The sequence below is a fragment of the Salinivibrio costicola subsp. alcaliphilus genome, from assembly GCF_001996185.1.
Taxonomy (GTDB): Bacteria; Pseudomonadota; Gammaproteobacteria; order Enterobacterales; family Vibrionaceae; genus Salinivibrio; species Salinivibrio costicola.
Map to the genome: position 1 here is coordinate 1 of NZ_MUFR01000032.1, position 42546 is coordinate 42546.

The 42546-nt window shown below is 46.9% G+C and carries 38 protein-coding genes and 4 pseudogenes; 21 read left to right on the forward strand and 21 right to left on the reverse strand.

The genetic code is table 11. The features are described from left to right. Positions 1-278: 278 nt before the first annotated feature. Positions 279-1388: a methyl-accepting chemotaxis protein gene (locus BZJ21_RS11220; protein WP_077669816.1), complete on the reverse strand. Its 1110-nt coding sequence runs from the start codon at positions 1386-1388 to the stop codon at positions 279-281. Positions 1389-1451: 63 nt separating this feature from the next. After that, complete coding sequence (locus BZJ21_RS11225; protein WP_077661622.1) at positions 1452-3692, reverse strand: nitric-oxide reductase large subunit; 2241 nt, start codon at positions 3690-3692, stop codon at positions 1452-1454. A 349-nt stretch (positions 3693-4041) separates the two neighbouring features. Here BZJ21_RS11225 and BZJ21_RS11230 point away from each other — a divergent pair, with 349 nt between their 5' ends. The 4 genes from BZJ21_RS11230 to nrdD all read left to right on the forward strand — a co-directional run bounded on the left by BZJ21_RS11230 (position 4042) and on the right by nrdD (position 7417). Then, the gene (locus tag BZJ21_RS11230) at positions 4042-4221 is read left to right on the forward strand and encodes a hypothetical protein (RefSeq protein ID WP_201788219.1); all 180 of its coding nucleotides are present in this window, start codon (positions 4042-4044) and stop codon (positions 4219-4221) included. Between the two features lie 55 nt (positions 4222-4276). Then, complete coding sequence (locus tag BZJ21_RS11235) at positions 4277-5194, forward strand: IS5 family transposase (RefSeq protein WP_077669817.1); 918 nt, start codon at positions 4277-4279, stop codon at positions 5192-5194. A 100-nt stretch (positions 5195-5294) separates the two neighbouring features. After that, positions 5295-5576: a hypothetical protein gene (locus BZJ21_RS11240; RefSeq protein ID WP_201788220.1), complete on the forward strand. Its 282-nt coding sequence runs from the start codon at positions 5295-5297 to the stop codon at positions 5574-5576. A gap of 2 nt (positions 5577-5578) precedes the next feature. Further along, on the forward strand, positions 5579-7417 hold the full coding sequence (gene nrdD / locus BZJ21_RS11245; RefSeq protein WP_077661623.1) for an anaerobic ribonucleoside-triphosphate reductase: 1839 nt from the start codon (positions 5579-5581) through the stop codon (positions 7415-7417). Between the two features lie 266 nt (positions 7418-7683). Here nrdD and BZJ21_RS11250 read toward each other — a convergent pair whose 3' ends face one another. The 5 genes and pseudogenes from BZJ21_RS11250 to ubiT form a co-directional block, all read right to left on the reverse strand. Next, positions 7684-9450: a putative bifunctional diguanylate cyclase/phosphodiesterase gene (locus tag BZJ21_RS11250; RefSeq protein WP_236719554.1), complete on the reverse strand. Its 1767-nt coding sequence runs from the start codon at positions 9448-9450 to the stop codon at positions 7684-7686. A gap of 47 nt (positions 9451-9497) precedes the next feature. After that, positions 9498-9578 (reverse strand): annotated as a pseudogene (locus BZJ21_RS16870) (hypothetical protein); the annotation flags it as partial. A 396-nt stretch (positions 9579-9974) separates the two neighbouring features. Beyond that, positions 9975-11186, reverse strand: a complete 1212-nt coding sequence (locus BZJ21_RS11255) for a cytochrome P450 (protein WP_077669818.1) — start codon at positions 11184-11186, stop codon at positions 9975-9977. Positions 11187-11230: 44 nt separating this feature from the next. Then, positions 11231-12592: an oxygen-independent coproporphyrinogen III oxidase gene (gene hemN, locus BZJ21_RS11260; protein ID WP_021022547.1), complete on the reverse strand. Its 1362-nt coding sequence runs from the start codon at positions 12590-12592 to the stop codon at positions 11231-11233. Positions 12593-12625: 33 nt separating this feature from the next. Then, positions 12626-13123 carry a ubiquinone anaerobic biosynthesis accessory factor UbiT gene (gene ubiT / locus BZJ21_RS11265; RefSeq protein WP_077669819.1) on the reverse strand — a complete coding sequence of 166 codons (498 nt, stop codon included), beginning with the start codon at positions 13121-13123 and terminating at the stop codon, positions 12626-12628. A 93-nt stretch (positions 13124-13216) separates the two neighbouring features. Here ubiT and ubiU point away from each other — a divergent pair, with 93 nt between their 5' ends. The 4 genes from ubiU (at position 13217) to BZJ21_RS11285 (ending at position 17485) form a co-directional block, all read left to right on the forward strand. After that, positions 13217-14209, forward strand: a complete 993-nt coding sequence (gene ubiU, locus BZJ21_RS11270) for a ubiquinone anaerobic biosynthesis protein UbiU (RefSeq protein ID WP_077669820.1) — start codon at positions 13217-13219, stop codon at positions 14207-14209. A gap of 4 nt (positions 14210-14213) precedes the next feature. After that, positions 14214-15086, forward strand: a complete 873-nt coding sequence (locus BZJ21_RS11275; RefSeq protein WP_077669821.1) for a U32 family peptidase — start codon at positions 14214-14216, stop codon at positions 15084-15086. A gap of 31 nt (positions 15087-15117) precedes the next feature. Beyond that, positions 15118-15654: a molybdopterin adenylyltransferase gene (gene mog / locus BZJ21_RS11280; RefSeq protein ID WP_077669822.1), complete on the forward strand. Its 537-nt coding sequence runs from the start codon at positions 15118-15120 to the stop codon at positions 15652-15654. A 625-nt stretch (positions 15655-16279) separates the two neighbouring features. Further along, the gene (locus BZJ21_RS11285) at positions 16280-17485 is read left to right on the forward strand and encodes an NnrS family protein (RefSeq protein WP_236719555.1); all 1206 of its coding nucleotides are present in this window, start codon (positions 16280-16282) and stop codon (positions 17483-17485) included. Between the two features lie 261 nt (positions 17486-17746). Here the strand turns inward: BZJ21_RS11285 and BZJ21_RS11290 are convergent. The 3 genes and pseudogenes from BZJ21_RS11290 to norR all read right to left on the reverse strand — a co-directional run bounded on the left by BZJ21_RS11290 (position 17747) and on the right by norR (position 19978). Then, positions 17747-18042: pseudogene (locus BZJ21_RS11290) on the reverse strand (HesA/MoeB/ThiF family protein). Continuing rightward, positions 18039-18443 (reverse strand): YbaN family protein, encoded by a 405-nt coding sequence (locus BZJ21_RS11295; protein ID WP_077669825.1) that lies wholly within the window; start codon positions 18441-18443, stop codon positions 18039-18041. Before BZJ21_RS11295 ends, BZJ21_RS11290 begins: the two are co-directional and overlap by 4 nt. Then, the gene (norR, locus tag BZJ21_RS11300) at positions 18443-19978 is read right to left on the reverse strand and encodes a nitric oxide reductase transcriptional regulator NorR (protein WP_077669826.1); all 1536 of its coding nucleotides are present in this window, start codon (positions 19976-19978) and stop codon (positions 18443-18445) included. Before norR ends, BZJ21_RS11295 begins: the two co-directional genes overlap by 1 nt. A 183-nt stretch (positions 19979-20161) precedes the next feature. Between norR and BZJ21_RS11305 the strand changes: the two genes are divergently transcribed. Beyond that, positions 20162-20701, forward strand: coding sequence for a hemerythrin domain-containing protein (locus BZJ21_RS11305; protein ID WP_069363067.1), 540 nt, complete (start codon positions 20162-20164; stop codon positions 20699-20701). 89 nt (positions 20702-20790) lie between these two features. On the opposite strand, the pseudogene BZJ21_RS16675 reads toward BZJ21_RS11305, so the two are convergent. After that, positions 20791-20961: pseudogene (locus tag BZJ21_RS16675) on the reverse strand (transposase family protein); the annotation flags it as partial. Between the two features lie 340 nt (positions 20962-21301). Between BZJ21_RS16675 and BZJ21_RS11310 the strand changes: the two are divergent. The 6 genes from BZJ21_RS11310 (at position 21302) to BZJ21_RS11335 (ending at position 26258) form a co-directional block, all read left to right on the forward strand. Then, the gene (locus BZJ21_RS11310) at positions 21302-21574 is read left to right on the forward strand and encodes a hypothetical protein (protein WP_077669827.1); all 273 of its coding nucleotides are present in this window, start codon (positions 21302-21304) and stop codon (positions 21572-21574) included. Positions 21575-21817: 243 nt separating this feature from the next. Then, positions 21818-22123 (forward strand): PTS sugar transporter subunit IIB, encoded by a 306-nt coding sequence (locus BZJ21_RS11315; protein WP_021022536.1) that lies wholly within the window; start codon positions 21818-21820, stop codon positions 22121-22123. 10 nt (positions 22124-22133) lie between these two features. Continuing rightward, complete coding sequence (locus BZJ21_RS11320; RefSeq protein WP_077669828.1) at positions 22134-23429, forward strand: PTS sugar transporter subunit IIC; 1296 nt, start codon at positions 22134-22136, stop codon at positions 23427-23429. Next, a complete protein-coding gene (locus tag BZJ21_RS11325; protein ID WP_077661458.1) occupies positions 23429-23758 on the forward strand; it encodes a PTS lactose/cellobiose transporter subunit IIA in 330 nt (109 codons plus the stop codon). Before BZJ21_RS11320 ends, BZJ21_RS11325 begins: the two co-directional genes overlap by 1 nt. A gap of 73 nt (positions 23759-23831) precedes the next feature. Further along, a complete protein-coding gene (locus BZJ21_RS11330; RefSeq protein ID WP_021022534.1) occupies positions 23832-24830 on the forward strand; it encodes a LacI family DNA-binding transcriptional regulator in 999 nt (332 codons plus the stop codon). A 12-nt stretch (positions 24831-24842) separates the two neighbouring features. Further along, positions 24843-26258: a glycoside hydrolase family 1 protein gene (locus BZJ21_RS11335; RefSeq protein ID WP_077661456.1), complete on the forward strand. Its 1416-nt coding sequence runs from the start codon at positions 24843-24845 to the stop codon at positions 26256-26258. Between the two features lie 125 nt (positions 26259-26383). Here the strand turns inward: BZJ21_RS11335 and BZJ21_RS11340 are convergent, their stop codons facing one another. Genes BZJ21_RS11340 through cysP form a run of 4 tightly spaced genes read right to left on the reverse strand, consistent with a single transcriptional unit; the run spans position 26384 to position 30334 of the window. Next, positions 26384-27511, reverse strand: a complete 1128-nt coding sequence (locus BZJ21_RS11340) for a sulfate/molybdate ABC transporter ATP-binding protein (protein ID WP_077669829.1) — start codon at positions 27509-27511, stop codon at positions 26384-26386. 4 nt (positions 27512-27515) lie between these two features. Beyond that, positions 27516-28424 carry a sulfate ABC transporter permease subunit CysW gene (cysW, locus tag BZJ21_RS11345; RefSeq protein ID WP_021023591.1) on the reverse strand — a complete coding sequence of 303 codons (909 nt, stop codon included), beginning with the start codon at positions 28422-28424 and terminating at the stop codon, positions 27516-27518. 10 nt (positions 28425-28434) lie between these two features. Next, complete coding sequence (cysT, locus tag BZJ21_RS11350; protein ID WP_101494581.1) at positions 28435-29271, reverse strand: sulfate ABC transporter permease subunit CysT; 837 nt, start codon at positions 29269-29271, stop codon at positions 28435-28437. A 58-nt stretch (positions 29272-29329) separates the two neighbouring features. Beyond that, positions 29330-30334, reverse strand: coding sequence for a thiosulfate ABC transporter substrate-binding protein CysP (gene cysP / locus BZJ21_RS11355; RefSeq protein WP_077460693.1), 1005 nt, complete (start codon positions 30332-30334; stop codon positions 29330-29332). A 226-nt stretch (positions 30335-30560) separates the two neighbouring features. Here cysP and cysM point away from each other — a divergent pair, with 226 nt between their 5' ends. After that, complete coding sequence (cysM, locus tag BZJ21_RS11360) at positions 30561-31454, forward strand: cysteine synthase CysM (RefSeq protein WP_077669831.1); 894 nt, start codon at positions 30561-30563, stop codon at positions 31452-31454. A gap of 59 nt (positions 31455-31513) precedes the next feature. On the opposite strand, the gene BZJ21_RS11365 is transcribed toward cysM, so the two are convergent. Both BZJ21_RS11365 and BZJ21_RS11370 read right to left on the reverse strand, forming a co-directional pair. Beyond that, complete coding sequence (locus BZJ21_RS11365) at positions 31514-31954, reverse strand: YeeE/YedE family protein (protein WP_021023587.1); 441 nt, start codon at positions 31952-31954, stop codon at positions 31514-31516. Positions 31955-31969: 15 nt separating this feature from the next. Beyond that, complete coding sequence (locus BZJ21_RS11370) at positions 31970-32395, reverse strand: YeeE/YedE family protein (protein WP_077661452.1); 426 nt, start codon at positions 32393-32395, stop codon at positions 31970-31972. Positions 32396-32784: 389 nt separating this feature from the next. Between BZJ21_RS11370 and BZJ21_RS11375 the strand changes: the two genes are divergently transcribed. Beyond that, on the forward strand, positions 32785-34266 hold the full coding sequence (locus BZJ21_RS11375) for a putative bifunctional diguanylate cyclase/phosphodiesterase (protein ID WP_077669832.1): 1482 nt from the start codon (positions 32785-32787) through the stop codon (positions 34264-34266). A gap of 129 nt (positions 34267-34395) precedes the next feature. Here the strand turns inward: BZJ21_RS11375 and BZJ21_RS11380 are convergent. The 4 genes and pseudogenes from BZJ21_RS11380 to BZJ21_RS11395 all read right to left on the reverse strand — a co-directional run. Continuing rightward, positions 34396-34509, reverse strand: a pseudogene (locus BZJ21_RS11380) (methyl-accepting chemotaxis protein); the annotation flags it as partial. Continuing rightward, complete coding sequence (locus BZJ21_RS11385) at positions 34506-34991, reverse strand: PAS domain S-box protein (protein ID WP_077669834.1); 486 nt, start codon at positions 34989-34991, stop codon at positions 34506-34508. The gene BZJ21_RS11385 and the pseudogene BZJ21_RS11380, both read right to left, overlap by 4 nt. 191 nt (positions 34992-35182) lie before the next feature. After that, positions 35183-36883 (reverse strand): FAD-dependent oxidoreductase, encoded by a 1701-nt coding sequence (locus tag BZJ21_RS11390; RefSeq protein WP_077669835.1) that lies wholly within the window; start codon positions 36881-36883, stop codon positions 35183-35185. Between the two features lie 10 nt (positions 36884-36893). After that, positions 36894-37085 carry a YgaP family membrane protein gene (locus tag BZJ21_RS11395; protein WP_077460700.1) on the reverse strand — a complete coding sequence of 64 codons (192 nt, stop codon included), beginning with the start codon at positions 37083-37085 and terminating at the stop codon, positions 36894-36896. A gap of 259 nt (positions 37086-37344) precedes the next feature. Here BZJ21_RS11395 and BZJ21_RS11400 point away from each other — a divergent pair, with 259 nt between their 5' ends. The 4 genes from BZJ21_RS11400 to BZJ21_RS11415 all read left to right on the forward strand — a co-directional run bounded on the left by BZJ21_RS11400 (position 37345) and on the right by BZJ21_RS11415 (position 42451). Next, positions 37345-37638 (forward strand): ArsR/SmtB family transcription factor, encoded by a 294-nt coding sequence (locus BZJ21_RS11400; RefSeq protein WP_101494582.1) that lies wholly within the window; start codon positions 37345-37347, stop codon positions 37636-37638. A gap of 135 nt (positions 37639-37773) precedes the next feature. Further along, entirely contained in the window at positions 37774-41082 is a 3309-nt protein-coding gene (locus BZJ21_RS11405) for an efflux RND transporter permease subunit (RefSeq protein ID WP_077669836.1), read from the forward strand. Further along, entirely contained in the window at positions 41079-42143 is a 1065-nt protein-coding gene (locus BZJ21_RS11410; protein WP_077669837.1) for an efflux RND transporter periplasmic adaptor subunit, read from the forward strand. The genes BZJ21_RS11405 and BZJ21_RS11410 overlap by 4 nt, the downstream gene beginning before the upstream one ends. 65 nt (positions 42144-42208) lie before the next feature. After that, positions 42209-42451: a transporter substrate-binding domain-containing protein gene (locus BZJ21_RS11415; protein ID WP_077669838.1), complete on the forward strand. Its 243-nt coding sequence runs from the start codon at positions 42209-42211 to the stop codon at positions 42449-42451. The last annotated feature ends 95 nt before the right edge of the window (positions 42452-42546 follow it).

Genomic DNA, 42546 nt, shown 5'->3' on the forward strand with positions numbered 1-42546 from the left:
GTTCAAGCTTCTGCTGTTTGGTTAAAGTCACTTTCATAGGTAGGAATCATGATCCTGTTTCTACGTAAAATCAAGCATCTTCAATGATCACGGGTATATATATTGGACATGAAACTGTTCTTAGCCAAGAATAACTATTGTAGGACGGCTATAATTCACTAAGAAATATTCTAATAAAATAAAATCTTACCAATCTTATTGTTTAAAATCAAAGAGAGTGTATTCGCGAATAACGTCCAGTAACTGATACATCGCGGTTTTGGTATCGGGTTTGCGGCTCATACATCCTCCAGTAAACTCTCCGACATTGTGCGAATATGCTGACTCACCTCGCGGTTGTATTGCTCCATTTTCTCAAGCTCTTGCTGAGCTAGGCCGTGGTCGTCTTCTTTTATGGCGTCGATAACTGCTTGTGCACAGACGTGAACTCGGTCGTGAGGCGCTTCAATGGCCTGATAACTTGAATGCGCTTTAAAACGCTCGCGAAATAATTCCGAGTAATACCATCGACCAATGCCACATTCGTCAGAATCAACAACATTGCAGTCAATCGCATTTAATGTGCCCAAATACACACGGTATACGTCCATGCGCAATTGCATTTCTTCAATGTTGGCTAGCTCAATTTGCGCCAGTAACGCACTGTTAGAAATACTGCCGCCCAGTTGCTTAATGTGCGTATTTTCTTCGGCCAACGACGCTAAATATTGCTTTGTCGACTCAATATTTTCACGTGTGGTGTACATGGCTTCAACACTCAAAGAGTGACTTGAATCAACACCTTGTACAATTTGTCCCACTTTGTCGTTAATGCGATCGGTCAATTCGGTGGTGCGCTGAGAAAGCGCTCTAACCTCGTTAGCAACCACAGTAAAACCACGTCCATGCTCGCCGGCACGTGCAGCCTCGATATTGGCATTCAGACTCAACAAGTTAGTGGTTTCAGCGACACCGCGGACATCGCCACTGGTTTGTTCAATTTCCTGAGTATGGCCCTTTAACGCTGCGATACTCTCGGAAGTTGACTCAATATCACCGACAATCGACGACAAATCCCCTACTACTGCAGACATAGTGGACTCACCTGACTGATTATTTTGGTCAATAGTGAGAATGGTTTCCCGTTCGCGTTGTAGCAAGTTACTGAGTTGCGAAAAGGTGTTTTGGTAACCGGATAATGATTCTGTGAAGTTCTCAATGAAAGACAAGCGTTGCTGGTAGTCAGCGAGCTCTTTCTGCTGCTGGGAGATGGTTTTATTAGCTGATTCAAGTTGACCTAACAGGGTGCTGTTTTCTGACTCGAGCTGTTCAATACGTTGTCGTAACTGTGACTGGGTTGACGAGCATTGATTGCTGCGGACGTATCCTAGTTTTTCGATTAACTGCATGGGATCTCCAAAAAGGAAAACCAAGCCTCCACATAAAATCGTACAAGCTTGGTTTATTAAGAGCTAAGCAGATTTATGGCGTAAACCTTTAATGACCTGCCAAGTGATAGCGAATGCACCCACGATGAAGACCATGTCACCGACAGTACGGAACCAACGCAGGTTCTGCAACAGTGGTTGTTGCATGAAGGCTTCGCTTCGTGCGTACCATAAACCTTCAGTTGCAGCGGCGTAGAACTGAATGAAACCGACTGGCAGCAAGCTGGTGAAGAGCATTAGCGCTAAGCCAATGTTCATTGTCCAGAAAGCCATTTTCATCAGCTTTTCGTCGAACTGCAGATTAGGGCGAATGTAGCGCAGTATCAGCAATACAAAGCCCAATGCCAGGAATCCGTAAACACCAAACAGTGCTGCGTGTGCGTGAGTAGGCGTAGTGTTGAGACCTTGTACATAGTACAGCGAGATAGGCGGGTTGATCATGAAGCCTAATACGCCGGCACCCAACATGTTCCAGAACGCAACGGCTACGAAGCACAGTAGTGGCCATTTAAGGCGTTGCATCCAGTCTGCACGTTTTTGCAGGCTGTAGTTTTCCCAGGCTTCATAGCCCAGCACAATTAGCGGTACCACTTCTAGCGCTGAGAAAGTAGCGCCCACCGCCATAACCGGTGTGGTTGTGCCTGAGAAGTACAAGTGGTGGAAGGTACCCGGTACACCACCAAGCATGAACAATGATGCTGACGCTAGTGCAGCAACGGTTGCCATGCGGCGAGAGACCAAGCCCATGCTGTGGAAAATGAACGCCAGAGAGGCAGTAGCAAATACTTCGAAGAAGCCTTCTACCCACAGGTGAACAATCCACCAGCGCCAGTATTCCATGATAGAAATGTGAGTGCGCTCGCCGTAGAAGAAGCCGGCACCGTAGAACAGGCCAATGGCAACGACTGAGGCGGTGAATAATGCCAGTAAGTTCTTGTCACCTTTCTCTTTGAAGGCGCCAACAACACAGCGCATCATTAGCACAAGCCAGAAGACGATGCCGAGGAACTTACCAATTTGCCATAAGCGACCTAAGTCGACGTACTCATAGCCCTGGTGACCTAACCAGAAGTTCAAGTGTTCAGGCATGATTTGCGCAATGGCTAACCAGTTACCGATAAAGGTACCTGCGACGACCAGCACCAGCGCCCAGAACAAGACGTCTACGCCAAGTTTTTGGTACTTAGGATCTTTGCCGCCGTTAATAATCGGCGCCAGGAATAAACCTGCGGCTAAGAACCCGGTAGCAATCCAGAACATGGCGGCCTGAATGTGCCAGGTACGAGTCAGTGAGTAGGGGAACCACTCAGAGATATTAATGCCGTAGAACTCTTGCCCTTCAACAGTATAGTGAGCCGTTAAACCACCCAGAAGTACCTGGAACGCGAACAGCGCAACCACAATAAACAGATATTTGCCCAAGGCTTTCTGTGATGGAGTTAGCTTAACCTTCGAGATAGGGTCATGCTCTGGCGCAACCAGCTCTTCTTCCTCTTTGTCGCGTAAGAATGCCCACGCCCAAATTAGGAAGCCAATACCGGCAATTAAGAGAATGACACTGACAATAGACCAAATGATGTTTTCTGCGCTAGGCACGTTGTCTATCAGTGTTTCGTGTGGCCAGTTGTTGGTATAAGTGATTTCGGCATCAGGACGCTCAGTAGCAGCTGCCCATGCGGTCCAGAAGAAGAAGTCATTCATTTGCGCACGGCGCTCAGCTGAAGGCAGTGTGTTTTCCTTCATGGCGTAGCTGATGCGGGTAGGGCGCAACTCAGGGTCGTCACTGAATAGCTTCGAGTAGTACTCACCAGTTTGTTCAATAGCCTGAATACGACGTTCGCTTAAAATAACCGTATTAGACGACTTGTCGTACGTATTAGTGCGGTACTCTTCTTTCAGTTCATATTCGAGCTGGTTTTGTTGAACACCGTCCAGCTCGTCATACGACTTGCCGAAAACTTCCTGTGCCCGAATGTCTAACCAGGCCAGCAGTTCACGGTGCAGCCAGTCGGCTGTCCAGTCAGGCGCTTGATACGCACCATGACCCCAAATAGAGCCTAACTGCATACCGCCCACAGACTGCCACGCGGTTTGTCCGTCAAGAACCGACTCTTCGGTTGCAATGACATTACCGTCGGTACTCATGAACTTATCCGGAATAGGCGGTGCCTCCCGGTAAACTTCCGTTCCAAAATACCCTAAAACACTAAAAGTAATTGCAAGAACACCGATTAGTGTCCACCAAAGCTTACGATACCCAGCCATTGTTGACCCCCTTGATACCACTGAACCACATCATGGGTTGTTACTCCCTCAGATAAGAATGAATATTGATGTTGATATCATTGTTTTTATGATCAAAGCAAATTCAGTGCCAATATTTAATCATTTGATTTTATTGTGAAATTATCCCTTATGGTTTTTATGACTCAAAAGTAAAGGGTTTTTTTAACCTTATTGGTAAAAAAAACTTAAAAGGTATTTTATACCCTGCACCAGAGGTGTTTAACGTGTTTTTTGAAGTTGATCAATGCACAGCGTTTTATGTCATCTATGCTATCAAGGCACAATATGTAGTGCTATATTTGAATTTGATCTCTAGATATGGTTTTTTATGGCAGGCTATCCGCAACAGCTACATTACAGCTCTGAACAGATTGTTTGGCAGGAAGTGCCGGGTGAAGTGGCATTAGCTTACACCATCACCGGATGCCCGGTCGGGTGTAAAGGTTGTCATAGTGTGGACAGTTGGCCAGTCGGCAGCGGTTTAGGGCGTTGTTTCCTAAATCATTGAACTTATCACTCTAGCTGCGATCAGATCATCAAAGCCTCAAAACAGGTCTCAGATGATGAGCAAAGCCAAGTACAAAATCAGCAACTGGAAGCAATACAATCAAGCATTGATTAACCGTGGTTCGATTACCTTTTGGGTTGATGACGCCGCTATCCAGACTTGGCACTGCAAAGAGCATCATGGCAAACGAGGCAGAGGCTTTACGTTTACCGATGGTGCCATTGAAATGGCCCTAATGATAAAAGGCATTTTCAAGCTTCCTTTACGCGCCCTGCAAGGCTTTCTCGACTCGATATTTGGTCTGATGGACGTACCGCTAAAATCGCCGTCATACAGTTGTATCAGCAAACGAGCAAAGACGGTTGAGGTTAACTACCGATTACCCAGTCGTGGGCCCGTTGCTCACGTCGTCATTGATGCCACCGGTTTAAAAGTGTTCGGCGAGGGAGAGTGGAAAATGCGCAAGCATGGCAAGGAAAAACGCCGTGTTTGGCGAAAGCTGCATCTCGCGATTGACGACAGTACACATGAAGTGATTTCTGCCGTCGTTAGCTTAGCGTCTGTCGGCGACAATGAAGCTCTACCGACGCTGCTCAACCCATTACGCCGAAAAATCGCCCAAGTCAGTGCTGACGGCGCTTATGATACCAAGGCATGCCATCAAGTGCTCAGGAGAAAAGGCATCAAACCGACCATTCCACCGCGCAGCAATGCGGGTTACTGGGAGGACGGCCATCCTCGCAATGCAGCGGTCAGCGCATTGAAATCCGGTGACTTGGAAGACTGGAAACAAGAAGAGGGTTATCACCAACGCTCTCTGTCAGAAACTGGGATGTATCGATACAAAAAATTACTCAGTCCACAACTGACACTGCGTGATTACAATGCACAAGTTGGCGAAGCATTGGTCAACGTGAAAGCGATGAACAAAGTCATAAGACTTGGTATGCCTGTTAGTTACCGAGTTGACTGATGGGAGTAATCCCATTGGGATCAGTGCGTTAGATGAATGATTTGATCAACAACGCCGCGGTTTAGCGTTGACCGAAGACTACTTACAGGAGCGCTTAACTATGTACACAGGGCTCATTACGTGCGTGTTGTTTCTGGGCGGTGAATGGCAACCAGAAGCGCTGATAAAACACTTAAAACGAGTTCGCGCAGAAGGGCTGGAAACCTGCCTTTATACAGGTTACGAGGATGTCTCTTTGCGCATCAGGGAGCAGTTGACGTACTTAAAAACCGGGCCATGGATAGCCGAAAAGGGCGGTTTAGACAGCCCCCATACCAACCAAAAATTTTATGATTTAAGAACAAAGCAGCTACTGAACTGCAAGTTTCTGACAGGAGAATAATTATGTTGCGTTTAAACGACGACCAGGTTTCAGAAAAAGTAGACTTTATTGCGGATTACCTGAACGCACAGAATGCGGCGGACGGTTCGAAAATGGACGCCAACGCGAACGTTACTCAGAAAAATATCGCGACCTTAGAAGCTGAGCTGATGAAAGACTTCTTCGTACAGGTTAACCGCAAGCAGGTTAGTAACAAAATTGCGGCGTTGTTCGACGACAACTTAGCGAAAGAATACGTACGTCAAATAGAAAATCATGAAATTTACGTGCACGATGAGACCAGTCTGAAGCCATATTGCGTGTCAGTGACTATGTATCCGTTTTTAATGGACGGCTTGACGAAACTCGGTGGTGAGTCGCTGGCGCCTAAACATTTAGAGTCGTTTTGTGGCTCCTTTGTGAATTTTGTTTTTGCGGTTAGCTCGCAATACGCTGGCGCTGTGGCAACCGTTGAGTTCTTAACTTACTTCGACTATTTCGCGCGTAAAGACTACGGTGATGACTACTTAAACACGCACCGCAAGCAAATCGAAAATCACTTACAGCACGTTGTGTATGCGATTAATCAACCTGCGGCTGCACGCGGTTATCAAAGTGTGTTCTGGAACATTTCTGTGTACGACAAGCACTATTTCGATAGCATGTTTGGCGACTTCGTATTTCCGAGAGACTTTAGTAAACCTAAGTGGGAAACCGTCAGTGCTTTGCAGGACTTCTTCTTAGACTGGTTCAATAAAGAGCGTGAAAAGTCTATTTTGACCTTCCCAGTTGTGACCGTTGCCATGTTAACGGAAGACGGCGCTTGTAAAGATCAGGTCTTCGCGAAAAAAATGGCGGCTGAATTGGCCAACGGTAATTCGTTCTTTGTGTATTTGTCAGACAATGCCGACTCACTTGCGTCCTGTTGCCGTCTGCGCTCGGAAATTAGCGACAATACCTTCTCTTACACCCTGGGGGCCGGCGGTGTTGCGACAGGCTCTATCAATGTCATTACCATTAATATGAACCGTCTAGTGCAGGACGGTCGTGACTTAGAAGAGGAAATTAGCAAAATTCATAAGTATCAAGTGGCTTACCGCAAGCTGATGGAGGAGTACAAAGAAGTGGGTATGCTGACAGTCTATGACGCTGGTTTTATTAGTCTGGACAAACAATTCCTGACCATTGGCATTAACGGCATGGTCGAAGCCGCGGAATCTCAAGGCATTAGAGCAAGCAATAACCCAGAGTATAAGAGCTTTGTCAAACGTCACCTGAAGGTTATTTATGACGCCAATAAAGCCGCCAAAGCGGAATACGGTTATATGTTTAATACCGAGTTTGTGCCTGCAGAAAACTTAGGTGTTAAGAATGCAAAATGGGACAAAGCCGACGGTTATAAAGTATCGCGCGAGTGCTACAACTCGTACTTCTATGTCGTTGAGGACGATGAAACCAATGCCTTAGATAAATTCGTTATGCACGGTAAAGAACTGGTGGAGTATTTAGACGGCGGCTCCGCACTACACCTAAACCTCGATGAAAAACTGAACACCACGGGTTACTTGTCGTTGCTGAATATCGCTGCGAAAACCGGCTGTAACTACTTCTGCATTAACGTCAAAATCACTATTTGTAACGAGTGTGAACACATCGATAAACGCACATTAAGTGAATGCTCAAGCTGCCACTCCAATAACATTGATTACGGCACTCGAGTTATTGGTTACCTTAAGCGTGTTTCTGCGTTCAGCGCTGGGCGTCGTAAAGAGCACACAGCTCGTCATTACCATCGCGACGAGGCGACGCAGACAATCAACTGTGCGGCACAGGCTAATATAGGGCTGCGTAAGGCAAGTTAAGTTGACACGTCCATCTGTAAATAAAGAGGGAGTTAAACTCCTTCTTTGCATTTATGACACTATGTTAGCTTTCCCTTCTGAAAGTTTGTGAGAAGAAGTGAAACAGTTACTTTCTTAACCAGAGATCGCGCAGGGACCAGGACGAGGTTTTAAGCGACTGGCTGGTGTAGTGAGGGATGTTCGTTTAATCGATGGCGTGAAATAAATGGAGACTGCGCAATAGGCTAGTGCATGATCTCGATACACCATCTTTGCCAATAGCTCACTTATTTTTTGTGTCCTTGAGTCCATTGCAGGAATGGCTTCCAACTGGCGAGCCACTGCGGAAGTCTTTCTGGCTGCAAAGGTGGCGACATAGCGTAACCCTGGGCGTGAAAACATCCGAGTTCGAGCAGAAGCTCACCTTGTTCAATTGTTTCTACACCTTCAGCGATAACCTTTTTATCAAATGCTTCTGCCAATGCAATTATGCCTTCTAGAATCGATATATTTTCCCTTCTTTCATCAGCACCGCTCACAAACTCTTTGTCAATTTTTATTGTCTGAACAGGTAATTGTTTTAAATAAGCCAAAGATGAGTAGCCCGTACCAAAGTCGTCAAGAGAGAACGTTACTCCCATGCTCCGACATTCGTTAATCACCAACACCGAGGATTGAAGATCGCCCAACGTGGCGGTCTCTAGTATTTCAAGATCAAATCGCGACGGATCGACTTCCGGAAAACGATCGAACGATTGCTGAAGTTCGTCTGAGAAGGCTGGAGATTGAAGATGAAGAGCAGCCACATTAACACTCATAGTTAGGTTCAACCCCTTTTGATCCCACTTGTGCATCTGCTGCAGCGATTCTTCAATAACCCATCTACCAATGTCCACAATAAGGGGATGATTTTCGATTTCTGATAGAAAATACGCTGGAGATAACAATCCTTTTTCTGGATGCTTCCAACGGATGAGCGCCTCAACGCCTAGAACGGAACCTGTTCTTAGGTTTACTTTCGGTTGATAGACCAACTGAAATTGTTTTACCTTCAGAGCTTCACGGATTTCCGTGAGTAACCGTTGGCGTGATTGATGAGCTTTTTTCTGGTTTGCATCCATTAACAGCCAGCTACCCTTCGCTTCCTGTTTAGCGTTAAAAAGCGTTTGATCTGCGAACCTCAGGAGTGCGTCTACATCAGATCCATCTTTAAATTCATTTGCAGAGAAAAGGAAAATCCCCGCTGTAAAACGGATTGATATTGTTTTATCATTAAAAACAACCGGATGCTTGCAGTTTTCTTGTACAACTTGCAAAACAGGCTCCGCTTGGTACCCATTTGGCAGGAGAGCAGCGAACTGATCACCAGATATTCTGGCAACGGTAGCACCTGGAGGCAAAACATCGAGCCAGCGTTGTGAAAAAACCCATAGCACATGATCTCCTGCATCCTCTCCAAACTGTTTGTTAGTTTCTTTAAAATTGTCTAGGTTCAGTGATATTATGGAAACTTGGTCTGTTGATCTGATCGTGTCTCGCATCTCGCGAATACAGCGAACGAGACCATTTCGGTTCCACAAGCCGGTTAGAGAATCTGAATACGCCAAGAACTCTAATTGTTTTTGATGATCAACTGCTTGCTTGTCTAAGGCTTTTAGTAGTTGATCCTGTTGTAACTGATGCAATTCATCTTCGGCTTGCTTTCTGGCCGTTTTTTCGCGTATTAATTGAATAGTGTTGGCTGATAACTTCCCGTAAATCTCTAATAATGCGGAAACAAGCACTGATGCTGATCCATTTAATTGCATATCTGCATACGTTTTTGCGGCGTAGAGATCCATGCCATCGTCCATCGCCTGAATTGTTAATGCTAGGCGGCGATCCGATTCCAATATGTGGAAGACTAGCCAACGGGTAATAAAGTTAAACAAATTTGCCAACACTGCTTCGTGCCGTTCAGTGGTTTGACGTAACTTTCTGATTTTGTGAAAAAAAGTTTGGTGAGCATCATGGTGATTCTTGTGTCTTTTGACTGACCAAAATGTTTTTTCCAAACGTTTTCCTCGTACTCAAAGTGATACTTGGCATAATCTTCAAGCTCGTCCAGTATTGTAGCGCTGTTCACGTCTGAATTTATCGAAGAGAATTGCGAGGCCAGGCGATTTACGATATCGACAAGCATACGGTGTTGATTATCAATATCGTCCAATCCGGTCTCGAAATTCTGACTCCATGGGAAAATTTCGAATTCAAGTTTTTTTTCATTCCAAATCACAGCCACGTTGCACCCACACTCAGTCTTAATTACTCCGATTAATAGTAGTTCAAATATTTCTTGGACGTGGACTTCGTCGCCATGATCCTGTAAAACTCGGATAAGACGATATTGCTCTTCGATAACTTCCCTGATTTCCTGAGAGCCTGTGATGGTCTATATGCCAACCTAACTCATAGACTCCATGCTATCGGGTAGTTAATGGGCCACTACATTGGCATTTTTTAAGACTTATACAACTTGTTGAGTGTTTCGGGATATCCGCTCCAAAGTTGAAGAGATTTCTTCTGTCGCGGCAGTTATTTACTTTATCTGTTCTTGCTGCTGCTTTATCTGTATTGAGTTTTGATTTGCTGTAGAGCTTTTCTCTTCGGTAGCCGTTACTTTAATTATAAGATTATTGAACCCGCCAGACGGGTAATTGGCTCGCTTAGGTTCACCGGTTACCTCGAACGCCTCGAAGTGTTTTAGTAATTCTTCAGTGAATATACGAAGTTCCATTCTGGCTAGCGGTGCGCCGGGGCAAACATGTATGCCACGCCCGTAGAGTAGGTTTTTAGCTTTGTTTTGTTCGGGGTTAAATGTATTGGCTTTGCCGAATACAGACTCATCACGATTGGCCGAGGCCCAGAGCACGGTCACTTTTTCGCCCTTTTTGACAGGGCAGCCGGATATTTCTGTGTCTTTGACTGCGCGACGGCGGTTTGAAATAAGTGGAGGGTCAATGCGGAGTATTTCGTCTATGGCACCGTCGGTACTTAAGTTGCCGTTGCGTATTTGCTCTACAACAAGAGGATTTTCTGCGAAGAAGTAGAAAATACTGCTAATGGCTGCAGCAATGGTGCCAACTTCGCCAGCGGTCCAGTTGCGTAAAATGCTGACAATTTCCGCTTCGTGAAGGTGGCGCGTTTCGCCATTCACTGTGACTGTTTCATGCATTAGGCGGCATGTATTGTCGTCTTTGGCTGAGCCTGATTGTCTGCGAACCTCGAGCTGTTCATGAATCAATGCTTCAAACTCATCTGCCTTTTGCTTTAACGTTGCTCTATCGTTATTCACAATGGCCTGCTGGTTGGCTTCAAGCCATTCGTCTAGTGTTCCTGTTAGCGATTCTGGCCAACCGAGAAAGGCGCACTGAATATGTAATGCAAAAGGCTTTGCGATTTTACTGACCACATCCAATGCCGTATTCGGTGTCATTTTGCTAACAATATTCTGAGCAATTTGCCGACAAGTCGACTCAAAATTCGGTAAGCGATCAGCCTTAAAGTACGGCTCAATCACTTCTCGAAAAATACCATGCTCCGGTGGATCCATGCCGTTTGGAACCGACAAGTGGGAGCCTGCTGCATTGCTGAACGTTTCATGATCTTCGATAACCGAGCGGACATCGCTATGCGTTAGTACCGCATGACCTAACATCTCGCTTTGGGCAACAAGACACTTTTGCCTAAGCTCATCAAGTGACGCAATTTGATCCTGCTGTTCGGAAGGCTCCCAATGACAATTTTTCATACAATCTCCTGATTAATCGTACAAGGCAATCTGGCCTTTTCATATTAAACCACTTTGGAGTAGCGATTTTGACCGTGATTTAGGTACTCATCGAAACAGGCACAAATGCTGCGTACCCAGAGGCGGCCTATTTCTGTGACGCGGAGTTTTTTGTCGGATACGTCGACCAAGCCGTCTTCAATAAACGGTTTCAATAGCGGTATGGCTTCAGCAAAGTGTGCCCAGAAATCGTCGATATTCCACTCGGCTTTAAAAATTTCTATATCGATCTCAAAGTGGCATATGACTTGTGAAATAAGTGCTGCCCGCACTTTGTCTTCGTCGTTCAATGCCATGCCTTTAACAATGGGCTTTTGTCCGTCATCTATTATTTTGTAGTAAGCTGGTAGCTCTTTTTCATGCTGCCATAGCACACCGTTAACCTGGCTAATAGAGGACACGCCCAAGCCTAGTAATGCGTCCTGACCGTCTGTGGTGTAACCCTGGAAGTTACGCTGTAAGCGACCTTCGCGTTGGGCAATGGCTAAGCCGTCGTCTTTTTTAGCAAAGTGATCCATGCCAATAAACTGATAGCCCGCGTCGTTGAGCTGAGTAATGGCTTGTTCGAGCAAGCTTAACTTAACTGACGGCTGTGGAATGGACTCTTCCGATATTTTCTTCTGCCCAGCGAAGCGCTGTGGTAAATGCGCGTAGCTAAATACGGAAATACGATCGGGGCTCATTTCAATGACCTGCTCTATCGACTTCTTAAAGGTTTCCGGGCGCTGGTACGGCAGGCCATAAATTAAGTCGAGGTTAATTGAGTCAAAGCCCAGTTCTTTGCTGAGTTTTAACTGATGTGCAATAAGATCGACATCCTGCACGCGGTTAATGGCAATTTGTACTTTCTTATCAAAGTCCTGTACGCCATAACTGACACGGTTAAATCCAAGATCACGCAGATGATACAGTTTCTCATCGCTGCAACTGCGCGGATCTATTTCAATGCTCACCTCTGGGTTTTCGGCAAAGGTAAAATGTTGATGAATCGAGTTCATCAGTCGTGTCAGTTGTTTCTCGGTCAAAAAGGTAGGCGTTCCCCCGCCTAAGTGAATTTGACGAATTTTCTTGTTTTTAACTAATGGCTGATACATCGCCATTTCTTGTGCGAGGTAGTCTAAGTATTTGTCTGCTTTATGCTGGTGGCGGGTAATAATCTTGTTACAGCCACAGTAATAGCAGAGTTTATGACAAAATGGTAAGTGTAGATATAAGCACAGTTCATCGCCGGTCGTCTTCAGTGCATTGGCGATGCGATCTTGAGAAAACTGTTCAGACAACATTAATGCCGTCGGATATGATGTGTATCTGGGGCCGTTAATATTGTATTTTTCGATTAACTTCTTATCCCAAATGATTGTGCTCATAACTACCTATTGACGTGCTTCAAAATAGCTTAACTAATTGAGAGGTATTGTTTCACTTTTCTCTTTGTAAATAAAATCACTAAAACGATCACCGATTAAATAAATAACCTTTGGTAGCTTTTGGTGTACCTCGATAGTGTCTAAAAAATTTTTGAGATGTAACCCTAATTCGGTATTTCCTTTTACCATTAATTTTCGATTGAAAAATAACGTATCAGGGTCAACCTTGTTGTAGATCAATAAAATAAGCGCATCACCGGTTGCTGATAGCGTTACGTCAGGTTCCTGAGGCCCTCTGAGTGATTTTATTTCTTCGTTTTTAAGAGTAAAAAACATAGAAAAATCAATGTCTTTGACATGAATCTCAATGATTCTTTCAGCGATAAAACCAAGCTCTCCTTTTATTTTCTCCTCTTTAAATAACTGGTTTAAAACCTTTTCTATGCTGAAGTTTACAATTGGATCTGGGATTGAGTTTTTAATTGGCTGGATTATTTTAGGTATGGCATCTACCCATTTGTTGGTACTCATAATTCGCTCCTCGTGAAATAACAAAAAAGATGTTATCAATACTATAATGAATAAACAAATTGCGCACCACAAAACAACTAAATAGAGGTTTGAATGGAATTGCTTTGTCCGGCTGGAAGTATTCCGGCATTAAAAGCGGCTATCGAAAATGGTGCCGATGCGGTTTACGTTGGTTTGAAAGATGAAACCAACGCGAGAAACTTTGTGGGCCTTAATTTGGACCAACTGAAGCTGTCAGAAGCGGCTGATTATGTGCATCGACACGGTAAAAAGCTGCATGTTGCTATCAACACGTTCGCGCATGCCAACAGCTGGGAGAAGTGGCGCCAGGCGGTCGATGATGCCGTTCTGGCTGGCGCAGACGTACTGATTATTGCCGATCTGGCTGTGTTGGCTTATGCCGCCGAACGCTACCCGAAAGTAGAAACGCACTTATCGGTGCAGGCGTCGGCGACCAATGCCGGGGCAATTCGTTTTTATCAACAATACGGTGTGAAACGAGTGGTACTGCCTCGTGTACTATCGATGCAACAAGTCCGTGCACTTGCGCGAACAACGAACGTTGAACTCGAAGTTTTTGCGTTCGGAAGTTTGTGCATTATGGCGGAAGGGCGCTGCTACCTAAGCTCATACCTGACCGGCGAGTCGCCCAATACCGCGGGTGCCTGCTCGCCTGCTGCTTTTGTTGAGTGGGACGAGCAAGACAACAAACTGGAGTCACGGTTAAACGGCGTGCTGATAGACCGTTTTGCTGAAAACGAAAAAGCGGGCTATCCGACGCTCTGTAAAGGACGCTTCTCCGTCGACGACGAGGTCTATAATGTTCTGGAAGAGCCCACGAGTTTGAACACCTTGAGCCTACTACCGCAGTTACACAAAGAGGGCATTACCTCACTCAAAATAGAAGGCCGTCAGCGCAGTCCTGCCTATGTCTCACAAATTACCCGAGTCTGGCGCCAGGCTATTGATGCCGTAATGGCCGACCCTGATGGTTTTGAGGTTGTTGACAACTGGAACTCGGTTCTTGCATCGCTCTCAGAGGGTAGTCAAACCACGCTCGGTGCGTATCATCGGAAATGGAAGTAATGATATGAAATTTTCTCTAGGGCCGATTCTTTACTTTTGGCCAAAAAAACAAGTCATGGATTTTTACCGCGAAGCCGCTGACTCTAACGTCGAGCATGTGTATTTGGGTGAAACCGTGTGTAGTAAACGCCGCGAGCTTAAGCTTGACGATTACCTTGAAATTGCACACATGCTCAGGGAAGCCGGTAAGAAAGTGACGCTATCAACTATGACGTTGCTGGAAGCCCCGGCCGAGTTGCGGGAGCTGGGTAAATATTGTGACAACGGCGAATTTGAGGTCGAAGCCAACGATGTCAGCGCTATTAGTCTGTTACAGGAGCAAGGACTGAACTTCACTGCTGGGTCGGCCATTAACATCTACAATCACCAAAGCCTGCGTCGTTTAATTGATATGGGCATGAACCGTTGGGTAGCACCTTTTGAGCTGTCGCGTGACTGGTTGCAGGATATTTTGCAGCAAAAGGTCATTGAAAGCGTGCGTGACTGCTTCGATGTTGAGGTATTCTCGTTTGGGCATATGCCGCTTGCCTGGTCGGGTCGCTGTTTTACTGCGCGATCTGAAAACCGCCCGAAAGATCAGTGTGAGCTGTGCTGCATCAAGTACCCCGAAGGGCGTGAAGTGAAAAGCCAGGAAGGACAGCAAGTGTTTATACTTAACGGTATTCAAACCCAATCGGGGTCTCGTTATAACCTGATAAACCAGCTTCCGAGTATGCAGGGGTTAGTGGATATCGTCCGTATTAGTCCGCAACCACAAGGCACTTTTGACTGGCTAGATCGTTTCCGTAACAATGTTGATGGCGATCATCCCGTAAAATTGGGCAGCAAAGAAAGTAACGGCTATTGGTTACAGCTTGCCGGGTTACTGACGGCATAAATACACGGAATTGAGAGACAAAAGGACAATTATGTCAGACGATATCGCACGTATTGGAATTGTAACGGTCAGCGACCGCGCCAGTCGAGGGCAATATGAGGATGTCTCAGGTCCAGCCATTGAAGCGACATTAAAAGACTACTTAACGTCTTCGTGGCAGCCGGTGTATCGGGTTATTGAAGATGAACAATCGCTGATTGAACAGACCATAAAAGACTTAGTCGACAAAGAAGGCTGTTGTCTGGTGGTGACCACCGGTGGTACTGGCCCGGCTAAACGCGATGTCACTCCCGAGGCAACTGAGGCAGTTTGTGACCGCATGATGCCGGGCTTTGGGGAGCTGATGCGACAAGAATCGTTAAAGTACGTACCAACCGCCATTCTCTCTCGCCAAACTGCGGGTTTACGCGGCTCATCGCTAATTATCAACTTACCTGGTAAGCCAAAAGCCATTCGTCAGTGCTTAGATGCTGTATTCCCGGCAGTGCCTTATTGTATTGACTTGATGGAAGGTCTTTATTTGGAATGTAACGAAACGGTGATTAAGCCCTTCCGTCCTAAAAAATAAGAGCTACAGTGATTTCTGGTGTATGAGCCAAAAAGAATGCGGTGTGAGTTGTTGATTGGTATCACCAGATCAACAACCTCAGCTTTTTAGAGAAGGTTTTAGCCGCAGACATATCGGCGATGATTGATAAATGAACACTCATGTGCTCGCCTTGGGTTGCCATGCGCAAGCCAAATTGAGTATCGATTAGATTAAAGTATTCCTTAACCTGAATGCCGATACTTGGAAAGATGGTTCAAACCGTAAAACAGAGTGTAGACGCCAGTGTTGATAACACCAGCGAGTAATTGCGTTGGCCACCTGTTGCTGATAGGGGGCATCGAAGACCTCCAGTTATATCCGTTTAAGTCAGATACCTAAACTTTACTGTGAGTTTCGATAAAATGCTTTATTATCAGTTATCTATATTCACTTTGCAAAGTTAACGCTACCCAAAAATAGGCATAGCAAAATCAAAGCGCAAAGATTGTTTTTTAGCAGTTAGCTATTCTTTTAGAGGTGGTTTCGCGAACACGATAAACCGGCAAATCAACTAAGGATACTAACTTATTTTCGGCGTTAGAACGCTATTTTTTTACGTTTAAAACATATATTATAAATACCTCTTTAAAGTGTTCAGGTGACTATGATGCAGATCACAAACCGAGAGAAAGAAGATCACATAACGCCGATACTCAGACAAGCATTTCGTCCTCTGTTCTTGCTAGGCGCACTATTCAGTGCTGTGGCAATTCTGCTTTGGGGCTTTGCGCTGGCGGGGAAGGTGAGCTTGCCGGTGTACGGAAATATTATGTTCTGGCACAGCCATGAAATGATTTTCGGTTTTGTAGTTGCCATTGTGCTGGGCTTTTTGCTCACTGCAGTGCAGAACTGGACGGGACTGCGCGCGCCGCATGGTAATACCTTGCTAGTGGTGACGGTGCTATGGAGTGCGGCACGATTATTATTGTTGTTTGGTGAAAACTTGCCGTGGTGGCTTGTGGCGGCGGTGGACGTCAGTGTTCTGCCTGTTGCTGCATTCTTGTTTGGCATAATGGTGCTAAAAATTAACCAAACCAGAAACCTGTTTTTTGTCCCCATTCTGCTGTTATTAACGGTGTGTAATCTATTGATGCACTACGGGTTACATTTTGGTCATTACAACATCCAAGTACTGGGAGCTTATAACGCTGTATTCCTAGTGACGTTGCTAATGGCTATTATCGGCGGGCGTGTTCTGCCAATGTTTACGGCCAACGGCACCATGACAAAGAAAGTTCAGGCATTGCCCTGGCTGGATAAAATGGCGCTGGGCAGCTTATGGCTAATATTCGCGGTGCACTTTTTTAACCTGCATATGCGGTTGCCTAGTCAGGTTATGGTTGTGTTGTTCGCTTTTTGTGCCATCACAACAGCCGTCCGTGTTGTGCGTTGGAAAATTTGGATAACCTGGCGGGTGCCGCTGTTGTGGTCGCTGCATATTGCTTACTGGTTCATTCCCATCGGTTTAGCGTTATTTGCACTTCGCTATGCCGGTATTGAAATTACTCAGAGTGTAGCCATGCACGCACTGACCGCTGGCGCTATGGGTAACATGATTTTAAGCATGATAGCTCGGGTGTCGTTAGGGCATAGCGGGCGCCCGCTTCAGGCTAAACCTATTATGTGGGGCGCATTTTTATTGGTAGCTATTGCGGCAGTGACTCGCGTATTCCTTATTTGGTTTATGCCAGAGCTGACTAGCCAGTGGTTAATGCTGAGCACGTTAGCCTGGGCTATTGCGTACAGCATTTACGTGGTCGTTTACTTCAAAGTATTGATCACGCCGAGAGCGGACGGTAACCCGGGCTAAGCGTTGGAGCAATGAGAGCAGTTAGGGTGTTTTAGTCGATTCATCCGCTGCTATTCGCTGTGCAATACGTCAAAGAGTAACAATGATGAATAAAGCGGCTGATCTATGTTGGCCGCTATTTTTATGGCTCTACGGCTTGGATCGTGCCAATAACCCCCATTAGCGGCGACAACACTCCGGCTTCGGTTGCTGCTCGCCAAAAAACTGACTTAAGCACCCATAACACGCGCTCTCATTTTGCATTGAAAAACTGGTTACTTGTTATACCAAGGGCGTTTTGTGTAGCAGACAGGTTTTATTCACAGCGTTGCGTGTTTCCAAATTATCGCAGTAATCGACAACCAGGGTTTCAGCGCTGACTAATAGCTCCAGCGTGCCTTCCTCAACTCGCGTATTAATCGTTTGAATGCGTTTTTCGCTATTAAGCTATGCTTAGTCGCTTCGACTTTTAGTTCACCTATCCAGTGCTCTGAAAATCGTACCTGACGCTGAAGGTTGTGGCGGTCAATAGTATCGTCATCGACCAATGTCAGCTCAGTGGGCAGGGTTTTATTCATAACGACTTCTCTGACGGTGCAGGTACGGACTCAGGGCGACTGGCTAACCAAGCACCCACAGTGACCAATACCACGCCGACAATTATCTTTAGCCAAACCGGCACTTGTGGCACGAATAACCATAAAATGGCGCAACCACTGACCATCATCACCAGTGCAATGACTTTAGAACGGCGCTTTACCACACGGTTATCGCGCCAGGCTCGAATATCAGGTCCGTACTGTGGATGGTTGACCAACCAGGTTTCTAAGCGGGGCCAGCCTTTGCTGGCTGCCCATAACGCGGCAATAAGAAAAGGTACGGTGGGTATAACGGGCAAAGCGATACCAATAAGCCCCAGTAAAACAAAGAAAGCAGCCAAAGAGCGCCATAGTATTTTCATTAAAAGCGCTCGGGTCATTACTTCATTCCTAATCGGGCGGCCATTTTATGTAAATTACTGGAGTCGAGCTTGAGCTCTTTAGCAGCTCTACTCCAACTGTCATCGTTACGCTTAAGTGCCGCTTCTATCATTTTACGCTGTGTATATTGTACCGCTTCTTTCATCGACAAACTCTGGATCGGTAAGTTCGCGTCATTGCTTTGAGTGCCCGAGTCTGTCACCGAAGGCAATCGCACGTCTAAGTCGAGCACTTCAGGCTCAATGCTGGCAATGTCATTTTTGTCGATGCCATGGCTCAATAGTTTAATAGCGGCCCGACTAATGACATGCTCCAGTTCGCGAACGTTACCTGGCCACTGATACTGTTGAATTGCCAACTCAGCTTCGGGCGACAAGCGAATGGCGCGTAAGCCTAGCCGAGCCCGGTTCAGCTCCAAAAAATGACCGGCCAGAATGGAAACATCGTCATCACGTTCACGTAGTGGTGGTATCGGCAGTGGATACACGGACAGGCGATGGTACAAGTCGGCACGGAAGGTTTCGTTACTGACTTGCTGTTTAAGGTTTCGATTGGTCGCGGCAATAATGCGTACATCCACTTTGCGGTATTTGTCTGAGCCGAGGCGTTGAATTTCACCGTTTTGCAGTACGCGTAGTAGTTTGGCTTGTATGGAAAGCGGTAACTCGCCAACTTCATCTAAAAACAGGGTGCCACCATTAGCCGCGTCGAAACGCCCGGATCGATCACTGCTTGCGCCCGAGAAAGCGCCTTTTACGTGACCAAAGAGTTCACTTTCCGCTAAGGACTCGGGTAATGCGGCACAGTTTACGTATATCAATGGCTTGCCGCTGCGTTGCGACAGTCGGTGTAATTCCCGCGCGAATAGTTCTTTACCGACCCCGGTTTCGCCCAGTAGCAATACGGGCAAATCGGCACCGGCTACGATCCGAAGCTCTTTTAAGACCGCATGAATGGCTTTGCTTTCACCAATAATTTCTGACTCATTGGCGTCGGTGGTACTGCTGTGTTCGACTGATTGCTTTTGCCCTTGCCGCAGTGCACGGACGTTCTGCTCTAACTGACCAATGCGAATAGCAGTTTCTACAAATAAGCTAAATTTTTGTAATTCAATAATGGAATCATCAGTGAATGTGCCGGGCTCTAATGCGTCAAGTGTTAGCACGCCCCAGCATTTGCTCTCCAAATACAAACTAATGCCCATGCAGTCATGCACGGGTAATGCCTCGCCTGGTTGGTTAGCCATTAAACCATCGTACGGATCAGGAAGAGCTGAGTCATGTTCGAAACGAACGGCTGAACGTGACGATATTAGGACCGCCAAACGTGGATGCTGCGCTAACACAAAGCGACGGCCCAAAGCTTCGCGCACGAGTCCCTTGACGGCAATAGGTTGTAGTACTTCGTTCTCGAGTTTCAATAGTGCGACTGCGCCACAGTTAAAATGACGTCGCAACGTACTGACGAGATTCTGCAATCGTACAGCTGTAGGTTGCTCTGTTAACAAATCGGCTAAAACACTTTCTTGTAGCATAGTTAAATCCACTATATTGGTAAAAACTACCCTAATTGTTAGGGTTGATACTACCGTGGGGTTTCTGAATGTCAATAATTACAATTGGATAGAAGTTGGCGCACTTGTTGCACTGTTACTTAGGAATTCATGTTTCATCCGGGAGTAGTTCCTGGAGTTGCGGATTAAGTTAAGGAGTTTAGCATGAGTGATTTACAGCAAAGGTTGGCGGATAGCGAAGCCAAATGGCAACAAGCAACAGCGCAGGAATTAATCGAGCACATTTATTTACGTTTCCATCAACGCCATCGTGAGCAATTACCAGAACTTAAGCAACTGGCAATGAAAGTGGAAGACGTGCATGGTGACCACGAACTCGCACCACGCGGTTTAGCGGAGCATCTGGACGCTATGTTGCAGGAATTGGAAAGTCATATGATGAAAGAAGAACAAATTCTTTTCCCAATGCTGTCGCGCGGTGTGTATCCAAGTGGTCCTATTTCTGTCATGGAAGAAGAACACGTGCAGCACGAAGCCGAGTTGGTGAAAATTAATCGGTTAACCAACAATCTGACACTACCGGAAGGCGCATGTGGTACTTGGACAGCTCTGTACAATGGTTTAAAAGAGTTACAGGATGATTTGCACGAGCATATTCACCTGGAGAACAACATACTTTTTACTGAAAAACAGGCAGCAGCGTCAGAGCACGGTAAAAACTTCTGTTGTGGTTCGTGTCAGTAACTAATCTGAAGTGACAAGGGTCGAATGCAAATGCGAATATTCTGTATTTGATCCTGTTTTAAGCTATTTTAGCGCTTTCATTAGAGAAGGTGTTTAGGGATGTATTCTTGAATCTCGTACCATCCTCTCGACCTCGAAATAACCGCGCATAATGAGGAAAAAAGCAGGCCGAATAGCGGGTAGGTTATCTTGGCACTCTAGCGATTATCATCAACGGCGCTGAAGTAGTCTTTACATGTATCGATGTCCACGGTATCCATCCCGAACCATTTTAGAATCGGCCTATATGACCACAGCCAGAAGTGATCGTTAAACCGATTCTTCTTTGGTTAAAAAAATATTCGCGAGCTCGCCTTGGATGCCATCACCTTGATGACTGCAGCTATGATCGCTCTTAATGAGACTAAAAAACGCAAAGACACCTTAATTTATCATGATATTCATTTAACCGAACAAGCTCAAAAGTGTAGGTCCTCGTTTCCGTACTCGGAGTCGAAATCAATAACAAAGAGGTTGAGATTGTCTTTCAACCGCAATATCGCTTGGCGTCGGGCTAGCTAACTGGCTTAGAAGTTTTGGCGAGATGGACCCAGAAAACCTATGGTGGTGCAATCTGGTACATTTATTCCTCTCGCAGAAAAGCAAGTCTTCTTGCGAAGACCTAACGGCGCTTGTACTCGAAAAAGCCGCCAAGTAGTTACACATAGTGGTCTGTTGGGAAATGTCATTCAGCGTGTGTCGGTGAATATTTCTGCGGTTGAGTATAACCGAAAGAGTGCGATTCAGCGTATTGATTATTACTTACAATTGAACCCAGAATTCGTGCGTTACTTATGCCTAGAAATAACCGAAACCGCGGCGCTATCGGTTTAATGTATAGCGTCAGTGCATAGTTGTTTTACCTTATCCTCTCTCCCTATATCTACCCGTTCCGAATTCTTCGTTCAACCCATACAGAGCCTCCCGGCAATGTGATCAAAACCACAATGACTCACTTGATGTAACCGGTTTCTGTGATCCTCGTCTTCAACTTTGAAACCGGTTACTGAAACCGGTTTCTTTTTTGGATAGATTAGGGCTATTGGTTAAGTAACTTGAATGTCAAGAGGTATGAAAATGGTAAAAATTCTTCTTTGTTGTGCAGCGGGAATGTCAACCAGCATGGTGGTCAAGAAAATGGAACAGGCGGCGAAGAGCCAAGGCATAGAAGCTGATATTCAAGCAGTTGGTTTGGATGAGTTTGAAAATATGCTTCCCAAGTTCGATATCTGCTTACTGGGACCGCAAGTGAAATATAAAGAGGCAGATTTTTCCGCAAGCGCAGCTAAACAAGACAAAAAAGTAAAAGTCATTAACTCCATGGATTATGGAATGATGAATGGTGAAAAAATCCTCAATGATACGTTAGTAGAGCTAGGTTAGGGGGCTCATAATGACGACATTAACGGATAATGTGTTTGGGTTTATTGAGAATAGAGTAACGCCTGTTGCCGGTAAGGCAGCGTCTCAGCGCCATATTATGGCGATGAGAGATGGATTTATCTCTGCGATGCCATTTATGATTGTGGGCTCATTTCTACTCATATTTGCCTTCCCTCCGTTTGCAGCGGATTCAAACTGGGCCATTGCTCAAGTATGGTTGCAGCTTGCTGAGCAATATCAAGGGCAACTACTCACACCATTTAATATGACGATGGGCATTATGTCTGTCTATATCACCGCCGCCATCTCTTATAACTTGGCGCAAAGTTACAGTATGGAGCCATTCATGCCAGCGATGCTGTCGTTGATGTCCTTCCTATTGGTAGCTGCGCCACTGACTGAAGGAGGACTGCCTGCGGGATATTTAGGCGGTACAGGTATTTTTACGGCAATTCTTGTGTCTCTTTATAGTACAGAGCTGATGTATTTCCTCCAAAGGAAAAACATAGGCATCAAAATGCCTGAGCAAGTGCCTGGTAAAATCAAACAGTCTTTTGATTTGTTGATTCCGATACTACTGGTTGTACTGACTATATATCCTCTCAATTTATATATTGAAAGTCAGACCGGCATGATCATCCCTGAAGCTATCATGACGGCATTCAAACCTCTGGTCAGTGCTGCTGACTCGTTGCCAGCTATTCTTTTGGCCGTGCTACTTACACATGTATTGTGGTTTGCAGGCATTCATGGTGCTGCTATTGTCGGCGGTATGTTGCAAGCTTTTTGGCTCACCAACCTGTCTGCCAATCAAACTGCGCTTGCTGCTGGTGCTCAAATTCCTCATGTATTTGTAGAGGGTTTTTGGAGTTTCTTTATCGTGCTTGGCGGCTCTGGTGCGACATTAGGCCTGGTCTTTTTGTTTATGCGTAGCCGTGCTGCTCACCTAAAGACAATCGGGAAAATCAGTGTTGTACCTTCGCTCTTCAATATCAATGAGCCTGTGATATTTGGCACCCCTTTGATTATGAATCCCACCTTCTTTATTCCGTTTATTACAGCCCCACTGGTTAACGCCACGATTGCGTACTTTTGTGTCAAAACGGGAATTGTAGGTGCTGTGATTTCAGTGGTGCCTTGGACTGCACCTGCTCCGGTTGGCGCGGCATGGGCAGCAGGTTGGGCAATTAGCTCTTCTATATTAGTTGTTGTCCTCATGCTTGTCGCAACCGCCATCTATTATCCATTTTTTAAAGTTTATGAAAAACAGCTTTTAGCACAAGAAGCCCAAGGGGAGGAAAACTAATGACACCACTAGCAGATTTTGACCAAGAATCAACGGTGATGGAGCTCATCATCAATGCAGGCTCAGCAAAGTCTTTCGCAATGGAGGCGTTGAGAGCCGCGAAAGCGAGTGACTGGAACGCGGTTGACGAATACCTGTCTCAGTCGTCTGTCGCCTCGAAGCAAGCACATGATGTACAGACTCAGCTGATTGGGCTCGATCAGGGCGAAGGAAAGGTGCCCGTGAATTTGGTGATGGTGCATGCCCAGGATCATATTATGACCAGCATGTTAGCCAGAGAATTGGTTGAAGAATTAATTGCTATCCATCGCAAACTGGATTCTGTGTAATTAATGTTACAATACTGAAAATCCGAAAGTTTGTAGTTTCGAGGGAAACTCCCTCTCACCTTTAGAGGTACGAATGGCCACGATTAAAGATGTTTGCAAGGCTGCCGGTGTATCTAAGGCGACAGTGTCTCGTGTTATCAATAAGACTGGACAGGTCAAAGAGAGTACCCGAGTAAAAGTTGAAGCAGCTATTGAACAATTGAACTATCGACCCAGTAGCTTGGCTCAAACATTAGCTGCGAGTAGCGGCAACAGTATTGGCCTAGTGCTATCGGACTTTGATGGCAGCTACTTTGGTAGTTTATTAAAGCAAGCATCTGCCAGTGCTACTAGAATGGGCAAGCAGCTGATTATTGCGGATGGAAAAAACCAAGCTGAGTTTGAATTACAAGCAGTGAGCTCCCTGGTTGAACAAAAGTGTGATGTGATTGTGCTTTACAGCCGTCAGCTGACGGCGCAACAACTTATCGAGCTTAATCATGAAATATCCACGCCTTTGATTCACGTTGGGCAAGAGCTTCCAGAATCGGCAGGTTATTCAATTGCATTTGATCAAAAGCGCGCGATAGAATCGGCGGCGACCCATCTTATGAGCATTGGTCATCGACACATTGCGTATTTTGGGCCTTGTCCAACAACAAGGACGACCCAAGTTCGGTTAGAGGCTTTTAAAGCGATTACTGAGAAGCAGCCCTTTTCTGTGGAAACACAGCATTTGGTGTGTGGCTTTGATGTAAAAGCAGCCTATGAACAAGCGCTGGAACAAATTCCCAACAATTGGCGTTTCAGTGCCATTGTCGCAGCGAGTGATGATATTGCTATTGGTATTTTACGTGCCTGTCGAGAGAAAGGCATTGATGTACCTTCAGATGTATCAATCGTGAGTATCGATAATGAAAAAATGACTGAGTTTGTTGTACCACAGCTTACGACAGTTGATATTCCTATCGAACGTATTACGGAAAGAGCGATGGAAGTTGCCCAACAACTTATCGAGGATCAAGTAACTATAAGACCAGAGATTGTTGTGGGTGAGTTATTTGTGCGCGATTCGACTAAGCCTCTAGTATAAAAAGATGTTTTTATGAAATTTGCACATGATTTTCTTTTTGGCGCCGCGACGGCTTCTTATCAAATCGAAGGGGCAACGGATGTCGACGGTAAAGGGCCGACTAACTGGGATGAGTTTGTAAAAATCCCGGGAAAAACCTTTGAAGGAACAACGGGTGAAGTGGCGATTGATCACTATCATCGTTACAAAGAAGATATTAAGTTAATGGCTGAGATGGGGCTTGAGTCTTATCGTTTCTCTATTTCTTGGGCAAGAATTATTCCTGATGGTGTAGGCGCTATAAATCCTAAAGGTATTGAGTTTTATAACAATATCATTGATGAGTGTTTAAAATATGGAATAGTTCCTTTTGTAACGCTCTATCACTGGGACCTTCCTCTCTGTTTGGAAAAAGACGGAGGGTGGTTAAATAGAAAAACAATCGATGCTTTTTTGAACTATGCAAACGTTTGTTTTGAGAGCTTTGGTGATCGTGTCAAACATTTTATTACATTCAATGAAACCGTTATTTTTTGTGGGCACGGATATCTTGCGGGTGCGCATCCTCCGGGTATTCATAATGCGCCAGAAAAGTATTTTCAAGCGACGCATCATGTTTTTACTGCGCATGCTAAAGCTGTAATCGCATATAAAAAGCGTAAACAATATGGAGAAATAGGCTTGAGCCATGTCTTCACACCCGCGTTTTCAATTGATAATAGTGAAGATAACCTATTTGCAGCCATGCACGCTAATCAGTTTAACCTTAATTGGTTTTATGACCCTATTTTGAAGGGAGAGTACCCAGACTATGTGATGGCGTGGCTCGAAACCCAAGGTATCCAACCCAAAATAACGGCAGATGATAGAGAAAGTTTAATAATTGCTGCACCACTCAATGACTTTATTGGATTAAACTACTACCAGCCCATGCGGGTAGAAAGAATACATATGCCAGGCGATGTTGTTGAGCCGACGCGAGAGAACGCGACAGGAGCCCCCGGTAATCCGAGCTTTGACGGTGTATACCGAACGGTCGCGATGGATGATAAGCGATATACAAAATGGGGATGGGAAATATCACCTGATGGCTTTGTGAGTGGTCTACAGCTACTAAAAGAGTACTATGGTGATATCAGAATATATATTACTGAAAATGGTTTAGGGGATGAAGACCCTATTATAGATGGTGAGGTCTGCGACATTCCAAGGATTAATTTTATTAATGATCACTTGGTGGCTGTAAAAAAAGCGATAGAGCTTGGTGTGAATGTCAAAGGCTATTACGCATGGTCGGCAATTGATTTATTGAGCTGGCTCAACGGGTTTAAAAAGCAATACGGGTTCATCTATGTTGACCATGATAATGGTTTAGCCAGGAAAAAGAAGGCGTCGTATTATTGGTACCAAAAAGTAATAGAAACGCGAGGCAGTAACCTTAAGAGCTAGTGCTTTATAGATAATACTGTTACTGTTTATGTTTAAACGCGGGTAATTGAACCCGCGTTTTCTGATCATAAGTTCGCAGATGTTCTATTTATCTTCGACTATGCGAAAAATCCCTTTTTATATTATTAAATATCATACACCAAGCTATCTGCCGCCAAAAATGGCCATTGCAGCCGGTGGGGGGCTGTATCGTCATGGTTAAAGAAATACCCAATATGTGGCATGGCATAAACGGTATCGCCCTTTTGATACGATGCGGCTTGCCAAGCATGATGAGTTAGGGTGGCCTCCCACAATTGATCACTTTCCCAACCTTGTGGTGCCAGTGATACGCGTACCTCGGCGCCGACAGGGTTGACTGATACCACGCGCATGGGCAGCGATACCTGGCTGTTCGGTTTATCGGTGATGGTCAGTTCATGGCTGCGTACATACAAATCGCCGGATTGTTTGGTCTGCGCATTGAGGGCGGGTTCGATAAAGGCGTTACCATTTTTCCATACCCCTTGCTGAAATTGGCCGGAAAAGACATTCACGTTCCCCAAAAAATCAAACACAAATCGACTCTTCGGCGAAGCATACAGATCAACCGGGCTATCGACTTGTTCAATTTGCCCGTTACTCATCACCACCACCCGATCGGATAGCTCCAGCGCTTCATCTTGATCGTGAGTGACGAACACGCTAGTGAATGCCATTTCATCATGTAGGCGTCGTAACCATTGTCGTAGTTCTTTACGTACTTGCGCATCTAATGCCCCAAACGGTTCATCCAAAAGTAAAATTTCTGGTTGCGTCGCGAGTGCACGTGCCAGAGCGATACGTTGTTTTTGTCCGCCCGATAATTGTTCGGGATAACGCTGGCGAAGATGACCAAGCTGGACCACCTCGAGCAGCTCGTTAACTCGTTGAGTGATGGCGGCCGCTGAAGGGCGCTCGCGCCGCGGCATGACTTGTAAGCCGAACGCAATGTTTTCAGCGACTGTCATGTGTTTAAACAAAGCGTAGTTTTGAAAGACAAAGCCAACGCGTCGATCGCGAACATGCACCTGGGTGACATCGCGTTCGCCAAAATGGATTTGGCCACTATTGCTGTTTTCTAACCCCGCAATAATCCGCAGTAACGTGGTTTTTCCCGAACCTGATGGTCCAAGTAACCCCATCATTTCACCCTTTTCTATGGTGAGAGATAGCGGCGAAAGTGCCTGAAACTGGCCAAAGTGTTTGGTGATATTGTCTAATTGAATTTGCATTATGTTACTGCTCACTCTGGGTCGTTTGTGGGATAAATTGGGCTGGCGTTGACGCGCTGTGCTCATCAAGCGGCGTTACGTTTGTCTGTGCGCGTTGCTGACGCCACTCCACTAAGGCTTTGAGCGCCAACGTTACCAATGCCATAAAGGCAAGCAAAGAGGCACAAGCGAACGCGGCTTGGGTTTGATAGTCTTCATACAGAAGCTGCACTTGCAAAGGTAAAGTATTGGTTTGGCCACGAATGCTACCTGACACCACTGCCACCGCGCCAAACTCACCGATGGCCCGGGCATTGGTCAAGATCACCCCGTATATCAGGGCCCACTTGATGTTCGGTAAGGTGACGCGTCGAAACAGTTGCCACCAAGACGCCCCTAAAATCACCGCCGCTTCTTCTTCGGCGTGTCCTTGCTGTTGCATCAGCGGAATAAGCTCGCGAGCAACAAAGGGGCAGGTGACAAAAATGGTGACTAAAACAATGCCAGGCAGTGCAAACATCACTTGTAAATCATGCTCAAACAACCACGCGCCTAGCCAGCCGTTACTACCGTACAGCAGCAAATAGAGTAGACCAGCGACCACAGGTGATACCGCGAAGGGAATATCAATCAAGGTGGTGACCAGTTTTCGGCCTGGGAACTGAAACCGAGTTACCGCCCATGCGAGCATGACACCAAACACTAAGTTAACCGGCACCGTGATAACGGCAACCAATAGCGTTAACCCAATCGCATGGCGTGTATCGGGGGCAAGAAGGTGCTCAAAATAGGTACCAATACCGTCAGAAAATGCAATAGAAAAAATGCTCAATAAGGGAAGCACCAACACGAGCGCAACCAGTATCAGCATTAAGCCAATCAAACTACGTTTGATCCAAACAGAATCACCGATTCGGGCAGTGTGGGGAGTCATAAAGCTATCCTTAGCGACCGTGAATACGTTTTAAGTAGCGGCCTTGCCATAGGTTGATCGCAAACAGTAACGACAATGATGCCATCAAAATCACTGAGGCAATCGCACTTGCCGCTGGGAAATTAAACTCTTGCAAACGGACAAAAATCATCAAGGAGGTGATCTCGCTGACGTAAGGCGTATTGCCTGCAATAAAAATCACGGCCCCAAATTCGCCAAGACTGCGCGTAAAAGATAAGGCGATACCCACGAATAAAGCGGGTTTGATGGTCGGCAGGATAACGCGCCAAAACACGGCAAAATCGCTTGCGCCTAATAAGGTGCCAGCTTCTTCTTCCTCTTGAGAAATTTCTTCCAGTACGGGCTGTACGGTGCGCACGACAAACGGCAAGCTGGTAAACATCATCGCAATCATAACGCCTATCGGCGTATAAGCCACTTGTATACCGAGGTTCGCGAGCACGCTACCTATCCAGCCATTATCGGCATACAAGGTAGCGAGGGTGACACCGGCGACTGCGGTGGGCAGTGCGAAAGGCAAATCCACCAACGCGTCAATAAAGCGTTTACCCGTAAAATCGTAACGCACCAACACCCACGCAAAGAGCAGTCCAATCGCACCATTAAATAAGGAAGCGATAAGCGCCGCGCCGGCCGTGACTTTATAACTGGCGACAATACGTGGGTCTGAGATGGCAAACCAATATTCTTGCCAAGTCATTTGACTGGTTTGCATGATTAAACCACTGGCTGGCAGTAGTAAAATCAGGCTAATAAACAATAGCGATACGCCCAGACTGATACCAAACCCTGGGAGTACGCGCTGATGACGCACTCCCCGTGGCATAGATTGGCGTTGATGCGATAACGATGGCATAACGTCTCGATTTAAGTCGTAATAGAAATTAACGGCGCTGGAGCTGGTCTAGCTTTCCGCCACTAGCAAAGTGGGTTTTCATCGCCTTGTCCCAGCTACCTGAAATCTCTTCTACCGTCAGTAATTCAACCTGAGGGAAGCGATCGGCATACTCGTCTGCGACGGCTTGGTGATGAACGCGGTAATTAAAGTTAGCCAGTAAGCGCTGCGCTTTTTCACTGTAAAGATAAGACAAATACTCTGTCGCCAGTTCAGTAGTGCCATTGCGTTTAGCATTTCGCTTTACCACGGCAACAGGGAATTCAGCCAGGATCGAGGTTTTAGGCACAACGATATCGTAATCATCACTGCCATATTGTTGGCGGATGTTATTTACCTCTGATTCGAAGGTGACTAAGACATCGCCAATGCCACGTTCAACAAATGAGGTGGTTGCGCCACGGCCGCCGGTATCAAATACGGCCACATTGGCGAGTAACTGCTTCAAAAACGCATCTTGCTGTTCAGTGTTGTCTTTGCCAAACGTTTTTTGCGCATAACCGAGCGCGGCTAAATAGGTATAGCGCGCATTGCCTGAGGTTTTTGGGTTAGGAAAGACCGATGCGACATCGTCTTTGGCAAGGTCGTCCCAGTTTTCAATATTTTTGGGATTGCCCTTACGCACCAAAAAGGCGGTGGTGGAATAATAGGGCGAGCTGCTATTGGGGAAGTTGTCTTTCCAATTGGCATCGATCAGTTTGCCACGATCGTGCAGTACCTGCACATCAGTGACTTGGTTAAAGGTGACGACATCCGCTTGCAGCCCTTGCATAATTGCGCGCGCTTGCGCCGATGAACCGCCATGGGATTGCTTAATCGTTACGGAGTCGCCGGTTTTTTCTTGCCAGTGCTCTGCGAATAGTGGGTTGTAGTCGGCAAAAAGCTCCCTTGCTATATCATAAGAAGAGTTCAACAGTGTTTGTTCAGCGGCGAATACTTGTGCGCTGCTGGTGGCAAGTAGGGCCGAGAGAGCCAGCGTTTTGAATACCTTCATTGTAATGTTCCTTAATGACCGGTTGATGCTTGTTCAACAAAAGAAGTAGCTATAAGTCACAGAATAAAAGCAATCATTAGGAATAAAAAACAGTTTTACTATAACCATTTTGTATATGTTAGTGACAATTTATCTGCGTGCCAGTGATAAACCCTTGTAACATGGCGTTTATAGACAGTGCCCCACGGCATGACGCCAGTGAAAAAGATAGGCAGAGGTAAGAGACGTGACTGATTTCCCAACGCTTGAAGACTACGTAGGACAAACACCCTTGATACGCTTGCAGCGTCTAGGCGCTGATACGGGGAGTACTGTTTTGGTTAAACTTGAAGGCAATAACCCGGCCGGTTCAGTCAAAGATAGGCCCGCGCTGAACATGATTGTGCAGGCTGAAGCGCGGGGAGATATCCAACCGGGCGATACCTTGATTGAAGCGACCAGTGGCAACACCGGGATAGCGCTGGCAATGGCGGCGGCGATTAAAGGCTATCGCCTGATTTTAATCATGCCTGAAAATGCTACCCAGGAGCGCAAAGATGCGATGCGTGCCTATGGCAGTGAGTTGATTCTCGTCTCTCAAGCGTCGGGTATGGAAGGTGCGCGTGATTTGGCGTTATCCATGCAATCACAGGGCAAGGGTAAAGTGTTGGATCAGTTCAATAATCCGGATAATTTTCAGGCTCATGTGACTGGTACAGGACCTGAAATTTGGCAGCAAAGCCAACAAAAAATCACCCACTTTATTGCCAGCATGGGCACTACAGGCACGATTGTGGGCACATCAAAGTACCTAAAAACGCAAAACCCCGCGATAAAAACCATTGGCTTACAGCCGACAGAGGGCAGTGCCATCCCTGGGATCCGGCGCTGGCCGGCTGAGTATTTACCGGGTATTTATACCGATGAGCATATCGATGTGGTGATGGATATTTCTGAGCAAGACGCCAAAGAAACGGCGCGAGCATTAGCGCGAGAAGAGGGGATTTGTGCGGGTGTGAGCTCTGGCGGGGCCGTATATGCGGCACTGCAAGTTGCCAAAGCTGAACCCGGCTCTGTGGTGGTGGCCATTATTTGCGATCGCGGCGATCGCTATTTATCGTCGGGATTGTTCTCGTCGTAATAGGATAAATCGTGAGCAGGCGGCGATTGCGCCGCCTGCTCTTTTTTACTCGTTGTTTGTTAACTTTCTGTCGCGAGAGCGCGGTTTGAGCTGGCATTGAACACTTGTACAAGCCGCATTCCCACTAGCATGCTAATCACAAATAGACCGATCGGTAGTGCGCCGGAGCCAATAGCCGTGATCGCCGGTCCTGGGCAAAGTCCGGCGAGTCCCCAGCCGGTGCCAAAGAGTAATGCGCCGCCGATGAGTTTTTTATCAAGCGTTTGCGTCTTGGGTAGACAAAATTGATCGGCCAGTACGGGGTTTTTCTGCCGACGTACGCCCAAAAAGTAGCCGGGAACAAAGACCAACAGCGCACCGCCCATCACAAACGCAAGGCTGGGATCCCACTGGCCGAATACATCCAGAAAGCCAATCACCTTCGCGGGATTGACCATGCCTGACACCATCATACCCACACCGAAGATAAAGCCTGAGAGTAGAGCAACAAGGCGAAACATAAGCGATAAACGTCCTTAAAAGTGTAAACGAACAAAAACAGTGACAAAGGCAGCACCCATAAAAGTGAGCGTTGCCACGATTGACCGTTTCGATAAGCGACCCATGCCACAAATGCCATGACCACTGGTACAGCCGTTACCTAATTTAGTGCCTATCCCGACCAGCAACCCCGCGAGTACGGCAACCATAGGTGTGAGTGCAGGCGCAAGGCTTGTGTAGTTGGGTAGTTCGAAACCGATAAATGGCATGAAGACCCCCGCACTGACCATACCCAGCAAAAACAGACCTCGCCATTGAGCTTCACGGCCGTGTGATGATAACGCGCCTGACACAATACCGCTGATCCCGGCAATACGGCCATTGAGTGCTAAAAGTGCGAGACAGGCAGTGCCAACCAGCATGCCACCAAACAAGGCATCCCATGGGATTTGAAACGTCATGATTTTCCTCTCAGTGAGTCAAAAAACGTTATGGCTAAAGGAGAAGGGCAGCATACTTGAACACATTTATAAGTCAATACTAATTTAGGGTTGGGTGTTTTATTTGCTTGTTGGACGTGTTGACCTGTGTTAATCGTTGCTCCAATCTAATTTAAGCTAGACTGAGCAATACGCACCGTCTTAGTCAGTAAAAACCGAAGGTGCAATCATAGAGTCGGTAGGTTACGCTCTCTGCATTTTGGTTATCTGAGCAACACTGGGCAAATTATACTTATTTGATTCAATAGCTTGAAGCTGTGAAGCGATAGAGCTGCTATACTCGACGAATATCACAGCCGTAGGTGTCAAAGAGGAACAACTGAGCAGTGTTAAGAGATAAAAGGCTTTTAATGAAGAAAACAACGTACTACGCACTAAAATTAGCATTAACTTACTTCTTTTTTGCTTCGTTGTGGATACTGTTTTCCGATAAATTGGTTAACGTGCTGTCCGATAATCTTGAAATGTATACTTGGGCACAGTCGTTCAAGGGGCACCTGTTTGTCGTTATTACCTCAGTGTTACTTTGGGGGTTAGCACAGAAAAATAATCGTGATTTAGAGCGAGCGAGTGACATCGATACGGTTACCGGGCTTCATAGTCCCTCCGTATTCATTCGTCGCGCTGATACATTACTGCAGCGTGCTAATGCTGAGTCGTGCTATATGTTGTTTGTACTCGACATTGATAACTACACGTCGGTAACCAATAAGCTGGGCTTTGATCGCACCAATCAACTGCTGATGGGGGTGGCGCGTAAAATAGATACGCCCACCGTGCCTGAAAACCTAACCTCGAGAGTTCACGCCGATAGATTTGCATGTTTGTTGACGTTGTCCGATGTTTGCGAAATGACGCCATACATTGACAAGTTACATCGTCAGTGTAACCAGTTTTTGCAACGATACGATAGAGACATTACCTGTTCGGTAGGCGTGGCGGTGTTTGACTCGGATGGCGAAGACACCACGGCTTTAATGACAGCGGCGACACGCGCATTGAACGAAGCGAAGAAGCATAAAAATGCCGTTGCATATCATGATATCTATCTGACAGAAGAGGCTAAAAAGCGGCAAAATCTTGTCTACGATCTTCGCCAAGCCATTGATGATAAGCAGATTGATATTGTTTTTCAGCCACAGTATCGCTTGTCTTCTGGAGAGTTAACCGGCCTAGAGGTGTTGGCAAGATGGACACACGATCAATATGGCAATATACCCCCGAGTGTGTTCATTCCCCTAGCTGAAGAGCAGCATTTTTGCGAGGATTTAACGGCACTGGTGTTAGAAAAAGCCGCCAAACAACTGAATGAAAGTCAGCTGCTAGGCAATATGGTTAAACGGGTATCGGTCAATATCTCCGCGGTTGAATTTAACAGTGTGGACGCGATAGCACGTATCGATACCTATTTGCAGGCCAACCCTGAATTCGCTCGTTATCTTTGCCTGGAGATCACAGAAACTGCCGCATTAGATGACATTATTGAGTGCGCGCGGGTTGTTGATACACTTAAACGCCATGGCGTTACCTTTTCGATCGATGATTTTGGTGTCGGCTATACCTCGTTGGGTATTTTTAACCGGATCAACGTGGATGAAATTAAGATTGATCGTAGTTTTATCCAGGCGATGGAAAAAGACCACCGTGCTAAAGCGATTACTGCCGGCATTATCGGGATTGCTAAAGGTTTGGGTATTCATGTTGTAGCTGAAGGTATAGAAACGCGTGCGCAACTAGCGTTACTAAAACAGCTCGATTGTGAATACGCGCAGGGTTTTTATCTTGGACATCCAGCGCCTTTAGAGCAGTTGGCTATAGTCCAGTCGGTTTAATGGTCATGACTTTGGCCAACGTATAAAAAGAAAAAGCGCGAGTGTTTTTATCTCGCGCTTATTGACGCTCTAGCTTTCAATGTCGTTCAATAAAACCGCAAGCTCATCAATGCTTTGAACCGTACTTTCTACCAACTCGCTAATTTGTTTGCTCGATTGGTGAGAGACTTGAGCCAACTGGCGAACCTCATCGGCGACCACCGCAAAGCCGCGTCCGAGCTCACCGGCACGAGCGGCCTCTATCCCCACAGCTGCTCGGCCGCTTTGTTATAAAAGGTAATACAATTGTTTTCATCAATACACACCACAGCATCAAGCGCTTGTTCGAGGGTTTGGGTCACCATCTCTCGCGCATCTCGTTCAGCGGTAACATCACGAACAAATGCCGTGTAATGAATTTTGCCAGAGACGCGTATCTTGGATAAAGACAGTTGCACCCAAGTCAATGAGCCGTCTTTTCGTCTGAGCTGCACTTCACGAGAACGCCCGACGATGCGATCTTCTCCCCCAGATCTGTGTCGGTTAACGTAGCTGTCGTGGTTGGCTTGTAATTCGGTGGGGATCAGCATGGCCACATTCTGACCCAATACTTCTTTGGCAGTGTATCCCCAGATACTCTCTGCCGCTTTATTAAAAAAGGTAACATTATTACGATGATCAATCGTAACGATCGCAATGATGGCTTGCTCAAGCGCTTGTAAATGAGAGTTAGAACGGCCTAGCATATCAATTCTCTCCGTTAGTGACCTTTAAAGTATTGAGGCAAAAGGTGTGAACTCTAAGTTAGTATCTTAATTATTGACAAAACTAACAAACCATGACGGTACTTAATATGTATAAGCCAAGTTGGGCGGGTTTTCCAATAAACAAAAAGCGCGAGCATTGGCTCGCGCTTTTGACTGGCAATGATTCGCGTTTAAGCTGTGGCAAACTTGTAAGTGCGATAGCCGCCTAGTAAATTACGGGCTCTAAAGCCATGATTGACTAACTGGCGATAGGCGACGTTGCCGCGCAAGCCGACTTGGCAGTAAATCAAAATTTCTTTGTCTTTGGGAAGCTCATGAATGCGCCCGCGCAGTTCGTCAACCGGAATATGGATATCGCCTTCGATATACTCACCGTTTTCGCGTTCGGGGGCATTGCGCACATCCAGAAGCACTTGGTCATCACCTAGGGTCGCTAAATCGTGATAATGAACCGCTTTTGCGTCACCTTTGATCAGGTTAGTTGCTACAAACGCGGCTTGGTTGATCACATCTTTAGCACTGCCATACGGTGGGGCATAGGTCAGCTCCAAATGCTGCAGTTGCTCAACCGTCATCCCAGCACGCTGTGCAACCGCCATGACATCAATGCGTTTATCAATGCCATCTTTGCCTACCGCTTGTGCGCCTAAAATAGCACCCGTGTCGGGTGCAAATAACATTTTAAACGAGACAATTTCTGCGCCCGGGTAGTAACCCGCATGACTTGCCGCGTGAACATAGACTTTTTGGTAATCAATGTTGGCCTGTTTAAGTTGCTTCTCATTTTGGCCCACAGAGGCAACGGCCAGATCGAAAATCTTACAAATGGCGGTGCCTTGGGTGCCAAGATAATGCTCAGTGCTTCCTAGCATGTTGTCAGCGGCCATGCGCCCTTGACGGTTAGCCGGTCCAGCCAGTGGTACCAGCGTCGGCTTGTGAGTGACAAAGTCGATTTCTTCGACGGCATCCCCGACCGCATAAATATCTGGGTCTTGGGTCTGCATGGTGCTGTTGACCACGATCCCGCCTTTTTCACCAATCGCCAGGCCGGCCTGTTGTGCTAGGGTGACTTCAGGTTTTACGCCGACAGCCATGATCAACAATTCAGTGTGTAGCGTGTCACCATTATTTAGCGTGAGGCTCAGTGAACCTTCTAAGTGTTGCGGTTCACTGGGTTCACCGGCGTCATCACTGGCCACATGCGTGGTTGGAATGTATTCGGCCGACGCCAAGGCCGTCCCCAGGCGTAAATCAATGCCATGATCACGAATGCTCTGATGGGCAAAGCCTGCCATTTCGCGGTCAACCGGCGTCATCACCTGATCGGCCATTTCTAAAAGGGTGGTTTCAATGCCACGCTGATGGAGTGCTTCCATCATCTCGAGACCAATAAAGCCTCCGCCGACGACGGTTGCGTGACTAGGATTGTTCATCTCGATGGTGTGCAAAATTGCATCCATGTCCGGGATGTTGCGCAAAGAATGTGTGAGTGGGTTATCTAAGCCAGGAATCGGCGGCATAATTGGCGCCGCGCCAGGGCTTAATAGTAATTTGTCGTAGCTCTCTTGATAGGTGCTGCCATCGGCCCGAGTGACCGTAACGGTTTTGTTTTCGCGGTCAATGTTACTGACGGCGCTATTAATACGCACATCGACATTAAAGCGCGCACGAAAACTATCTGGCGTTTGTAGCAAGAGCTTACTGCGATCCGTGATATCGCCACCGATATGGTAAGGCAAACCACAGTTAGCGAACGAAACGTAGGGCCCGCGTTCGAACATAATGATCTCAGCGTCCTCGGTCAGACGGCGTGCACGAGCTGCAGCAGAAGCGCCACCGGCGACGCCTCCAATAATTACTATCTTGGTCATTTTGACTCCGTTAAGCGTGACGTAATCCAAGTTTTTTCAGGAAAAAGGCTGCCGGACAAATCCCTGTAAACGCGCTTTGAATGAGGTTTACGCCCACGAATACAGTAAGCCAAACAAATTGGCTGTGCACGGTGAGGGTAAGTACCACAGAAAGCAGCACTATGCTGCCAGCGATCACGCGAACTGCATTTTCAATTGTCATTGTAAGACTCCTTTGCATTGATATTGCACCGTAGCTACCGCTCGACTGACGTTGGTTGCTTTGGGTGCGTGTCCTGTTATGTGGATTGAATCCAGCGTTAGTTTCACTGTAGTCGCTATGTTTAGAAAAGTCTAATGATAATCTGTCTAAATTAGAGTTGACTAAATAATAAAGGGAGCTAAGCTTAATGAAGTCCTTACAACAGGAGCCTAACATGGTGGTTCAGACAGGGTTATATGAAAAAGATGATGTGCCTGATATGGACATTGGCGCAATGCGACAACAAGCATCGAAAGCGGCGACCTTGTTGAAGGTAATGGCGCATCCTGAGCGCCTGGTGGTGTTATGTCAGCTACTGGCTGGAGAAACCCATGTGGGACAGTTGCAACAAGGTTCGAGCCTCAGTCAGTCGGCGTTTTCTCAACACTTAAGCGTGCTCAAACGTCATCAACTGGTGAGCGTACGTAAATCATCACAGCAGGTATTTTATCGCTTACGAGATCCCAACGTCGCGGATATTATCGCCACGTTACAACGCATCTATTGCCCGTAATCTTGATTTATTACTCGTTGTTGTGATGCTACCAACATATCAGACGGCGATGGTTAACTAAGTTATATCTAGGCATGTAGACGTTATATCCATTCCGTAAAGGATGCGCACGGACGACAGCAACAAGGAACTGCTATGCGAGATGATCAACCTCAAGGCCCGTTTATTACCCGTGTGATGAACAGTTTTTTTCCGCCTATTTTAATTGCGTTGGCACTTTTGGTTGGGGCTGCCGCGCTGTGGCTTACACCCAAAGAGGAAGATCCGCAAATTGTGGTGCCGATGGCAGATGTGCTGATACAAGCACCGGGCTTAAGCGCGCAACAAGTGGCAAAGCAGGTGACGCAGCCGCTAGAGAAAAAAGTCAGTCAAATAGACGGGGTGGAGTATGTTTATTCCACGACACAAACCGGATCGGCGCGTGTGACCGTGCGTTTTTATGTCGGAGAAGATCGCGAATCAGCGCTGGTCAAGCTATATAACAAGCTGTACGCCAACCAAGATGAGATCCCTGCCGCGGTGAGCGAGTGGGCGATTAAGCCGGTTGAAATTGATGATGTCCCTATTGTGATGGCGGCGCTGCGTAGCGATAAGCCAGATAGTGTCGATCATTACGCGCTGCGTCGTATTGCTGAGCAAGCCACCTTGGATTTAAAAGCCCTTCCCCAAACCAATGTGGTTAACGTTGTCGGGGGTATGCCACGCCAGGTGTTAGTGGCTTTCGATCCGGCGGCAATGGCAAGTTATCAAATCAGTGTGGCCGATTTAACCCGTGCGTTTTCACTGAGTCATCAAAAACGTAACGCCGGTGATATTCAGCATCAAGGCCAGCGGTATGTCCTTGAAACCGGACAGTGGTATCAAAGCCGTGACGATATTCGCCAGTTGGTTGTCGCGGTTGTGAATGGCAAGCCTGTGTACTTACAAGATGTCGCCACGTTAAGTGATGGTCCCACTGAGGCCAGCACCGATACTTGGATTCAATCGCAACAACAGACCAAACCGCATCCCGCTGTATTTATCTCGGTCGCCAAGCAAAAAGGCTCGAACGCGGTGACGGTTGCCGACGATGTAACGCGCACCCTCGATCGTTTAGCGAATACCCAGTTCCCGGAGGGCGTAGAGGTTGAGATTATTCGCAACTATGGTCAAACCGCTGATGCTAAAGTCAATAATTTAGTCTCGAGCTTAGGTATTGCCGTGCTGACCGTGGTGGTGTTTGTGGGGCTGTTTTTAAACTGGCGCAGTGCCTTGGTCGTGGCCATCGCGATTCCGATTAGCTATGGCGCGGCACTGGGGCTTGATCTCGCTTTTGGGTATTCCATCAATCGTGTCACCTTGTTTGCTCTGATTTTGGCGTTGGGCCTGATTGTCGACGACCCAATAGCCAGTATCGATAATATTGAACGTCACCTGACCCATGATAATAAGCCGCGGGGTCGCACCATTGTACTGGCGATGCTGGAAATCAAACGGGCACTGATCATGTCGACGGTGGCGATTGTTATTGTGTTTACTCCGATGTTTTTTATTACCGGGATGATGGGACCTTACATGGCGCCACTGGCATTTAATGTGCCTGTGAGTGTGGTGATCAGTACCTTGGTGGCGTTTTTAGTCACGCCTTGGCTGGCGAAAAAAATTGTTCGTGCCTCGAATAAGGGTGATGACTATCGCTTGGAAACGACACCACTTTATCGGGGCTATCGTCGATTATTACTCCCGCTGTTAAAAAATAATCGCCGTGCGAAAAGGTTTCTTATGGTAGTAGGGGGGCTGTTTGTGGTAGCGGCGATGTTACCGGCGCTACGTCTCGTGCCGCTTAAACTCTTACCCTATGACAACAAAAACGAATTTCAGGTGGTGTTGGATTTGCCGGAAACCGCCAGTTATGTCGAGACCTCGAATGCATTACGTGAGATGAACACTTATCTTCAGCAGCAAGCGGAAGTTGTCTCTGTGTCGGGGTTTGCGGGGCTTGCATCACCGATGGATTTTAATGGCATGGTGCGTCATTATTTTGCGCGAAATGCCCCCTATCAGGGCGAATTGCGCGTCGTCTTGGTGGATAAGCAGCGGCGAGAATTACAATCACATGGTTTAGTGACCCGTTTGCGTGATGATCTGGAATCGATCGCAGCCAAACATAATGCCGACATACAACTGGTGGAAATGCCTCCCGGCCCACCTGTACTGGCGACCCTTGTCGCAGAAGTCTATGGTGCACCGAGTACGCCTTATGCAGATATTCAAGCGCAAGCCCAACAGGTTGCGGCGCGATTGGAGCGAGAAGCGTTAGTCTCGGAAGTCAGTACCAGTATTCAAGGACCGCTATCGCGCTGGCAGTTTGTGGTCGATCAAGAAAAAGCGGCATTGTCTGGCGTTGCTATCACTGATATTAACCAGGCATTGCGCGCGGCCAATCAAGGCGTCACGTTGGCTCACCTGGCGGATGCTGATGAAATCGATCCCTTACCGGTCACGCTGCGTTTAGCCCCGGATGCACGCGATAAACTGGATACCTTATTAGCGCTTCATATACGAGGCCGTGCCGGTGTCGCAAAACAATCGGTGCAAGGCGCTTTGGTCGATGCACCGCAACCGCTGGTGGCATTAAGCGAGTTGGGGCATTTTGAGCGACAACCGGTGGACCAACCGATTTATCATAAAAATCTTCAGCCTGTGGTATATGTCTATGCCGAGCCAATTGGACGTGTACCTGGGGAGGTGGTCGCTGATGTGATCGCTGACTTTAATCAGCCAAAAACGGATACATCACGGCCGCTTGCAGCGCGTAGTTACTTCGACAATGGTGCTGGTGATGGTTGGCAGGTGCGTGACGATATTAATGTTGTTTGGAGCGGCGAGGGAGAGTGGAAGATCACCATTGATGTCTTCCGTGACCTTGGTATAGCTTACGGCGCCGCTTTGTTAGGCGTCTTTATCGTGATGCTAATCCAAACCGGCTTACCGGCGGTGTCTGGGATGATTATGCTGGCAATTCCCCTCACGGTAATCGGCATCATGCCCGGTTTTTGGTTGCTTAATGGCTTAAGTGGCGACATTAACGGCTATCCAAACCCAGCACTTTTCACCGCTACCGCGATGATAGGCATGATTGCATTGGCCGGCATCGTGGTGCGTAACTCCCTGGTATTGATTGAATTTATTCAGCAATCATTGGCGCGCGGTATGGAACTTAGTGAAGCCTTAATACAAGCGGGAGCGGTACGTATGCGGCCGATTTTGCTGACCGCCGGTACCACCTTATTAGGGAATGTGATTATTACCCTCGACCCCATTTTTAATGGTCTCGCATGGGCCATTATTTTCGGGATTGCGGCATCAACCGTCTTTACCTTGCTGGTTGTGCCTGTGGTGTACAACTTAGCGTATCAAAATCATCCTACCCATGGCTTACCGGCAGAAGGAGACGAGGCATGAATAAGAAAAAAGGATTACAGGCCGTCGTGCTGGGCACTGGATTGTTAGTGCTATTTCTTGGTATGGCTGGGGTCTTTACTGAAAAGGTGACCTCAAAGGCTAGCTCTTCGCAAGGAGCGGACGATCATAACACCTTGACGCTTACCGCGATTGAGCAGCCGCAAACCCGAACTTTTTCAGGGCAGCTGGTGGCGCGGCAAAACGCAACATTGGCGGCGCGAATGACGGCAACGGTTGCCGATGTCCTGGTCGATGTTGGCGATCGCGTGGAGCAAGGCGATATACTGATCCGCCTAGACAACGCCGATCTCAGTGCTAAAGTGCGCCAAGTGCAACAAGCACTGGCCTCAGCACAGTCACAACTGAATACTGCGCGCAGCGATTATCGCCGGATGGAAACCTTATTAGCGAAAAAGCTCGTGCCGCAATCACAATTCGATGATGCCGAGAACCGCTTAAATACCGCGCGCTCTGAATACCGCCGGGCGATCGCGGCAGTGGATGAGGCCGAAACCCAGTTCGGATTTAGTCTAGTGCGCGCGCCATTTACTGGACTGATCACCGAAAAAATTATCAATCAAGGGGATACGGCGACGCCGGGTGCAGCGATGCTGACGTTGTACAACCCAGACAGTATGGAGGCACAAGTGAACATCGCCGAGTCTTCACTGCCTTTTGTGACTATTGGAGACACGCTTCATCTACGCTTGCCAACTTATGAAAAAACACTGACCGGAACGATACGCACGATCACGCCGGCCGCCGATGCGACGTCACGTAGCTATCGCGTTGCTTTGACTTTGCCTGTCACAGACGGTGACGATCAGGCACGACTACCTGGTATGTTTGTTAAAGTGACGGTGTCACAAAAGGCGAGCTCTATTTTATCGGTTCCTGCTAACGCGCGTTACCAAATTGGTCAACTTGACTATGTGAACGTGGTTGAAGACAACCAAATTATAAGACGCTTGGTGGTACTGACCGAAGAGGGCCGAGTGCGAAAAGGGCTAAAGGCTGGCGAAACTGTATTACTGCATCCTAAATCGCAGAAGACTGACTAATCGCGTTCGCATTTTTAACAATGTCGACGATACTTAGAGGTGAGTTATCCCTCAAGGAGTTGACTATGAAGATTGCGTTACTCTCTGCTACGGCCTTAGCCGGCAGCTTATTATCAGGACCAGCGATGGCACTCGATACCTCATCGCTTAAAGTGTGTGGTGATGGGGCGAATTGGCCACCTTTTCACTATAAAAAAGGCGAGAATATCGAAGGCTATGACATTGATGTCCTCAATGCCATCTTTCAAAACAGCGGAGTAGATGTATCGGTAGATTTACCGCCGTGGAAGCGGTGCGTTTTTGAGTAAGCGGCCATTTCTCCCCACATTCAGATAACCACGATGACCTGATATTGATATGGCTCCTTCACTATCGGAGCGATATCATGACACGCGAAGACAAG

Coding starts and splice junctions, on each gene's coding strand:
- BZJ21_RS11220 (WP_077669816.1), bottom strand. CDS start 1,388: ATGCAGTTAATCGAAAAACTAGGATACGTCCGCAGCAATCAATGCTCG.
- BZJ21_RS11225 (WP_077661622.1), bottom strand. CDS start 3,692: ATGGCTGGGTATCGTAAGCTTTGGTGGACACTAATCGGTGTTCTTGCA.
- BZJ21_RS11230 (WP_201788219.1), top strand. CDS start 4,042: ATGGCAGGCTATCCGCAACAGCTACATTACAGCTCTGAACAGATTGTT.
- BZJ21_RS11235 (WP_077669817.1), top strand. CDS start 4,277: ATGAGCAAAGCCAAGTACAAAATCAGCAACTGGAAGCAATACAATCAA.
- BZJ21_RS11240 (WP_201788220.1), top strand. CDS start 5,295: ATGTACACAGGGCTCATTACGTGCGTGTTGTTTCTGGGCGGTGAATGG.
- nrdD (WP_077661623.1), top strand. CDS start 5,579: ATGTTGCGTTTAAACGACGACCAGGTTTCAGAAAAAGTAGACTTTATT.
- BZJ21_RS11255 (WP_077669818.1), bottom strand. CDS start 11,186: ATGAAAAATTGTCATTGGGAGCCTTCCGAACAGCAGGATCAAATTGCG.
- hemN (WP_021022547.1), bottom strand. CDS start 12,592: ATGAGCACAATCATTTGGGATAAGAAGTTAATCGAAAAATACAATATT.
- ubiT (WP_077669819.1), bottom strand. CDS start 13,123: ATGAGTACCAACAAATGGGTAGATGCCATACCTAAAATAATCCAGCCA.
- ubiU (WP_077669820.1), top strand. CDS start 13,217: ATGGAATTGCTTTGTCCGGCTGGAAGTATTCCGGCATTAAAAGCGGCT.
- BZJ21_RS11275 (WP_077669821.1), top strand. CDS start 14,214: ATGAAATTTTCTCTAGGGCCGATTCTTTACTTTTGGCCAAAAAAACAA.
- mog (WP_077669822.1), top strand. CDS start 15,118: ATGTCAGACGATATCGCACGTATTGGAATTGTAACGGTCAGCGACCGC.
- BZJ21_RS11285 (WP_236719555.1), top strand. CDS start 16,280: ATGATGCAGATCACAAACCGAGAGAAAGAAGATCACATAACGCCGATA.
- BZJ21_RS11295 (WP_077669825.1), bottom strand. CDS start 18,443: ATGACCCGAGCGCTTTTAATGAAAATACTATGGCGCTCTTTGGCTGCT.
- norR (WP_077669826.1), bottom strand. CDS start 19,978: ATGCTACAAGAAAGTGTTTTAGCCGATTTGTTAACAGAGCAACCTACA.
- BZJ21_RS11305 (WP_069363067.1), top strand. CDS start 20,162: ATGAGTGATTTACAGCAAAGGTTGGCGGATAGCGAAGCCAAATGGCAA.
- BZJ21_RS11310 (WP_077669827.1), top strand. CDS start 21,302: ATGGTGGTGCAATCTGGTACATTTATTCCTCTCGCAGAAAAGCAAGTC.
- BZJ21_RS11315 (WP_021022536.1), top strand. CDS start 21,818: ATGGTAAAAATTCTTCTTTGTTGTGCAGCGGGAATGTCAACCAGCATG.
- BZJ21_RS11320 (WP_077669828.1), top strand. CDS start 22,134: ATGACGACATTAACGGATAATGTGTTTGGGTTTATTGAGAATAGAGTA.
- BZJ21_RS11325 (WP_077661458.1), top strand. CDS start 23,429: ATGACACCACTAGCAGATTTTGACCAAGAATCAACGGTGATGGAGCTC.
- BZJ21_RS11330 (WP_021022534.1), top strand. CDS start 23,832: ATGGCCACGATTAAAGATGTTTGCAAGGCTGCCGGTGTATCTAAGGCG.
- BZJ21_RS11335 (WP_077661456.1), top strand. CDS start 24,843: ATGAAATTTGCACATGATTTTCTTTTTGGCGCCGCGACGGCTTCTTAT.
- BZJ21_RS11340 (WP_077669829.1), bottom strand. CDS start 27,511: ATGCAAATTCAATTAGACAATATCACCAAACACTTTGGCCAGTTTCAG.
- cysW (WP_021023591.1), bottom strand. CDS start 28,424: ATGACTCCCCACACTGCCCGAATCGGTGATTCTGTTTGGATCAAACGT.
- cysT (WP_101494581.1), bottom strand. CDS start 29,271: ATGCCACGGGGAGTGCGTCATCAGCGCGTACTCCCAGGGTTTGGTATC.
- cysP (WP_077460693.1), bottom strand. CDS start 30,334: ATGAAGGTATTCAAAACGCTGGCTCTCTCGGCCCTACTTGCCACCAGC.
- BZJ21_RS11365 (WP_021023587.1), bottom strand. CDS start 31,954: ATGTTTCGCCTTGTTGCTCTACTCTCAGGCTTTATCTTCGGTGTGGGT.
- BZJ21_RS11370 (WP_077661452.1), bottom strand. CDS start 32,395: ATGACGTTTCAAATCCCATGGGATGCCTTGTTTGGTGGCATGCTGGTT.
- BZJ21_RS11375 (WP_077669832.1), top strand. CDS start 32,785: ATGAAGAAAACAACGTACTACGCACTAAAATTAGCATTAACTTACTTC.
- BZJ21_RS11385 (WP_077669834.1), bottom strand. CDS start 34,991: ATGCTAGGCCGTTCTAACTCTCATTTACAAGCGCTTGAGCAAGCCATC.
- BZJ21_RS11390 (WP_077669835.1), bottom strand. CDS start 36,883: ATGACCAAGATAGTAATTATTGGAGGCGTCGCCGGTGGCGCTTCTGCT.
- BZJ21_RS11395 (WP_077460700.1), bottom strand. CDS start 37,085: ATGACAATTGAAAATGCAGTTCGCGTGATCGCTGGCAGCATAGTGCTG.
- BZJ21_RS11400 (WP_101494582.1), top strand. CDS start 37,345: ATGGACATTGGCGCAATGCGACAACAAGCATCGAAAGCGGCGACCTTG.
- BZJ21_RS11405 (WP_077669836.1), top strand. CDS start 37,774: ATGCGAGATGATCAACCTCAAGGCCCGTTTATTACCCGTGTGATGAAC.
- BZJ21_RS11410 (WP_077669837.1), top strand. CDS start 41,079: ATGAATAAGAAAAAAGGATTACAGGCCGTCGTGCTGGGCACTGGATTG.
- BZJ21_RS11415 (WP_077669838.1), top strand. CDS start 42,209: ATGAAGATTGCGTTACTCTCTGCTACGGCCTTAGCCGGCAGCTTATTA.